Raw genomic sequence first — 57,671 nt, 5'->3', positions numbered from 1 at the left:
TCAACGTTCGGATCTTATGCTTTTGCATTCCTACCGCCATTAACACACCGAACTCTCGCGTTCGCTCAAACACCGACATCAACATAATATTGATAATGCCGAGTGTCATCGCGAGGACAAAAACCACCAACGTTACCTGGTTAGAGATATCCATAGAGCTCATCATGGTAGAAAGCAATGGTTGAATTTCAGACCATGATCTTACCGTTAGTGTGTGCGATGCAGATTTAGGAAAAGTCTCTCGAACAAAAAACTCTGCGACCTTCAATACATCGCTTTGATTGGAATTTAAAAGAATAGCAATTTCATGTGCGCCGGAAAGGCCAGCCAGTTTCTCTAAATCGGCTTTTCGCACATAGACGTTTCCCTCATCAAAAGTGTTTGAAGGCGTTTTGAACACACCTCTTACGCGAAATGCCGCACCTGCAACATCACCATGAACATCAGATAGCGTTAAAATCACCTTAGAACCCACACGCAGATTCAATCGCTGCATCGTTTTGGCGGACACTAAAATCGGATTACGTCCCTCTTCATTGAGCCACTCCCCTTCAGTGATGTGTTTGGCTAATGGTGTGATCCGGCGTTCTTGCTCAATATGAATACCGTTAATGCGCACCCCACGCGTGCTTCGTGCAGATGCGATCATCCCATCAACTAGAAAGCGAGCCGAAATAGCGGCTACTTCTGGTTGCCTGAGTAAATCTCTCGTTAATGAAGGGGAATCAGGGATGATGGCTTTGAGTTCGGGGTTATTCAAATAAGACTTTTGGTGAACTTGCAGATGGCTTGTTTGCCATGAAATGGCATTTTTTATCATGCTATCAACGATGCCATTCATAAAGCCCATCATCGCAACAACGCCCATTAGACCAAAAACCATCGCACCCAACATAATCGACGTTCTCAGTTTATTGCGCCACAAATTTCGCCAAGCCAATTTAACTAGCATGCATGCCCCCTTTTAGTGCGCTTGCAACAGGTAAACGAAGCAAACGTGAGATTGGGTACAGCAAACACAACAACACAATGACTAATACCACTATGATCTGGTCGATCAATAAACGGGGCTCAAGCAGCACAGGGACTATCGGTTCAAAGCCACTCTCACGCATCAACTGCGCCGCATCGCCTGTGATTTCAATGGGATTAAAATAAAAATAACCCAACACAGGTGCACTTATCAAAAGCCCGATGACAATACCAATGACGGAAATAAACGTTGATTCAATAACCAACAACGCAACCAATTTTGAACGTAACATACCTGTTGCGAGCATAACGGCAAACTCACGCTGACGCTCTAAAGTTGTCATCAGGATGGTGGCAAATAGACCAAACCCCACCATCCCATACAAGATATAGATCAAGAATATCCCGCCAGCTTTATCTAACGCGATCTGCTGTGCCATTTCCGGAGAGAGTGCTTGCCAATCTTTCACCGCCACATCCTCACCATAACTTCGTTGGAGTTGGTAAACCGTCTCAGGTAACGTGTGCAAACTTTTTGTGTTCAATACCCACGCTGTCACTTGATCATTGAGAGAATAGAGGGTTTGAGCGACATCAAGTGGCATATAAACCAGTTGCGAGTCAAGCTGCTGTAGAGGGAAATGAAGTATCCCAGCAACGTTATACAGCCCAGCGGCCGTTTGACCTCGATAACCCGCCCCATAAAGCACTAGTTCATCTCCAACCTTAAGCTGTAAATACTGGGCTAGGCCACCACCAACTAACACAGACGGTTGACCTGAAGAAATGAAGCCACCTGCAACAATTTTATCACTGATGCGAGAGTAATGATTTTCTGCGGCAGGATCGACGCCCAAAACCATCACGCCTTTGGATCGTTCGCCATTTGCGGCCAATGCAACAGATTCCACCCGAGGTAAGATCACATCGATATTTTCGTTACCTCGAGCGAAGGAGATGAAATCGTCACTTTGTGGTAGCACATCATCTATGCTCGACGACTCTCCAAACTCGGGATGTTGCAGTTGCACTAAGCCGCTATAAAATTTGGCGGTATTTTGTATAGTAGAAGTATAACTCCCTTCTTGGAACGCTCGGGTGATGAGAGACAGAAACAACACTAGTGCTAAGGCAGAAGCAGTCAACAGAGTTCTGCGCTTTTGTCGCCATAAATTCCGCCACGCCAGCTTTATCAGCATTGCTTTCTACCCCTCCTCTTGGTTGATAACGTATCACTCCGTCAATCACGTAATGATTTCATTTGCTGCTGAGAGAAGAAGCCATCATCTATCTCGAAATCAAACTGAGCCTGATGAGTCGTTAGCACTGTTTTATTTCCCGGTTCATCCACGGGTTGCATCTCCATCCGCGTCGCTAACTTTCGCCCCCCTAACAGCTTCACGTCGTACGTTGTCATCACATTGACCAACTCATCGAACTCATCATAAAAGTCAACTTTACGTTGTAAGTATGTCGATGTTGATATCCATAATGTTATCTTACTCCAGACTACGGGCGCGTCGGGATTCGCAACCGCTTCTATTACCCAAACGGCATCGCCATCGAAACTGTCTTTTCTCTTGAGTTCATGCTGATAGTCGACAACGATAGAAGACTGATTAATTAAATCATCATTCGTGAAATCGGATCCCATCCAAGATTGACTCAGCATGGACGGTGCAATTTTGATCACGCGCTCGATACTTGGTACCCAATTCCACATCTCTCTCTGACGCTTTAGTGATGCACTGCCCTTGTCTTTCGCTGGAGCAGTCACTAAAACCAGAGAAAGTTCGGTTCCTTTAGTCCAACTTTTCATGCTCATAGATCGAGTCCAGTCTGGACGAATAATGTCCATCGTCGCTTCACTGTAACTGGCATCTCCTCGCATCGCGAGATCGGATTTCTTGACAATCTCAAACGCAGTTTCTGCGTAAACTGTCAAAGAACAAAACCAACTTATTAGAAAGACAACCGTTTTACGCATAACCATCCTCAGTGCCAAATGCTAATGAGTAAGCAGCAAGAAATAACAACAAAAACATTGAGTTCAAATGAGTATAGCAAGTGATGTGCATAGTCGTACGAGGTTGAAGTCAAATTCTAATCAAGCTGATTGAACCTCAAAACATTACGCTTCGCGTGAGATATCTATCGTCACCGATTGCGCATAGGGCACCTAGGCGAGAAACGCCTGACACAGTCCACAAAACCAAATCAAAAACACATTGAAGGTTCGCTCAGTTCGCTTAGGTTTGTTAGTTTACTCGCAATTTTGGCCCTATTATTTTTATCGATCAGATTATGCCTTCCCAATACAGAATTAATAAGATCGTCGAGATTGGCGACACACTACACAGAAGCGGATGTGCTCCGTATAAAGTAGAGAAATACACTCAGCACTATGCACAAAAGCATGGTGTCGATGTCATGATTCAAGCCACGCCAACGGCGATTAACTACCAGTTTCCCGATGACAACAACGCTGTCGTTCTTAAGCGTTTGAAGCCAGCTTCAATCAACCTTAGCTTACTCGCAAATACCATCATTCAAATTAGCCAACCCAGCAGTGAACCCGTTCATGAACCACCCGCATACTCAAATTGGATCATTGCTCTTGCAAATATGGGCATTCCGGCCGCATATTTAATGTTGGTTGGCAGTCGCGTTCTGGTCAGTGCTGGACAATCCGTATTCGAGCAATCCATCCTACCGATCCCAAGTATTGGTCTGTCCGCTCTGTTTATGTTTTCTGCCATTGTTGCCGGGCAAATTACTGCCTATTCCATTTATTCGCCGCAAATTGAGCGATAACGATGGGTATTCCCAAGTGACTTCAAGATGCTAGCTTACTTGGGGATAAAATAAGAAACCTATTCAAAATCCACATTAATGAGCATTTTGAATAGGACTCTTTACCTCGATGCTTCTCTTTTCTAGAAAAACTGCCTTTTCCTTTTTTAATTTTCACCACTCTCCTCCTAAATAATGGGCTAGTAACAACGGCATTCAACGTGTTGTCTTTAATTTCACCTCTGCCAGATTCAAAATCTTGTGCCATTTCATTTGCCAGAGGATCGGGCAACTTGCTTTTCATAGAGCCTCCTTAATGGTCCAACCACATGAATAATAAATCATCAAATTAGTCAAACCCATTGAACTCATGCCAAGCTTTGCTACAAAAGTTCACAAACCCGCCATTTATTTGAAATTCCATCAAAAATATACAGAGTAAAAAGTGACAAAATACAAATATTTGTTCGTTCAACATTAATATCTGTTGACTCTCATCGTATTTAACCTAGACTCGATTGCGGCTAGAAAGAAAGTTCTTTGTTTGCACATTTCGTTGGATTACTTGTGATTCCGCCGTCCTGTGGTACGCAATAGCAATTTATTTTTTCCACGCTATAAGCGCCGAATAGGCGAAAGATTACACAAAAAATTAGATATTTAGGATATTAGATATGTCTAACACAGCTACTGGTACAGTTAAGTGGTTCAACGAAACTAAAGGCTTTGGTTTCATTCAACAAGAAAACGGTCCTGACGTATTCGCACACTTCTCTGCAATCACTGGTGACGGCTTCCGTACGCTTGTTGAAGGTCAGAAAGTAGAATTCGTGATCTCTCAAGGCCAAAAAGGTCCTCAAGCAGAGCAAATCAAAGTACTTTAATTTTTAAAGAATTTGATATGATGGCCAGCTAATTAGCTGGCTATTTTTTTGCCTACAATTTGTTGATATTTCCCATGGCTCTTAAACCGACAATTTACAAGTTTCGTATCGCTATTTCCGATATGAACAACGATTATTACGATTCAAAAAACCTGACCATTGCCCTCCACCCTTCAGAAAAACCGCAGCGTATGCTTGCACGTATTTTTGCATACTGCCTAAATGCGCAAGACAATTTGGCGTTCACTAAAGGACTTTCAACAACTGAAGAGCCCGATTTATGGTGCGTTGAAGCTGACCAAAGCATTACGCACTGGATTGAGATAGGTGAACCAGAACCTGAACGAGTAAAAAAAGCAACGCGTTTAGCAAAGAACGTTAAAGTCTATACTTACAACACCAAAGCATCTGTCTGGTGGGAGAAGATGGCGGGCAAGTTTGGCATGCTACCTGTTAACGTGGCGAGCTTTGACTACGACGCTATCGACGTTATTTCACAACACCTTGAACGAGGCTCTAGCCTTTCAGTGATGATTACCGGCTCTTCCATTTTTGTTGATTTAAACGAACAGCATGTCGAAGTGACGGTTAAGGAGTTGCAAAGTCATGACCCTTCTTAATCAGCTGATCCAAGATATGGGGTTTAAGAACATCCCCTTTATGGAACAGCACAAAGCGGCAAGGCGACGTTGGACAAATGAGCAAGCGCCTTTGTTCACTAAGGTATGTGAAAACAAGCCAGATACCGCCCCTGCCCTACACTTGTTAGGCCTGCTGACCAAATCACATATTGAAGCCAGCGCACAGTATGAAAAAAGCGCGGCCACTTCCCAGCAGATGCAGCAAGTACTCAGCAATACTTTGGGCGATGAGCACGCAGACAAGTTTACCAACCAGTCTGCGGAAGATCTTACCCTTATCACCCATATGTGGCTATACACTCAAGGCTATCTAAATATGGATTTCAGTCTAGCGCATGACCATGCAGAGCAAACTCAACATACATTGCACCATGAACTGATCATCAAACGTATAGATTTGGATGCATTTCGAGCCGATCTAATGCATAGTTTCTACTTAGGGAAGGAAGCAAATTCAGCTCCGTCTAAAGGAATATTAGGCTGGCTAAAACGGCTTTTTTCCCTATAAAAACCATGGTTTTGTCAAAGGGAAACAACTGATAGACTACGCTTTCTGTGCAGCACCATTACTCGTTGCATAGCTATAAGGACACTCATCTACTGAACAGCAAGGGATCATTATGAAGTTTATCCGTTGGATTTTGGGAAAAATCATTTTATTGCTCAATGCGGTTTTCTCTCCTCGAGGCATTCAACGCTCTGAAGACGCACAGAGAGATATAGACGAAAAAGCCAAGCAATATTCACTTTACCAATTTGAAGCTTGTCCATTCTGCGTAAAAGTCCGTCGTACGATGAAACGTCAATCTGTCAATATCGAACTGCGCGATGCTAAAAACAACCCAACGCATCGTACGGAGCTTGAACAAGGTGGCGGTCGAATACAAGTTCCTTGTCTTCGTATTGAAAAAGATGGCCAAACACAGTGGCTTTATGAGTCTTCTGATATCATCACTTATATTGAAAAAGAATTTTCCTAGTTCCCCCTAGAACATTAGCGGATATAAAAGAGGCACCTACCGATGCCTCTTTTCTATTTTCTGTTTTCAATGTTCAAGATACTTTGAATTAGGCATTACTCGCTACTGCCCAACAATCAGCATGAGTTCAACACGGCGGTTACACGCTTTTCCTGTAGAGGTCGCGTTACTGCACTGCGGAACATACTCACCAAACCCTCGAGAAAAAATACGCTGACGCGGTAAGTTTGTCGCCAACAATTGCTTTTCAACTTCCTCAGCACGTTTTTCTGACAAGCTGTCATTAAAAATCGCACGACCAGTGCTGTCTGTGTGACCATCAATCACGACGTCTATGTCGCTTCTTCCGGCTAAGTAATGACCAAGGTTTCGAATCCAATCTTGTGATTGCAGCGAAAGTTGGGCAGACCCCGTTTGAAAATGAACCTGCTCTTTTAGACGCACCATTAAGTGCTCGCCACTGACCGCTTCATAAGCGATATGATGTCGATTCAAGAACATTTCTAACGATGTCGCACCTTGCGTCATTTCTTGGGGAGTCGTTCGGGGTTGAACCTCGCAATTTGATGCTACGTAGGGTGTTGCCACGTATCCCCACTCTGGGTGCATCAACTCCGAGTTCGTTCTAGGCGCGGTATCTAACATATTACCCCCCGGAACCATTTCTGAATTTATGCTGCCACAACCAGCTAAGATGCCACAAATAACCAAAAACCAATGCTTCATAGCGATACCAACGTAGGATAGATTCTTATATGTCGACCAAACATGTTATTACTTTAACATGATTAGTCATTTGCTCCCTATTCTCTAGCAGCTATCATGCCAATGACAAACGTCGGCTTCTCACTATGCTTTCTCTAATGAGGCAGTGCGCCTAGATAATGTTTCAACTAAACATTATTCAATTGTGTAACAAGTCATATTAATAGTTTTCGTTGATCACATTAACCGATAAACTAACCTCCACTGTTATATTCAGAGTGTTATTATGTTCAAAACCATTTTCAAAGCTTTTGCCTTAGTTGCCGCTACCGTGGCATTGTCTGCTTGTGATGACGGCAATTCTCAGCCACAACAAGGTAAGCAGTTCGAGGTATTGCCAGTTTCTCTTGCAGAATACAACCTAGCGCCACTGAGTGAAGTATTCTCTCTTAATTGCGGCCATTGTCGTTCAATGGAAGATTTCGTCCCTCAAATCGAGTCACTCACTGATCAAAAAGTGGAAAAACTACACGTGACATTTAATGAAACCGCTCAAATCAGTGCGATTATCTACTATACGGCAGTAATGCAGCTTGACGGTACCCCGGATAAAGCGTTCATGGCGGATCTTTTCGCTGCCGTTCAAATGAGTGCAGACGCGACGGCAGACGAACGCCAAGCAGCGGTAGAGAAAGCATTTGAATCTCGTAACCTCATCAGCCCTTATCAGCTCGACAAGACACAGCAAGACAAACTGTTTGAATATATTGTAAAAGCGGAAGAAATCACAACTAATGGCCAGGTCAATTCTGTTCCTGCTTTTATCGTCAATGGTAAATACCAAGTGATCACTGGTGGACATGAAACTGTCGAAGCGATGGCTGAAACCATTAACTATTTGCTTAAACAACCGAAATAACACAAGGAGTAAATGTGTCTAAATTTCTGTTTCCTCTAATTATTTTTATATTGGCTGGTTTTTTCATTTACCGTACTTGGACAAACCACCAAGTTGCTGACGAAAACTTTACTAAGGGTCAAGCATTCCTGCTAGAAAACAGTAAAAAAGAAGGCGTCATTACCACTGAAAGCGGCCTTCAGTATCTGGTTCTAGAAAAAGGGACTGGCGACTTGCACCCTACGGCAAACAGCAAAGTAAAAGTACATTACCATGGTACGCTTATCGACGGGACCGTCTTTGACAGTTCGGTAAACCGTGGTGAGCCAATCTCATTTGGCCTTAATCAAGTGATCAAAGGCTGGCAAGAAGGTGTGCAGTATATGGTCGTGGGTGAGAAAATCCGCCTATTCGTACCGAGCACACTTGGCTACGGTAAGAACGGAACGGGGCCAATCCCACCAGCAAGCGTCTTGATCTTTGATATTGAACTGTTGGAAATCCAATAATCGCCCAACAAAAACGCCGCATTGATTGCTGCGTTTTTATTGCCAGCTTCTAAAGACCAAGCCAAACCTAGTCAGCAATCAAACTTATCGTCATTTCATCTTCGTATCGGCCAGCTGCAACGCCTAGCACCATTTTATTTTAAAATGCCAAATTAAAGCGAGTTTGATTGCCTTTGCGAGTCGTTAAGAACACTGGTGTTTCCAGTATCATCTTCTTACTTCTTAGGGCTAGTTTAAATCATCGAGATACCGTCATATGAAACAATAAAGAATACCGTTTAATTTTAAACGGCATCCTTTGTTTATTCTATTTTTAATTATTTCGGGTGGAAAATTAACTTGCCGCTTTCCACCATTACACAATCCATTCCCGCGGCATGAGCAGCTTGCTTACCTAACTCTGTATCCTCAAATACAACGCATTCATCAGCGCCTAAACACAATTGCTCTGCAGCCAATAAAAATGTGTCAGGGAACGGTTTATGTCTTTCTACATCCGTAGCGGTAACAACGGCATCAAGTTTACTCAGAATACCTGCCTTCGCGAGTAAGCGCAAAGCGCAATCGCGTTGGCTGCCTGTGCCTACTGCGATTTTCTTATTACCTAAAAAACTTTCTAACACGATATTTGTACATGAGATAATTTCACCGTGCTCCTCCATTTCCGCAAACGTATCCATTTTAAAACGTGATACGATTTTTGGATCGAGAGATAAGCCATGTTCACGGTTCACTTCACTCACAATTTTAAAGCTTGGCATACCACCTAGGCTATGTAACCAATCTTGATGAAATGGGAAATTAAATCGGTCTGCCGTCGCTTGCCATGCAGCCATATGGGCAGGCATAGTGTCAATCAACGTCCCGTCCATATCGAAAATTAGTCCCTTATAAGCACTAAAATCTATTGTGTTCATCTCTATTCTTCTATTTATATACCACTGATGGTAATTTATCATCCATCGCAACAATTCTTATGGCGCCTAGTAATTATGCTCAAAATTTCTAACTCTGTCACAATTCAGGACTGGGAAATTCAATTATCTCCCATCCGAGCTCAAGGAAATGGTGGGCAAAACGTTAATAAGGTATCGTCTGCGATACATCTGCGCTTTGACGTACATCATTCTACACTCCCGGACTTTTATAAAGAGCGATTACTTGCACTTTCTGACAGCCGGATATCGAAGGAAGGGGTGATTATCATCAAAGCGCAGCAGTTTCGGACACAAGAGCAAAATAAAGAAGACGCACTTAATCGATTACAAGCGTTGATCCAATCAGCCGCCCGACAAGAGAAAAAGCGTATTAAAACCAAACCTACTCGTGCTTCACAACGTCGTAGGCTTGATAGTAAAAACAAGCAAGCGACAAAAAAGCAGCAACGCCAAAAAGTGCTGCATTAGCAAACGTCAGATCTAGTATTGGGACCGGCTATGGTTTCCTTACCTTGGTCAATTATTCAGGATGTAAAAATGACTATTAGACAAAAATTGTACTCTCTCGGCACTATCGCCATTTTGGGTATCGTGGCCCTGTTGGGGTTGTCAGCAAACTTTGCCAAACAGACCAATGAATTAAACCATGCGATTAAACTCGTCAGTGACTTGGAGATTCAACTTCTCAATTTACGACGCAATGAGAAAGATTTCCTCCTTCGCAATGACCTCAAATATCTCGACAAATTTGAAGCGAATGTGGAACTCTTCCTTGGCTTAGAAAAAGAATTAGCTGACATCCTAACCCATTATGAACTCCCTTCTAGCCAGCCATTCAAGCAAGACTTATTGTCTTACCATGGTGGATTTCAAGACCTAGCCACAGCATATAAACGTTACGGACTGGACAATGACAGCGGCTTGATCGGCAATTACCAACAACAATTGCTACGTGCTAAGCAAAGTGCCACTCATCCGCAGTTTCTTGCTCTTATTGAGTTCGATTCAGCCGTCAAATCTGGTGAGGTGAATGCTAACTTATTACAAGGTTTATCTGCTGCAGGATTGTTGGATAGTGCCAAACAGGTCGCAGCACAAAAACAAATCATTGGTGTGAGTTACAAAGAAGGATTGCTCGGCAAAACTCGCTCCCTATCACATACGGTAGAAGCACAGTTTAAAACTTTCTCTTCTTTGATCGGCACTGCCACAGCGCAGCGCAATTCACAAATGGCGATCATCAAACAAGCACTCACGGCCATCGTGTTACTTGTGCTTGTTGTACTTATCTGGCAAATCTCCCGATCAATTAACAATCGCGTCAGTGTTTTGTTAAACACTATCCAAAATATCAGTGTGAGTAACAATATTAGCTTACGCTCAGAATTAACAGGTAAAGACGAGTTAGGAGACATCAGTCATCACCTAAATGATTTACTCAATAAGCTAGAGTGCCTTATTCATGATACGAAAGAGAAGTCAACTCAGCTGTCTGCAAGTACAGATAACATGCATCGTGAACTTGAGGGGGTAATAGAACAGTTTAATACTCAAACCGATCACACCTCTTCAATGGCTACGGCGGTTCAGCAAATGGTCGCAACCATTGGTGAAATTTCAGAGAGCACCTCTGTGGCAGTCGAAGGCGTCCATCAAGCCGCAAACAACGCTGAACAAGGTCGCGACGTGGTTGAAACAACGGTAAAAAACGTTGGTCAACTGACGAGCATTCTTTCCAATAGCCAGCAATCCATTCGCTCTTTGAATGTGCACGTAGACAAAATTGGTGGCGCAGTTAACATCATCCAAGATATTGCTGAGCAAACCAATCTTCTTGCGCTAAATGCAGCGATCGAAGCGGCACGAGCAGGCGAGCAAGGGCGTGGCTTTGCGGTTGTCGCAGATGAAGTTCGAGCATTAGCAAGCCGCACTCATCAATCAACGGAAGATATCACGCATGTGGTCTCTGACATTCAGTCTCAGATGTCGATGGTGGTTGCGGATATCGACCAATGCAACGATCAGGGTCAACAAACTCTGCAAGCATCTGAACAACTGGATTCGAGTCTGCAGCAAATCATTGCCGACATGCACGCCATCCAAGGTAACTCAGAACGTATTGCTTCTGCGATCGAAGAGCAAGGCATTGTGATGAACCAAGTGAGTGATTCCATCACCGAATTGAACGTTATTTCAGAAACCAATATGCAGTCTGCGCAAGAGTGTTTGCATGAAGTGAACTCTGTCTCCACGCAAGCTCAAGAGATGGATAATGCGGTTGCCGTATTTAAGACCCGTAATGTGTAGTTCGATTTAGCCAATCTGATATAGAGACAGCAATTGAGAATAAAAAGCCCGAAGCATTCACATGCTTCGGGCTTTTCTTTATGGGTAGACTCAATACTTATTCATCATCCAGAGGGATCAGCTTAGTGCTACCACCGTGGATCTTCTCACGTTTTCTCTGCACCATAGCATAGAAGCTCGGAATCAGGAAAGTACCAGCAAGAAGTACGCAGAGCAGACCACCAATGAGGGAGATACCCAGTGAGTTCTGGCTCACATGACCTGCGCCTGACGCGAAGATCAATGGAAAGATACCTAAGATAAATGACCAAGATGTCATGTTTACGGCACGGAAACGAAGCTTACCACCTTGTACCGCTGCACTGTTAATTTCGTCCTCTTTCTCTTCACGCTCTTGCTTGGCGAATTCTACAATCAGGATTGCGTTCTTCGCCGCGAGCGCTATAAGCAGAACAAGCCCTATCTGTGCGTACAAGTTGAGCGGTGTTCCAGTCAAGTTCAATGCGAGGAAGGAACCTAACGTCGCCACTGGCACCACTAGGATGATCGCCAGAGGAATACTCCAACTCTCATACTGCGCCACCATGAACAGGTAAATAAAGATCAACGCCAATGCAAACGCGAAAATGGCTTGGTTACCTGCCAGTACTTCTTGGTAAGCCATGCCCGACCATTCGTACGTGTAACCTTGCGGTAGCACTTCAGCCGCAACACGTTCCATTGCTGAAATTGCGTCACCACTTGAGTAACCCGGCGCTGGTTGACCTTGAATGATCGCGCTGCGGTACATGTTGTATCGCCATGCGACATCGGGTTCAAACACTTGCTCATAGCTGACTAGTGTACTTAGTGGCACCATATCGCCGCTTGAAGAACGCACGTGGAAACGCGCCAGATCTCCCATGCTACTACGGTGCTCACTGTCCGCTTGCATGGTGACGCGGAAGTTCTTACCAAACATGGTAAAGTCGTTCACGTACAGTGAGCCAAGATTACCTTGTAATGTTTGGAAGATAGACGACAGTGGTATACCCAACTGCTGCGCTTTCTCACGGTCAATATCGACATAGTAGTGTGGTACGTTTGCACGGAAAGTACTGAAGGTGTAAGCAATTTCTGGCGCTTGGTTTGCCGCCTGAATCATCTCACCCATTACCATCGACAAATCAGTACGGCTACGACCTAACGTATCCTCTAGTACGAACTCGAACCCCGATGCCGCGCCCATACCAGGTACTGCCGGTGGCCCCATAGCGAATACAATCGCTTGTGGTAGTTCCATCGCCGCACGACCATTAATACGGTTCGCAATCGCATTTGCTGCGTGCTCGCCGTCTAGTCCATTACGCATATCCCAGTCATGCAGTTTGATGAACAGAGACGCACCGTTCGATGCTGCTGCACCTGTCATGAATGAGTAACCATTCGCCACCGTGACACCATCGACTCCTGGCTCTTGTTCAACCATTTTCATCAGCTTATTGGTTACTTCCTCAGTTCGAGACAGTGATGCAGAATCCGGAAGCTGAACGTTCACCAACAAGATGCCTTTGTCTTCTTGAGGTACGAATGCGGTTGAGGTTGTTTTCGCGAAGAAAGTGACTGCCGCTACCGCTACGAAGAAAAAGGTAACCACTAGCAACGACTTCTTCACTAGAAAGCCCGCGATTTGACCATAGCGCGTTGTGACGCGTTCAAGACCACGGTTGAATGCTTGGAACCAACTTGCCGTGTTGCCACCGCCCTGCTTCAACACCAACGAACACAATGCTGGAGACAGCGTTAGCGCGTTGATAGATGAAATCATTACCGAGATACAGATCGTCAATGCAAACTGACGATACATAATGCCGGTAATTCCCGGCAACATGGCTACAGGTAGGAATACCGCCAAAAGAACCAATGTCGAGGTAATGATTGGGCCCGTTACCTCTTTCATCGCTAGTAACGTTGCTTTACGCGGAGAAATGGTTGGATCTTTCGCCATGGTGGTATCCACGTTCTCGATAACCAGAATCGCATCATCTACTACGATACCGATGGCGAGGATCAAGCCGAACAGGGTTACCGTATTTATGGTAAAGCCCGTTGCCTGCATGATGGCGAACGTACCGATAAGCGAAACAGGAATCGCGACAACTGGGATCAAGGTTGCTCGCGCACTACCTAAGAACAGATACGTCACCGCGATTACAAGCAAGATCGCTTCAATCAGCGTCTTCACTACGCCCTTGATCGATTCTGCAACGAACACGGTTGTATCGTAACTGGTTTCGTAAGCCATGCCTTCTGGGAAGTTGGAGCTTAAACGATCGAGCAACGCCATTACCGCTTGACCACTTTCCAATGCGTTTGCATCTGACTGAAGTGACAGTGCTACGATAGACGCATCTTGACCACGGAACTTGCCGTTACCGTCGTAGAACTTCTTACCAAGCTCAACTCGTGCAACGTCTTTTAGATAAACGGTAGAGCCATCTGGATTAGCGCGAAGCACCACATCCTCAAACTCGTTCACGCCTTCTAGACGACCTTTGGTCACTAGGTTGAACTGAACTTCTTGAGGGTTATTGTACGGCGCAGCTCCGATACGACCAGCCGCGACCTGCACGTTTTGCTCCGCCAATGCTGAGTAAACATCTGTCGTAGTAAGGTTCAGGTTAGCCATTTTTTCTGGGTCTAACCAAACACGCATCGCGTATTCACCACCACCGATCACGTTAACTTCACTGATACCTTTGACGCGCGCCAACTGGTCTTTTACGTTCAGGTTGATGTAGTTGATGAGGAATTTATCATCGTACTTACCGTCTGGTGAGTAGAAGTTCAGAACCATCAACAAGTCCGGAGAACGCTTTTTAACCGTAACACCTACCATGCGCACTTCTTGAGGCAATTTTGACTCAATTTGTGAGACACGGTTTTGCACGTTAACCTGAGCCATGTCTGGATCAGTGCCCACATCGAAGGTTACGTTCAGGCTGTAAGAACCATCATTGGCACTCTTTGAAGACATGTAGATCATGTTTTCTACGCCGTTCACCGAGGTTTCTATTGGGTCAGCTATCGCTTGCTCCACCACCTCAGCGCTTGCACCTGTGTAGAATGCCGTCACACTCACCGATGGCGGACTGATTTTTGGATATTCAGCAACCGGCAAGATCGCTAAAGAGATGGCTCCTGCCAACGTCAATATGATCGAGATAACCAGTGCGAATTTCGGTCTTTGAATAAAGAAACGACTTAACATTGCCCCTCCTACTTCTTATCTTGGTCAGGAGATTGAACTCGCACTTCTACCCCGTTACGTACACGTTGTAGACCCTGCGTAATCACCGTTTCATCCTTCTTTAGACCCTCACTAATGATGATGCCTTGATCTACCTGAGAGCCCAATTTAACATTGCGGCGCTCTGCGATATTGCCCTCAGCCATCACCATCACGAAGTTACCTTCAAGATCCGTTTGAACTGCGCGACGAGGAACTACGAGCACATCTTTCGCATTCTTATCACGCAAATTGACTTTAATATGCTGGCCAGGAAGAAGCTGCTGTTCTGGGTTTGGTACCAGCGCTCGCATCGCAATCGTCCCGGTTTGGGTATTAATTCGGTTGCCCAAGAAATCTAACTGTCCTAAATGCGTATAGTATTCGCCGTTTTCTAGCTCTAACTGCACCTCGACACTGCTCGACTCTGCACTGCCGTCACCTTTAATGCCATCCATACCTAGGGACAAACGTTCACGCTCACTCACGCTGAATGAAGTATGTACTGGGTCTAGGCTCACTAGCGTGGTCAGAATGCCAGAAGATGGCGAAAGTAGATCACCGGTACTCACTTTACTGTCACTGATACGACCGCTAAATGGTGCGCGGATTTGGGTGTAAGAAAGGTTTACTTCTGCAAGCTTGAGCTGAGCGTTTGCCGCCTCAAGCTCTGCGCGAGCACCAAGCAACGTAGCCGTCAAGGCGTCGAATTCAGATTGAGAGATACTGCCACGTGGCAACAAATTCTTGCCACGTTGGTGGTCGAGTTCCGCTTTCTTTAGGGCTGCTTTTGCTTGAGCTAGCGCCGCTTTTGCACTCGCCACTTGCGCTGCAAAAGAAGAAGGTTCGATGGAGTACAACAATTGCCCTTTCTCCACCATCTGACCTTCGTCAAAATGACGAGCTTCAAGATAGCCGGAGACTTGTGCCGTGATATTCGTATCTTCTAAAGCTTCAATGCGACCGATGTAAGACTTACTCGGTTGGTAGTCAATAATTGTGACATCCTGCGTCACAACAAGAGGAGCTTGCGACCCCTTCTGGGCATTATTTGCTTCTCCGCAACCCGCGAGGATAGCTGTTGCCGCCATTAGTGCGACGAGTGGTTTCTTTTGCATGTATTTACCGTCTTTATGGAACAGGATTCGTTTGAAAATACCTTAACCATACAGGGGTATTTGTCCGAAAACTTCAAGATAATCAAAGGAAAATGTATCAAAGTGTAAGGCAGATAAACAACTTATAAATTGGCGATACTATAAGCCAAATAGTTTGGAAACAGGCTCTTGCTACAGTGTGAAACTGATGTAATTTCCACTGTAGAGGTAGCAGTTTTGATACTAAGCGTGATTCGGAAGTTTTAAAAAATGCAAACTTCTCTTCCACATAGTGCGATTTGCCTATTTTTTTAAAAAAAATACGTTATCATTCAGCTAATTCAAAGCCTTCGACCGAGAGGATAAGTATGATTTCTAAATGGGCGAAACGTTTTTACCAAATGGCCGAATTGGTTGCCTCTTGGAGTAAAGACCCATCGACACAAGTTGGTGCCGTGATCACTAATCAGAACCGAATTGTTTCCGTCGGCTTTAACGGCTACCCTCATGGCGTTTCTGACAGTGTGGATACGGACGAACGGGAACTCAAGTACCTAAAAACATTACATGCGGAAGAGAACGCAATTCTCTTTTCTAAACGTGATTTGGATGGCTGTGATATTTGGGTTACGCACTTCCCTTGCCCAAACTGTGCCGCAAAAATAATCCAAACGGGGATCTCTCGCGTGCATTGCCCGGAACAATCAGAAGACTTCTTATCTCGCTGGGCAGATAAGATACAAGTAAGCCAAGACATGTTCGACCAAGCAGGCGTCGAAGTTGACTGGTTACCAATTGATAAGATTGAAGACAATGACGTCCGTTAATCAAATCATTGACAAAGAAAACAATCACTAGAAAGTAATAAGGCCCAGACAATGTCTGGGCCTTATTACTTGTCTCAAGCTCGTTAAGCTTGTTTTGTCGCCGTCAATTCAGCAATTTTCACAATAACTTGTACCGATTTTTCCATCATCTCAACCGAGATAAACTCGTGGATACCATGAAAGTTATAACCACCAGTGAAAATGTTCGGACAAGGCAAGCCCATAAACGACAGACGCGCACCATCTGTGCCACCTCGAATAGGCTTAATGAGCGGTTCCACATCACATGCTTCCATTGCTTGTTTCGCTAAATCGATGATGTGTGGATACGGCTCAACCATTTCACGCATGTTGTAATAGTTATCTGTTAGCTTCAATTCAACCGAACCGTGTTTTAGCTCTGCATTCATCTCATCCACAAGCTTCTGTATGAAGGCTTTACGGCTTTCCAAACCTTCACGGTCAAAATCGCGGATGATGTAGCCTAGTTCACTACGAGCGACACCAAGTTCACCCGATTTGAGGTGGAAGAAACCTTCGTAACCTTCTGTCGCCTCTGGTGTTTGATCTTCTGGCATTTGCACTTGGAATTTGGCGGCCAAATTCATTGCGTTAACCAATTTACCTTTTGCTGTGCCTGGGTGAACGCTCACGCCGTGAAAAATCACATCGGCGCTTGCTGCATTGAAGTTTTCGTATTGCAACTCACCTTGTGGTCCACCATCGACAGTGTAAGCCCACTTCGCACCAAACTTCTCCACATCAAATAAATCTGCACCACGGCCAATCTCTTCATCTGGGGTAAAACCGACACAAATATCGCCGTGTGGGATGCTTGGGTTTTCAATCAACATAGCGATAGCCGATAGAATTTCAGCAATGCCAGCTTTGTTATCTGCGCCGAGCAATGTCGTACCATCAGTGGTGATGAGATTGTGACCATGTAACTCATGCAAATCAGGATATTGCACTGGTGATAACACTTCATTCCCTAAACCTAACGCAATATCACCGCCATGGTAATCTTCTATAAACTGGGGAGTGACATTTTTCCCAGAAGCATCTGGCGCAGTATCCATATGGGCAATGAAACCAATAGCCGGAACATCATAGTCAACATTGGATGGTAGCTTTGCCATTAGATAGCCGTTATCAGTGAGCGTGACACTACTAAGCCCAAGCTCTAACATTTCTTTCTTTAAATATTCCGCAAACACCGATTGACCAGGGCTACTAGGGCAGACGGTTTCATTGGGATTTGATTGGGTATCGAACGTGACGTAGCGAAGAAATCGGTCAACTAAATGCTTCATAATAATTCTCATTGTTTTGGCGTAAAGGCTATCGCTGTTCAGTGTATTACGATGAGCCTATCTAACATTTTTCTCCATGCATGTTACGCTCATAGCATAATAAGAAATTGCTTTGAATCATTTTTTGTATAGAAAGCTCACAAGGTAGATATGAACACAATGAATCATTATAAACTATTGGACCCTGTAAATAATTCAGTCCATTAACTCTTCCGCTAACTCGCGCCATTCTCTTACTTTATTATGAAAATATTTCCACTGCTTATCACTCATCGAGTTAGATATATCCAATGTGAATTCATCGGTGAGCGCGATATTATGATTAATATTCTTACTCAATTGTTCACTATAATAACTTTCCGGTTCGAACAATAACTGCATGAAGACTTGCTGATAAACAGAACGGTTGGATTTATTATCAAAAAGATATTTAAGTTCTTGATATATTGAAGAGCGGTAGTTACGCCATAATTGGCTATTAATGAGAACCTCTTCAGAAAGTTGTTTTGCTCGCGCTCTTTGTTCACTAGACAATGCCCCTATCCACTCTTCCATCCACTCCTCCGTATTATCGAGCACCATTTTTCTTAATTCCTGATCCGGCTTACCCGCATATTTATTATCTTTTTCTTCATATCGTTCTTTAACACTATCAAGAAACTCTCGTTGCTGCTTTTCAGTGAGCTGCATGCTGAGGGAGAAAAGGTCTGGTGCCGCTTTGGAAACAAGGCGTTGGTAATGAGCTCGTACCATGTCGCGATTTTTTTGCAGCACATCAAACGTGACCTCTCTTTTCCGTATCACTTCTAACGACTTCAAGTGCTCAATATAGACTGGTAACTCCTCTTTCTTATGCCAATCTGCCAATAACAAAATTCGCTCTTCCAGTAACGACTCCTGTTCAGCGTCAAGAGAGACATAGTTGTCTAAATATTCAATGACAATCCAATCAATGTTGCTGTAAAAAAATTTCTTTGTGCAGCCAACGAACAATAGAATAGACATCAAAATTATGCCATAACGACCGACTTTATTAGAAAAATACTGTAATTTCATGGCACTTACACACTCCCTTTCTCACGATTAAGTTCTATACTCAATCTGTAAGCGGCAAACTTACCCCCTTCGGGCAACGGATCATTGCCACCCTTTTAGTATATAGAGTTTAAAATTAGCTTTTTGATCACAATTATCGGCAAAAAAGTGGATTAGGGCACATTTTAGCTCACAATTTAAACTAAATGCCATGTGATAAATGGCACTAATTTTGCGTGATAAAATAAATGTTGGTTAAGGAGGCGTAGCATGTCTGCTGCAGAGCAACTTGATACGAGCGTAGAGTACGAAATCCTCTACTTTGAACAGGGGAGAATGCACAGTATGAAAGTGGTCGCTCAAGATAAAAAAGCGGCACTCCATTACTATTTAGAGTGCGGAAAACACAACAATGATTTGTATTCCATTCGCCCAGACAAATAAAAAGCCGCCAATGCTTGGCGGTTCTTTTAATACCTAAAGATATTATTGCGAACGCTAACAAAATTATTTGGTTTCACCAAATCGTTCTAAATACAGGACTGTTGCTGCTGTACGAGATGGCACTTGGAGCTTCTTGAGCAAACTTTTCATGTGTACTTTGACTGTCGATTCAGAAATGAACAAACGGTCAGCGATTTGTTTATTGCGGAAGCCACGCGCAACCTCTTGTAGGATTTGAGTTTCACGATCGGTCAGTGAATCAAATACATCTTCTTGCTCAGAACGTTCACTTAGATACTTCGCTACCGCTTGACTGTACGACTTATCGCCTTCATGTGCTTGCTTTAACAAAGTAACAAGTTCATCTGGCTCAGTGTCTTTTAACAGATAACCATCTGCACCGCTGCGTACGATCGCCTCAATATCCGTTGGGCTATCAGAGACGGTCAAGATTACGATTCGTGCTTCACAGCCATCTGCACGTAGCGCTTTTAGCGTATCCAACCCTGACATGCCTTTCATGTTAAGATCAAGAAGTATTAAATCCACCTTGAGCTCATGCGCTTTAGCGACCGCATCGGCGCCATTACTGGCCTCTGCAATAACTTCAAACTCTGGCTCAAAACTCAACAGCTGATGAATACCACGTCGCATCAGTGGGTGATCATCCACCAGCATTACTTTACACATTGCCAATGTTTACTTCCTTACTATGTTGGAATTCTAGTCTTACGATACAACCATGATTTTTCGATGCATCGATGCTGAGTTTACCATGCAACCTTGTCGCACGTTCTTGCATAATACTCATACCGTAATGATTTAATTTTTCGTCTTGCTGCTCAAAGCCTATACCATCATCGGTGACCGTCACAGTGATCTTTCCATCAGATTCAAGGCATTGGATTTCAATATATCTTGCTTGGGCATGCTTGATCGCATTAATTGTCGCTTCCCTGACCAACAGCAATAGGTGCACCTGCTGATGTGCATCTAATGCTGTCGAAGATAACTCATTCTTTAGCAAGATTTCAGCCGGTGTCTGCTCCTCTAAGGTAGAAACCATCTCTTGCAGAGCCTGACCAAAGCTGCCTTCTTTGATGGTTAGGCGGAAAGTCGTCAACAGTTCGCGTAACTGGGTATATGCGGCCGATAGCCCCGTATCAAGCTCAGTAATGACTTGATTCGTTTGTTCTATCGCTCGCTCATCCGGGATACTCTTTACATTACGCTTTAGGAGTGTTACCTGGATTTTCAAATAAGACAAAGCTTGTGCCAATGAATCATGCAGTTCACGAGCAATGGTCGCACGCTCTTCCATCAATAACAGTTGTTCGGCTTGCCGCTGTGCACGGTTGTAATATACCGCACGAGATAAGATCTGCACAAAGTTATCGATTAGTGCTTCATTAGGGCAAGGTAAGCCCGCTTTCCAATGTAGATAGCCTAAATGCTCTCCATCCAAAGTGAGTGTTTTCCTATGGCATTCACTATCACACCCGTAGTGGCATTGCTCTCCTTCAGTCAAGATCCAATTTGACTCTCCAATTTGGTCGATTTCGAGCATAACGGCACGAATGCCTTCTAGGCTGGCAATGTGTTGCAAAATCGCTTGGAAGTTCTCTTGGCTGATACGTGATGCCGTTAGTTGCTGCGAGGAGTCATACAGCACTTGCAGCGATTGGTTCGCATGTTGCAGTTTGCGTGTTTTTTCATCCACCGCTTGCTCTAAGCCCCGATACAGCTTACCTAAGTCCATCGCCATACGATTAAAAGTACGCGTTAATATACCCATCTCATTATCGCTAGAGACATTAAGTGTCACTTCAAACGAACGGTTCTTAATTTGTTCACTCGCAAACACCAACGCTCGTAATGGCCTTACGACTTCTATTCGAACAAAATGCACAACAAACAAACTTAGACATAGAATGCCGCCTAGGCCTAGCCCACCAATCCACGCTAAGTTAATCAACTTTTGTTCTGAGTAGTTTTGTAACTTAAATACAAACTCATCAATTTGCTGCACAAACCCCGCAACTAACACCAAATACTGAGCCCGATCTTGGCTCTCTAATACCAACTTTAGCTCATGCCAGCGAAGAATAAGGCGGTAATAGTCTTTAGTGATGTCTTTTGGTACAGACCAATGTTGAAGAGCACGCATCGAAGGCGAATAAATCGAGCCTTCAAATAAGTTAATGTGTGATGCATAGTCTACAGATTCACTCTGAATATCATGCGCCAAACGATAACTCTGCATGCGCATAGAACCAGCAACATTTACGGCTTCAGCATCGTTTAAGCTTGACGCCAACGTAACAATCGCGAACCCCGTCGTTGCAACAGATAAAAGCAAAATCAGCATCATCGCAGATGCAATTGTGCGCGTTACTGACTTTTTCACATTTTTAAACAACTCGACACTCCGCCTATTTGATAACCATGCATCCGTATTCACAACACGCATTATCTTTTAACTTTATCAATATGTGATCACCTGCGGTTGAATTTATTGATCCAAAACAACATTACCTCCTAATTAACCCCTTAGAGGTATTTATGCAAATATGTCAAAAACTACAATTTCATGTCCTTAAATGAAAGTTTATTAACAAAGTAAATGATTATGCTTAATTTGGGTTTCAATTGTTGAGGTAACTTAGTGGTAGACCTTTCGAAAAGAAGACTCTTTGCAAAGAAAATACAGCAGGATAACTCTGTACGCCTTCCTTGGTTAGCCAATCCAACACAATTTACGGATGACTGCACCCGCTGCGGAAAATGCATTGAAGCTTGTGAAACAAGAATCATCACTAAAAACGACGGTGGATTTCCTGCGGTCGATTTTGCGATTAATGAATGCACTTTTTGTTACCAATGTGCTGATGCCTGTCCAGAGAAGCTATTTCTAACCGAAGCTGAGCAGCCTTGGCTAGCAAAAGCCGCTATTACAGATAGCTGCTTAGCGAAGCAAAATGTCGAGTGCCGTAGCTGCGGTGACGTGTGTGAGTCAATGGTAATCAAGTTCAAATTAGAACTGGGCAAGGTGGCACAACCGAAATTAGACCTTGATGAATGTAACGGATGTGGCGCATGTGTTTCTGTGTGCCCTACGTCAGCCATCAATGTGAGCAATATAACCGCCTAATGCCCAAGAGGACAAAATTAGGCAACAAAAAGCGAGAGATAACTATGGCACTAAACGAAGTGCACATTTCAAGCATCGTGGTTCATGTCGCCCCTCAACATTTAGAGGCCATAAAAACGCAAATCGAAACGTTCGACAATGCCGAAATTTATGGTGACAGCCCTGAGGGCAAAATCGTGGTGGTGCTAGAAACCGAGAACCAAGGTTTCATCACCGACACTATCGATGCGATTAATAATTTACCGGATGTTTTGAGCACAGTACTGGTTTATCACCAAATCGAAACTGGGTTTGAAGAAACGGAAGAAAAAGACACTGGAACACAACATTCCCAAATCGAGGGTGAAGTATGAAAATGACAAGACGTGCGTTTGTAAAAGCAAACGCAGCTGCATCAGCTGCTGCTGTCGCAGGTATTACACTACCGGCTTCTGCAACCAATCTGATTGCAAGCTCTGATCAAACCAAAATCAAATGGGACAAAGCGCCTTGCCGTTTCTGTGGTACTGGCTGTTCTGTTCTTGTTGGTACACAAAACGGCAAAGTGGTCGCGACTCAGGGTGACCCTGAAGCACCAGTAAACAAAGGCCTTAACTGTATCAAAGGTTACTTCCTTTCTAAGATCATGTACGGTCAAGACCGTCTGACTCAGCCTCTTCTACGTATGAAAGATGGCAAATACAGCAAAGACGGCGACTTCGCGCCTGTATCTTGGGATACCGCTTTCGACATCATGGCCGAAAAATGGAAAGCATCACTAGAAGCGAAAGGTCCAACAAGCATTGGTATGTTTGGTTCAGGCCAATGGACAGTAATGGAAGGTTACGCGGCCGCTAAAATGATGAAAGCGGGCTTCCGCTCTAATAACATCGACCCGAATGCACGCCACTGTATGGCATCGGCTGTCGTGGGCTTCATGCGCGCATTTGGTATTGATGAACCAATGGGTTGTTACGATGACTTCGAGAACGCAGATTCTTTCGTTCTTTGGGGTTCAAACATGGCAGAAATGCACCCAGTGCTTTGGACTCGCATTACTGACCGCCGTCTAAGCCATCCTCACGTAAAAGTAAATGTGCTTTCTACTTATTACCATCGTTCATTTGAGTTGGCAGATCACGGCTACATTTTCACCCCTCAGTCTGACCTTGCGATTGCCAACTTCATCGCGAACTACATCATCGAAAACGATGCCGTGAACTGGGATTTCGTGAACAAGCACACCAACTTTACTCAAGCAGATACAGACATCGGTTACGGCCTGCGTGACGACGATCCGCTGCAAAAAGCAGCGAAGAACCCGAACTCTGGCAAGCTGACTCCTATCTCATTCGAAGAATACAAAAAGTCAGTTGCGCCATACACAGTGGAGAAAGCATCTGAAATCTCTGGCGTTGAAAAAGAGAAGCTAATCGAGCTTGCGAAGCAATACGCGGATCCAAACACGAAAGTGATGTCGCTATGGACGATGGGTATGAACCAACATACTCGCGGTGTATGGATGAACAACTTGGTTTACAACATCCACCTACTAACCGGTAAGATTGCGACTCCGGGTAACAGCCCATTCTCACTAACTGGTCAGCCATCAGCGTGTGGTACGGCTCGTGAGGTTGGTACGTTTGCTCACCGTCTACCAGCAGACATGGTGGTTGCTAACCCTAAACACCGTAAGATCGCAGAAGACATCTGGAAACTACCAGAAGGTACCATCCCACCGAAACCGGGTTTCCACGCAGTACTGCAAGACCGTATGCTGCATGATGGCGTGCTGAACTGTTACTGGGTTCAATGTAACAACAATATGCAAGCGGGTCCAAACATTAACTCTGAACGTCTTCCAGGTTACCGTAACCCAGACAACTTCATCGTTGTTTCTGACCCATACCCAACAGCAACCGCGCAAGCAGCTGACCTTGTTCTTCCTACCGCAATGTGGATCGAGAAAGAAGGTGCTTATGGTAACGCAGAGCGTCGTACTCAAGCTTGGTACCAACAAGTTGAGACCATCGGTGATGCCAAATCTGATCTATGGCAGGTAATGGAATTCTCGAAACGCTTCAAGATGGAAGACGTGTGGCCAGAAGAGCTACTTGCAAAAGCACCTGAATACCGCGGTAAGACTATGTACGACATGCTGTTCAAAAACGGTCAAGTCGACAAATTCCCTATAGAAGAAGCACGTGAGATGAACGATGATGCTCACCACTTCGGCTACTACGTACAGAAAGGCCTGTTCGAAGAGTACGCGACGTTTGGTCGTGGTCACGGTCACGATTTGGCACCATACGATGTTTACCACACTGTACGTGGTCTGCGCTGGCCAGTTGTTGATGGAAAAGAAACACAATGGCGCTTTAAAGAAGGATCTGACCCATATGCGAAAGCAGGGTCAGGTTGGGACTTCTACGGCAATGCCGATGGTAAAGCGAAGATCATTTCTGCACCATACGAAGCGCCACCAGAAGTACCAAACGAAGAGTTTGACCTATGGCTATGTACTGGCCGAGTTCTTGAGCATTGGCACACAGGTACTATGACTCGTCGTGTACCAGAACTATACAAAGCGGTACCTGACGCGTTGGTTTACATGCATCCTGCTGATGCGAAGAAACGTAACGTACGTCGTGGTGAAGAAGTTCTGATTACAAACAAACGTGGTGAAGTTCGCGTTCGCGTTGAAACTCGCGGCCGTAACCGTCCACCTGAAGGCTTGGTATTCGTACCGTTCTTTGATGCTCGTATTTTGATTAACAAGTTGATTCTTGATGCGACTGACCCTCTGTCTAAACAGACAGACTTTAAGAAGTGTCCAGTCAAAATCACGAAAATTGCTTAACCGTCAAACAACGAATGCAAGGGCCGTCTACTCGGCGGCCTAAAAAGAATTTAAGCCATAAGGCGGAGATGAAATGATGAAAAAATACCTTATCGCACTTTTATCTGTAGGTGCTTTATTGACAGGCGTTGCACAAGCAGAGCTGGATAATCCAGGTGGCACAGGCGGTCTAGACTCACTACGTGGCAGCACGCAACTTGAAGACACTCGTCCTGCAGATGATTTCAAAGACTTTCCAAAAGACCAAATCGTTGCAGACAGCTATGTATATCAGCCGCCACTGATCCCACACAGCATCCGTAACTACGAAGTGTCTTTGAACGCAAACAAATGTCTAGCCTGTCACAGCTGGAAAAACGCTAAAGACGCAGGCGCGACCAAAATCAGTGTAACGCACTACGTTAACCGAGAAGACGCAGTATTGGCAGACATGTCTCCACGTCGCTACTTCTGTTTGCAATGTCACGTTCCACAAACCAGTGCTACCCCACTAGTGGAAAACGAGTTTAAGGCAGTCGATTCGCTTCAGTAATTGAAACGCGAATACTAAGAGGTTACTTATGAAAATACTTAAAGCGTTTTGGAAGAGACTGTCGAGCCCAAGTAAAGCTGCCGCTGGTGTAGTTTTATTCCTAGGCTTCGCTGGTGGTCTTCTGTTTTGGGGCGCATTCAACACGGGTATGGAAGCGACCAACACAGAAGAATTTTGTTCTGGCTGTCACGCTCCTATTGTCGCTGAAATTCAAGAAACGATTCACTACTCGAACCGCTCTGGTGTTCGTGCAATCTGTTCAGACTGTCACGTACCACACGAATGGACCGATAAGATCGTTCGTAAAGTTCAAGCGTCTAAAGAGCTGTTTGCACACTTCGTAACGAAGACTATCGATACGCCGGAGAAATTCCAAGCTCGTCGTGCACACCTAGCAGAACGTGAATGGGTGCGTATGAAGCAGAACGATTCTCTGGAATGTCGTAACTGTCACCAGTTCGATTACATGGACTACTCACAGCAAGGTAAACGTGCTGCGGCCCAACACTCAACCGCTTTGGCTTCAGGCGACAAAACTTGTGTAGATTGTCATAAAGGTATCGCACACAAACTGCCTGACATGCACGGCGTTGAAGGCTGGCAATAAGGAGAAATACAGACAATGAGTAATCTTGAATCCTTTATCTGGCACTTCCTTGGATACAGCGCAATGCCAGTCATTATTCTTTCCGGCTTTATCGGAGTAGCAGCAATCTCTCTATGGCTACTCTCACTAGGTAAGGATAAAGAGGTCTAAACCGCCTCTACCAGTCAACTTTTTGCCCATTTTGTTGACGAAAAACGCCAAGCGTCCACTTGGCGTTTTTGTTAATAGCACCAACTCCATACCTTCCACTAATAAAAAAGCGGCCGTAAAAGACCGCAATAACTTACTGCTATAGGGAACTGTCTACGCGCCTTCTAATGGCAGCGTCTGCTTAACGTACTCACCCGGTGCAGGGCCAATCAAAGGGTGGTTTTCAGAACCGATAGAGAAAGGCTCAACTTGCTCTTTCGTGTTGAATGTCAATAGCCATTCATGCCAATGCGTCCACCAAGATCCTTCTTTGTAGTCTGCGTTGCTGAACCATTCATCTGCAGAATCATCAAGGTTATCGTTCAGCCAATAGCCATATTTATTCTTTGCTGGAGGGTTTACAATGCCCGCAATATGGCCTGATTGACCAAGCACGAATGTCTTGTTGCCACCTGTATTCAGCGCACCGCGATAGGTACCCTGCCAAAGCGCAATATGATCTTCTTTCGTAGATATAAAATAGCTAGGAATTTTGATCTTATTCAAATCAATCCATACACCACCAATCTTCACCCCTTTATCTTGAACGAGCTTATTCTCAAGGTAAAGCTCTCGAAGCAGGAAGTTGTGTGAAGCCGCACTTACGTTGGTGCTGTCACTATTCCAATACAATAAATCGAAATCTACTGGGCTATTACCTTTTAGATAATTATCTACGTAGTAATTCCAATACAAACTGTTTTCACGTAGCAGACTGAACGTCACACTCAATGAACGACCATCCATGTATCCCTTTGCGTTATTCTGTGCCTCGACCGCACTGATAATGGTGTCGTTAATGTAAGCACCGACTTCACCCGGCTGAGAGAAATCCAACAACGTGGTAAAGAAGGTCGCTGATTTGATGCGCTTTTTCATACGCTTGGCAGCATAATACGCCACAGTACTGGCAAGCACTGTACCACCAATACAATAGCCAGCCGCATTAATTTGCTCTTGTCCTGTGATGTCTTCAATCGCGGCAACCGCTTTAACTACGCCGTCGGTGACGTAATCTCCAAACTCAACATTCGCTTGAGCTTTACCAGGGTTGCGCCATGACATCATAAAGACACTGTGCCCCTGCTCAAGCAACCAACGCACCATCGAGTTCTTCTCGGTCAAATCGAGAATATAATATTTGTTAATGAAAGGTGGTACGATAAGAAGCGGCGTAGCGTTGACCTTCTCCGTCAATGGACGGTACTGAATCAATTCAAATAAATCATTCTTAAATACCACGTCTCCTTTTGTAGTCGCAACATCGTCCCCTAGGCGAAAAGCGTTATTATTCGTCATCCGAACTTTCAAAATGTCCGCACTCGATTCGAAATCCTCTTTTAACTGCTCTAAACCAGTTAAAAGGTTTTCGCCATTTTGCTCTAGCGTAAGCTTAAGTAGTTCGGGATTGGTTGCGATAAAGTTCGAGGGAGACAGTGCGTTGATCGCCTGACGAGAAAAGAAAATGATACGTTCTTTTGTTTTTTCATCTAAACCGTCTAACGATTCAACGGTATCTAAATAGGTTTTGCTAAATAAAAGATAAGATTGCTTGATGAAGCTATACATCGCTTCGTTTTGCCAAGCTTCATTAGAAAAACGCTTGTCGCCCTTTTCTGCCTCAATAATTTGATTCTGGTTACCAATCAAAGCAACATTTTGCCAAATCTGTAACTGTTGCTCCCACCATTGCGCTTGCAAGTTCAAAAGCTTAGCTGGTTGATTCGCCACTTGCTCGAAGAGTTTGGCAGTATCTTCAAGATTCACTTCTTGCATGGCCTTATTCAAAGGAGAGTTCACGGCTGCCTTGTTGAGTTCGAGATCATGCCACCACTGTTGATTGGTTTCCTGAAGCTTAACAAGATAGTCCGAAAAGAAGTGTTGAAACATAGTCTTACTCCTATACTCGGAAAAAACAACGCCGCCCAGAAAACGGGCGGCGAAAATCTGACAAATTACGCAGGAGTAACAGTCTTTAGGTTTTCCGAAGTCATTTTTTCAACGTCTTCTTTGAACTCTTTTGCGATCGACTGCAGCTTATTGCTATCATCCATCATTTGCTGAGAAAGCTTAGTCAGAACAGCTAGCTGCTGGCTGTTGAATGCGGTAAGAGAAGTCACATCTTTGATTTCAGATGCCGATTTCATTTGATTTAAGCCCACTTCGCTGTAAGTACGAATAGCGTTCAGTTGAAGTTCAGTCAGAACTTCAACGTTCTTAGTCACTAGCTTGTTGAACTTCAGGTATGGTTCAAACGTTTTTTCAGTTTGATCACTAAAAGTTTTGAAGAAATCAGTGTACATGGTTTATCTCCTAAAGAAAGAATTAAAAATTTCCGTTTTAATAACTATTTAACGGCTTTTACAACCACAGCCGTGCCCATACCGCCGCCCACACAAAGTGAAGCAACACCGTACTGACCGTCTTGTTTGTGAAGTTCGTGTACTAGCGTAACCAGAATACGGTTACCCGACGCACCGAGTGGGTGACCCAATGCGATAGCACCACCATTAAAGTTGGCCTTATCTTGAATTGAGCTCACTGGTACTTGGTTAGTTTCTGCCAGTTTATGAATTACACCTAGCGCTTGTGCAGCAAAAGCTTCATTCAATTCATAAACATCGATATCGCTGGTTTTCAGCTCAGCTTTTTGCAGCGCCTTATTCACTGATTCCACAGGACCAAGACCCATAATCTTCGGATCTAAACCCGATTGAGCGTAGCTCACCACCTCAGCAATCGGTGTCAAACCGTGCGCTTGAACCGCGCTTTCTGATGCTAGAATGATGGCACTTGCACCGTCGTTAATGCCCGAAGCGTTCCCTGCTGTCACCGTACCTTCTCGGTCAAACGCAGGGCGCAACTTACTCAGACCTTCTAGCGTTGCATTCGCTTTTGGGTATTCATCTGTATCAAATACGACGGTTTCGCGACGTTGCGTGACTTCTACTGGTACAATTTCGTCTTTGAATTTGCCTGCTTCAATCGCTGCTACGGCTTTTTGCTGACTCGCTAATGCGTACTCATCTTGCTGTTGGCGAGATAAACCGACTTCTTTTGCTACGTTTTCCGCTGTCACACCCATGTGATATTGGTTGTAAACGTCCGTCAAACCATCAGCGATAAGAAGGTCTTTCAATTCCATGTTGCCCATTTTGTTACCGTCGCGCACAACGCTAGGCACAATGAATGGGATTTGAGACATCACCTCAACGCCTGCAGCTACAACGACTTCTGCATCGCCACTGCGAATATGAGAAACGCCATCCATGACGGTTTTCATACCACTGCCGCAAACCATATTCACGCCATAAGCTGGAACTGTTTCTGGAATACCTGCATAGAGTGCCGCTTGACGCCCAACCCCCATGCCTTGGCCAGCGGCAATCACATTGCCGACAATCACTTCATCGACCTTATCGGCAGAAAGTGAGGCAGCCTCAAGTGCGCCTTTAATCGCGACCGCAGCAAGATTACCTGCTGAGGTATTTTTTAAACTTCCACCAAATGCACCAATTGGGGTACGTTTCGCAGCAACAATAAATACTTTTTCCATCATCGATACTCCTTAGTGCATATATAGGCCGCCATTCACCGACAATGTTTCGCCGGTGATGTACGCGCCTGCGTCACTTACTAAAAAGCTCACTGATGCGGCAATTTCTTCCGGCGAAGCCAAACGCCCCATTGGGATCTGATTGGTGATAGACTCCAAGACTTCAGGCTTCATTTTCTCGACCATCGGTGTGCCGGTATAACCCGGTGCAATAACGTTTACCGTAACGCCGGAACGCGCACCTTCATAAGCAAGCGCCTTTGAAAAACCAATCATGCCAGCTTTCGCTGCTGAGTAGTTTACTTGTCCGAACTGTCCTTTCAGACCATTCACAGAAGAGATATTGATGATACGACCACTGCCTTTCTCGCACATTGCAGCAAATACCGGTTGAGTAACATTGAACAAACTGTTTAAGTTGGTGTTGATAACGTCGTTCCACGCTTGAGCGGTCATTTTTTTGAAGACGCCATCTCGAGTGATACCTGCGTTGTTAATGACAACATCAATCGTTCCTTCTTCCTGAAGTAACTGTACCAACTTATCAGAACATTCGATTGTGTTCGTCACGTCTAACTCAAAAAGGCGTACTTGATCTTTATCAAACCCTTTTTCATTAAACCATTCGGAAGCCGACTCGTAGTTTCCAGTTGAGTAAGTTGCAATTACGCGGAAACCATCATTGACTAATTGAGAAGTAATAGCAGAACCAATTCCGCCTTTTGATCCAGTGATCAAAGCCACTTTTTTCATTGTAGACCCCATTCTTTGCAGCATTAATAATTAATCTAAGTAGGACAGAGGTAAATAATTTACCAACTAACGTGTTTTTTTCTATCGGCAACAATTCCTTTGCAGCCCTTCGCTTTAAATTAACCAAAAAATATTACATATCAATTAAAACTCTAATCACTTTGCATAAAATTGATGTAGATCTCATTCGCAATGAAATATTACAGAAATGTTAATTACATCCAACCCGTTGTTTCTAATTAGATTAAATTTAAAATAGCCCCCTTCAAATGCAATAATAAACCTTTAAATTCAGACGCTTATGAATAAAAAATCATTCGTTACATCAACTGGTGACTTGAGTTCTTACTATTATTTATTTGTGTAAATACTCTAACTAAATTATTTACCCATAATTTAAAACGGTCAAATAAACCATATTTATATTAAACTACCGATAAACATCCTAGGTAATTACATTTGTAGCCTCAAACATAACAGACGCATATATCATTTGTACTATATTATATGAATACATTAAACATTTATTGCCTGCCTATATTTGGTGCATTACGCACTAATATGTAACAAATACAAATATTTATTATCGTGTTGGTCTACCGTTATGAATAACATTTACTCAATCAAGTAGGCGGAGGCCTCACCGCCTCCGTCCTCTCACACTACCGTACTAGCGTGGGTCGCATACGGCCGTTCCAAGGTGGGCTAACTTTTGCTAACTTAAGTTCACTATTTAGCTTCAACTCCATTGTGGCTTGTCTCTCTTCGTTAGTAACAGTTCCGTTTCAGACTTCACCGCCATTTCTAACGTAGCTGTAGGATTCCTATTCTTTACAGAGACTCCGTAAACACTGAGAATCTGCTAACTGTTTCCTTAAACCTTGGTTCAGGCCTTCCCTACTTCGTAGGTACTATGCCCTCTGCTGACTTCTTCTCAATCTTCATCCAGCATCACTGCTAGCCTAGTCACAAGGACAAGTGATAAGATCTCCCGAGGTAAGATGCCACCCTTTCCCATCGCTCTACCTGATTTACATAATCACACTTCTGTTCGAGACTTTGGGCGATTCTATCTGTTGCTAGGTTACCCAAGCTGATTATGCTTACTTATCTGATTTTTGTCCGCCAAAGCTATGTTTTGCCATTTGCTTCCTTCAGATTCCACTTCACGATGGACACCCTTGCATCGGCTAACGCTACCTGCTCGACAAGATACTTAGAGGACTTTCACCTCCTAGGTTGACACCATGCTCGGTGCACAATAAACATGCTCGGTGCACAATAAAAAAGCGCCACTCGAAACGAGTGGCGCTTGCACTTTTTTTACCTTAAATACTCAACCTTATGGCGTAGCGTCTATCTCGACTGGTAAGTAGTGTCTTGGTTCGAGCTTCAACCATTCTGGCAAAACCGTACCAATAGAGATAGATGACCATGTTCCAGACAGTACACCAATAAACATTGCCGTAGAGAAACCAGCCAAAGCTGATCCTCCCATAATCCATAGTGCACCAACAGTGATCAACGTAGTACCCGATGTCACCATGGTACGAGAGAACGTCGCCAAAACAGCTTCATCGTTAATCTGCTCAATTTTCCAATTTTGCTTCGCAACCAGCAATTCACGGATTCGGTCGGCGATGATGATGGAATCGTTCAGTGAGTAACCGAGAATCGCCAGAATCGCGGCAAACACCGTAAGGTTAAATTCCATTTGAGTGATAGCGAAAAAGCCCAACACTAAAATCACATCGTGCGCTAATGCGAACAGTGAACCACTCGCTAGTCGCCATTCGAACCGGAAACATAAGTAACCAAGAATGGTCAGGACTGACACCAACAATGCTAAACCGCCTTGTTCAAACAAATCTTGGCCTACTTGTGCACCAACAATACTGTTACTTACCACTTCCACTTGGTGTGAGATCGGCTTAAGTGTCTCTGCCACGCTTGGTAACGTTTGCCCCTCTGCCGGGACTGAGTAACGAATCACCCAGCGACCATCTTCACCCGAGCGGGTTACCGATGCCGATTCCCCCAACTTAGGCTGCAATGCTTCGAGCAGGTCAGGATTGGTTAATTGTTTATCGACTTTCACTTCGGTAACCATACCACCAGTGAAATCTAGACCTAAATGTAGCCCTTTCATCCCAAGAGCAAGTAAAGAAACGATCGTCAGAGCGACTGAAATGACCGTAGTGAAATAACGAAGTTTACGAATATTTTGTTTTAGCATTTCAACCATGATTAAACCCTCACATCACGACGGCCGTCACGGCCCCAAACTAGATTGATCATTGCACGAGAAGCGAATACGCCAGTAAACATACTAGTCATCAGTCCCAAACCTAGCGTTAATGCAAAGCCTTGGATTGGACCATTACCGATGGCGTACAAAATCACTGCAGTGATCATGGTTGTGATGTTGGCATCTAGGATGGTTACAAATGCACTATCAAAACCTAAGTCAATCGCCTGAGCGAAACTTCGGCCTTCTCGCATCTTGTCTTTAATACGTTCAAATATGATTACGTTGGTATCTACCGCCATACCCACCGTTAGCACCAAGCCAGCGATACCAGGAAGTGTCAAGACAGCACCAGGAAGTAGCGCGATTAGACCAAGCAAACAAAGCATATTTGCACACAGTGCAACGTTTGCAACCCAGCCCAAACGGCGGTACCAAAGCGCCATGAATGTAAGTGTTAGGCCCATACCTAACGCCAACGCTGCAAAACCATTTTGAATATTTTCGGTCCCTAGAGAAGCCCCGATAGTACGTTCTTCAACGATAGTAACTGGCGCAGTCAATGAACCTGCACGAAGCAACAATGCAAGTTGCTGTGCTTCATCCATACTACCCGCTCCGGTGATACGGAATTGGCTACCTAGTTGAGATTGAATCGTTGCAACACTGATCACGCGCTCACTACGTTCAGTCATACCGCGGTCATTGGTTTTGTACTCACGATATACTGTCGCCATAAGCTTACCAATATGCGTTGCAGAGAAGTCACTCATCTTTTTGCCACCCGCGTGATCTAGAGAGATGTTCACTTCTGACATGCCCATTTGGTCGATACCAGCACGCGCATCAACAATGTGCTCACCCGTCAGTAATGGACGCTTGGCCAGTATCACGGTTCGGTCATCATTATCTTGCAACACTAAGTCTTGGTTACTGCGAGCTTGACTCGCATCTTTTACTTCGTAAAACGCTAAACTTGCGGTTGCACCAATAACATTTTTCGCTTGCGCAGGATCTTGAACGCCAGGAAGCTCAATACGTATACTATCTTTACCTTGGCGCTGAACCATGGCTTCCGTAATGCCTAGCTCTTCAATACGACCACGCATGATCTTCACGTTTTGTTGCAAGGTCGTGGTTTCAAATTCTTGAATACTCTGCTCACTAGGTTGAAGGTCAAAACCGCGATCTGAGCTCGTCATTTGCCAACCTAGGTAATTTTGACGAATGAATTGGCTAGCCGCTTTCAAAGCATCATCATTATCGCTGTTAACCGCAATATGGTTGCCAGACTCAGCACGTACCTGCACACCACGGATACGCTGTTCACGTAGGTTCGCTTTGATCTCATCGATCAACGCATCACGTTGCTCTTCAAAGGCCTTATTTACATCAACATTAAGTAAAAATTGGACGCCACCGCGAAGATCTAGACCGAGTTTGATTGGCCTAAAGCCCATTTCGTTTAGCCAATCTGGTGCAACCGATACGTATGAAAATGTAATGCTGTCACCCTTGTCTAATTCTTCATTGAGCAGAGCACGTGCTTTACTTTGTGCATCTTCCCCATCAAAAACCATGGTTGTTTTCCCGTCTTTCTCAATGATCTTAGACACGGGAATGTTGTGCTTTTTTAGAAGTTGATCGAGTTGAACGACCGACATCGCACTGTTGTTTCGGTCCGCAAACGTCACCTGAATCGATGGTTGCTCACCAAACCAAGTGGGGATTGCACTTAGCGTTAAAATAATGATGGTCGTAACAAGGACGAAGTATTTCCATGCTGAGTAATGATTCAGCACTTTTCTTGTCTTTTGTGGTTTTGGTGTTTTCTTCATGTAAACATCATCCCTTCGCTGCTCAGCGAAGACTCAATTAGTTAAATTCAAGACACGACAACACACCCACCTGAACACATTCAGGTACGGAATACCCAGGGCAGTCAAGGCCCTGCAAAAAAGATTGTCATGTTAAGAACGCACGAAGCGTGCAGATTGATGGCGTTTAAATGGAAAACTGGCTATTGAGAGCGACGTACATTGCATTGGTTTCTTTCCAACCCGCAATGCGATGATCATTAACGAAATGATGAAAAATTGACTGGTTTTGACGCCAGCTGATGTCCATTAAGCGATAAGAATAACCGGCATCAGCATAGAAAGGAGCAGTAAAATCGGTGACCGAATCAAGATGTTCGTCATCGATGTTCTCACGCAGATGCGATATCCAGCGTTGAGAGTTAAATATGGCAAGTGGGTCTTGGCTTGCGTGTCCTTCAGAAACAGGTGACGGTGCGGTTTCTTCCGTCAGTTCAGAAAAATCGATGGAAGGACTGGATGTAGAGTCACTCGTCGTGAAGGGCTGTAATTTTGATAAGTGAAGTACGTGAGTTTTCTGTTCTTTTTGCACAGCAGAGGCTTGCACTGGCAACAAAGCCATTGCAAGTAGAAGCAAAAACAGTTTTCTAACGTAAAACCAAGACATGGGATCTCGCTTAAAACACAACGAGCCAAATTGTTTGACTCAGCCCTTTGATAGTATTCCCATTGGTTATTATCCACAACTAAAAAGTTCTAAATCTCTATAGCTGTCTTCGTTCCGGCCAGATCTGATACTTCAGCCCCGCAACATGAAAGAGCCTCGTATTCATCGAGAGAATATTTTGCCTGTATCCACATCTAGGTAAATTTTGTTCTCTTGTTCAAGGCCGCCACAGTAAATAAAATAAATGTTACCCTGCTTGTAAGTCACCGAACGCACCCAGCCACCCAACTCTTCAAAATCACTTGGGACGCAAGCCTGATCATCCAACAGTTGCTGAGTTTTGTTGCGAAACACATCTAAATGCGCTTTCAAATCGTCAGATTTTTGCAAGTAAGCATCCAAAATCTCTAACCGCTCTTGCTCTTTAATGACAGGTTCTGAATCTGATAACCCCTTGGAATCTACCCACTCCGCAGTCTCTTCTCCCCCTTCTTCATACAGGATATAATCTGACAGACGGAACCAGCCATTTGCTTTTTCTAACACTGCGACTTTTTCCCCTTTGTACAGGGAGTCAATGACGAGCGCTTGAAGATTTGGTTGGTTATAGACATTGACTCGACGCTCAGTCACATAATATTCCGTAACTTCTGAGACTCGGGACTCTAAATCCATGATAGGTTGTACTTTGTCGTTCATTTTCGGTGGCGTAACAGAAGGTTCTTCCACATTTTGCGTTGTTTGTTGCTCTTCTTTCATAAAGACGAAATAGCACCCGGCACCAATACCGCCCAACAAAAACAAAATAGCGAATACGATCAGCACCTTTTTCATGTTCTTTTGATCCTTATGCAATTGAACTAACACTATTTTTGCCGTAAACAGCTATACTCATGCAAAACGAATGGACTGCTACGAAACCTATGATGATTGAGCCAAAATGGATATTAATAATACTGTTGCTTCCACTCTCGGTGCATGCAGCAGTTCAGTGTGACCACAATTCATGGAATGACAATCTTACCCAATTCAACCAGTTAGAGTCCAACTACAATCAATACGTTACGATTTACAATACGCTGTTAAATGAGCACAAGCAACGTAAGCTGTTATCCCAGACCTTTTCCCTCGAAGAACTCACCCTACTCTGGCAGTCCAAAGCCAATCAAAACATTTTCCGCGGCCAGTTGCAGGCTTCCATTCAATATAGAGATGAACTACGGAGTAAAGCAGAGAAACTTAAAAAGCTCAGCAAGGAGTCTAAATGGACGGCAAATGGATGGCAAAAGCTCGCTGCTCTGTGTCAACAATCAGGAGCAACCGCCAACCAAATCAGTGCGGAGTGGTATCGAGAAAACGCAAATCTTCTCGCTGAAGATTATACGCAACTTGCTTTACAATACGCAGGATTGGCTGGCTTATACGATCAAGAGGTCGAGACCTTAAAACAGACTCAAAATATAACTCATTGAGCCTGTTAACACTGGGATTGTTCCCTTTCTCATTACTGCATAAATAGTAATCAAAAAAACCAATAATAGAGATATTGGTCACAATAATACTTTACTTTCGAACAGTTTTTGGATACTTTGCTCATTAACAAAATTTAATAAAAAGTCATATTTGGCTGGAGATGATGCTACAAACATGGTTATCAATCGATTAAGTAACAAGGGATGTCCTAATGCTACTAACGCCAAATTTCTGTCAGTCGTTAGGCACGTTAAAGAGTTCGGTTCTATCAGTGATTTGGACTTATGCAAAATCTTTGGAGAAACAATCTGGTGTGATGGTCGAGAGTACCATTCATCAGCATTCTCATTTAAGGTAGATAGACGCACAGGGAACTGTGAAATATCGAAATACAAACACCCATAAGGCTTAAAAAGTTTACAAAGCGGAATCAGGAAACTGGCTCCGCTTTTTTCGTCTTGGGTCATTGAGGTGGGTTTGACCGAATTGTTTTTGTTCCCAAAGGGTTGGCTCTATATAGATCATCATAATCATCCTTGTCATTGCTTAGATGATCAGATCATGAAACATAAAATGAGTTCAAAAAAATCCCCAAGCCGTGGCTTAGGGATTTGTGTATAAGAGACAGGCATCAATGCCACCTTTTTCACTTTAGGTTCGTTCAACCATAAATCGAAGTTTAAAGTCAACAAACGCCTCATGAAGTACTTTTTCTTTAATCGGCTTATGCAGCACATAATTCGCACCCGCCGCCATAAACGCATCACTGGTCTCTTTTGCAGTATCTGCGGTGCAAGCATAAATTGGCGTACCTAACTTCAAGTGTTGGCGGATCTCATACGTCGTATCAATCCCACCAAGATGGGGAAGCTGATTATCCATTAAGATCAAATCGTAACAGACCTCCTTCAGGCACTCCATCGCTTCCAAACCATCTTTCGCCCAATCGACCTGCATCCTATATTTTTTACAAAACGCTTGAAGAATAAAGGCATTGGTATGGTTATCTTCTACCAACAATACTTTTAAACTTTCATCAAACAGTTCCCCCGGCAGCACTCGATTGTTAACATCATTGGCGTAAAGCGAACATTGGTGCATTTTCACTGGTAGAGTTACGATAAACGTCGTGCCATCGCCTTTACGACTACGAACTTGTACGTCACCTTCTAGTATATCCACCAGATTTTTCACAATCGTCAAACCCAGACCACTGCCTCCATACTTACGAGTTGTGGTTGCTTCTTCCTGAACAAAAGGCTCAAACACTTGTTCAAGCTTGTTAGACTCAATACCAATGCCTGTATCTGTAATCTCGATCACCAAGACACTGTCCGTTGCACCGTAAAACTGCTCAAGCTCGGCCCGTAAACAAATCTCGCCAAAAGGAGTAAATTTGACCGCGTTGCTGACTAAATTAAATAGGATCTGGTTTAAACGAACTTGATCGGTAAAAATCTTAGCATTAGGTTCGAGCTTATTTTGAATCTTTAAATTCACACCTTTATTAGCACAAATCGGTCGGTAAATATTCTCTAGCGTAGATATTGTGTCAGCAAAGGTGAACGAGTGCTTATGAATGTTAAATTTCCCTTGCTCAATCTTAGAGAAATCCAAAATATCATTCAGAACCCCAAGAAGATGTTCACCGCTATGGCAGAGTACATCTATTTGTTTTTTCTGCTCTTGGGTGCTTAATGTATCCTTCAGCAGTTGAGCAACACCTAATATGCCATTAATCGGCGTTCGTATTTCATGGCTCATTTTAGCAAGAAAGTCCGCACGCGCTTGAGCCGACTTCTCCGCTTCTTGCCGCGCCACATTACTCTGCTTTTCAGCCTCAATAAGCGTTGTAATATCTTGTCCCTGAACAATGATGCCACTGATATCACCATCAACACCGATTGGAGAGAGGTTCCAACGATAAATTTTGTCGCCAATAGGAACATTTACCCCAGTCAGGGTCGCGCCTTGAGCCGCCATGCTCAGGTGAGGTCTAAGTTTATCTTTAAAACTCTGAAAAACGATCGGCATGGATTCATGTGCACTTTCAATCGCCAACTCTTTACGTGCTGCGGGATTGATTTGTATCAGAACCCCTCCCTCTGACCACACCATAATGGGCGATAGCGCAAAGTTAAACAGATCTCGGAAAGACGTTTTCTGCGCTTCAAGCTCTTCAAAGGTGCTTTCTAGCGTTGAACCGATGTGATCGAACTCTTCAATATCGGAACCATCAAAACGTTCAAACCCCTTCTCTTCCTTAGCAGAGCGAGTATAAGACATGAGTGATTCCAACTGCTCTGACACTCTGCTCCCAATCCATTCCTTAATGAGCAATGCCATCATGATCATCCCAACAACAGAAGCGAGCATTGCCAGTATATGTTGGATTTGCAACGTGACGACACCTTGATTGTCTTGTACTGATACAAGGCGCAACTCAGTAGTCGCCGCATTCACTTTAATTGGCGTTTCCGTTATCAACAACTTACCAAGTTTATTCTGTGAACCTCTGCGCGCCACAACCTCAGCCACATCATAATGTTCATCGCCACTCAACGAATTTGCCAACATAGCATCGTTGGCAATCAGAAGCACATTGTCTACATTGCTTTCGCTCTTCAGTTTCTCCATCAAGGCAAAATTGTTATCCAGTACCACTGCATTATAAGAAAAGCCCAGTACTTCACCCGTTTTTGGCATAAGCACTGGCACTCGTCGAATCAATATATGTTTGGAACCAATAGTGGTCTGTACATTAATGTTATACCAATTATCGCTGAAGGTTACTTTGCTGGCTAAGTTATCCAAGATGCGATCATTCACACCATAGAAGTGAGCGTTGCCATCATCCCAAATGATGCCTTTGTGATCGGCTAAAAAACGAAATTCTGGTGTATGTGCTGGGTCATTTTGATCGATGCTCAGAAAAAAATAGTTGAGTGCATCTTGATTATTACGTTTCACATAGAAGTCACGGATAACTTCACTTTTTGAGTTGCTATCGTGATGAATTTGAATGGCAGCAAAGTGGCTATCAAAAATATTGCGAATCAAAGCAGAGGTTTGCTGCTTGGTCCTATCCACTTCTTGCCAGATAATCTGTTTAGAAAAGTAGTAACTCTGAATAAAAATCCCGAGAATAATCGGAACAAGAACGAGGATAATAATTCTGGTAATAAGCGTCGCGAGTGAGCGACGCTTTTTTGTGTTTGATGTAGTCGTCATCAATTATCTGAATATCTAAAGGCACGTTTTTTGAGGGTGTCAATTCGCTCTGGCGAATCATTTTTGGTCACAATTTCAAAGTCACCGGAGTAAATGGTTGGTACGGCTTTTCCTTCCAGATCCCACTTAATGGCCTCCGCCATCGCGATGCCTGTATCATCGTTCATACGCATAACGGTGATATCTAACTCCCCTTTTTGGATTGCATCTAACTCCGCAGATCCGCCTCCCCACCCGTTGATAACAATGTCATCTCGTCCTAGGTCTGCGAGAGCTTCTACAGCTCCTAATGCGACGTCGGTTGAGCATGCATAAATGAACTCAACATCTGGGTATTTTTCTACGCTTGCCTTTGCTGCATCATAACCAGACTGCTTTGTTGCCTTGGTGTAATACGCGGATTGTAGCTCAAAGCCATTGTCGCGATTAACTTGGTGGATAAAAGTATCGCCTCTTACATCACTTATATAACCTTCAGAAAAATAGAGAACACTGTAATGACTCTTCTTAGGGAAGTGCTTACCAAATTCTGTGGCTAACTTACGGCTGCCTTCGGCATGATCAAACCCGACATACAAGAATGGCTGATGATTCTCCCACGCTCTCACAGGGGTGGTTATATTTTGTAGAATCAACTTGGTCTTTTTGGAGTCCAAGACGTGCTCCACAAATTTGCGATGCCTTGTGGTATCTAGCGTAAATATCAAATAATCAGATTTACTTTCTAGCGCTTCCATCAGTGATAAGCTTTGCTGCTTGATGTCGGCATTAGGACGGGTAAATACCTGATTAATTTGATAGCTGATATTCAGCTTATCTAAACGTTTTTCAAACGCCTTAATATTTCTGACCCAATAGTCAGAAACCTGCTGACCTGGATAGACAACGGAGATTTTTAGTGGTCGAGCTTGATTTGCCGTTACGTGAACCGGACGCTCTCGTACTGCTTCAGACAATGCCATCGTGAGTTGTTGTTGTTCAGGGAATTCCTCTAAGAACTCTTTATATGTCCAATAACCATTCAGCACTTGAGTGGCATGTGACATCGGAGAAATGCCAACCATCGAAATAAGGGAGAATAATAACGCTTTTTTCATCTATTGCTCTTTTCGCTTTTATTGAGCGTCTCTATTTTATAACCTAACCGAGTCATCCTTACTCTATTAATCTCTTCCATAACATGTCCCTTTTTTATATCAATGCCTTTGATATTAAGCCTAGTAGGACATGACTGTATTATGAGTTACCAATGACCGAAATGATACCTGAAATAGATAAAAATAAACCGCCATTTTTAAGCGATTTGTCGTTTATCATTCTATAAATTCATGGGCGCTGCGTCTTCAAACCAAGTCATTCTCACTGAACCAAGCATCTTGAGGTTACTTAGGTATATAACGTGTATTAGCTGTGCATTTGAAATATCAGGTTTTGATGCTCATCAACATTGATATCTGCACCTGCATCGACAAGTAACTCTTTTTTCCTTTTGGTTAATTGTTTAATGAAGTATTCCACTTTCATCGCAGTGCTCTTGCTTTCAAACGATGATGTCCACTCTAATATGAGTGGTCCTTTTCCTTTCAACGCTTTTGCGCCTTTACCGCTTTGATGCTGCTTAAAGCGTCTTTCTATATCGTTCGTAACACCGCAATACAATGCATTGCGGTTATTGCGGATCAAATAAACACACCAGCTTTGCTCGGTAACCTGACTCATGAAAGCAGTGATTCTACCTGTACTTTGAGTGCATCGAGTTCTTCACGAAGTTGTGCTACTTCTTGCTCGAGTTGTGCCACACGCTCAGAATCAACAGAGGATGGTGTATAGGCAGAAGTGCTCAACTCACTCATATCCACTTCACCACAGAACAAATGCATGTAACGACATTCCCGCTTACCTGCCTCGCGCGGAAGCTTAACCACCAGCGGGCCTCTTTCATCGCTCGCTAGGTGTTCCAATACGATTTCCACTTCTTTAACGTCATTGAAATTTGCTAGGCGGTTAGTACGAGTACGAATTTCGCCTGGTGTTTGAGCACCGCGCAGTAACATACAGCACACAATCCCTTTTTCCTGTTTACTCAGTTTCAAATCACCAAATTCAGTATTGCAGAAACGGTGTTGGTACTTGCTTACACGACTGTTAAAGCTACTTTCATCACTGACTAGCCGACGTTCAATCAGCGCATCAACTGCATCGACTACATCGCCTTCTGACAATGACATTACCGGCTCACGATTACTTTTTTGGTTGCACGCATTAGTCAGCGCATTAAGGCTCAGAGGGTATTGATCGGGGGTTGTGACTTCTTTTTCAATCAAACAACCAATTACTCGTGCTTCAATTGCCGTTAGCTCAACTTTCATCATGCATTTCCTTATTATTTTTGCATTTGAATTTGGGTATCAGGCTAAAGCATAGCGCATAGACCTGATACCCTTTGCGAATCAGGTTCAATCTAATGCTCTGATAGAATGGACACTTTGGTCATTTTTCCATTCTCATCAATCATCATGATCTTAGAACGGTTCAGCTCAACCTCTATAATTTCGAGTTGCGTTCTTGCTGTAACATATGCCGCTTTTAGCTTTGCTGCTAAAGAGTCTTCGGTTGACTCTACTTCTTGGTTTTCGACGTGCTCCGCAGTATTACCAGAGTTCATTTCGAGCTTCATCATATTGTCTTGAATGAAGCAGATAATATAGCGTCAACAAACCGATGACAACGAGTCGTTGCATCTCCGTGTACGATAATCCAAAGCACTCAAGTTGTGCGTGTTAAAAGCACATCAGAATTGATTGATAAATGTTCAACTCAACACCACGTTTGATCTAAAGACTGTTATGCCATTAGATGTTGTGTTTTAATCGAATCAGATATTCACAAATTAGGAAAGGGAACCATGAGTAGCGTATTTGAAATCGTGAACCAAGCTCGTCGTAAAAACAAACTAAAACGTGAGCTGCTTGATAACGAAAAGAAAGTTCGTGACAACCGCAAACGTGTAGACCTTCTAGAGAACCTACTAGACTACATCAAACCAGAAATGACTCACGACGAAATCCTTGCGATCATCAAAAACATGAAAGCGGATTACGAAGACCGTGTTGATGACCACATCATCAAGAGCGCTGAGATCTCTAAAGCTCGTCGTGACATCAGCCGCCGTATTCGCGAACTGACTGAAGAAGACAAGCAAACTAGCGGTAAAAAATAAGCCTAATTAGTTTCAAGATTCAACCCCAAGCAAGTCAATCTTGCTCGGGGTTTCTTTTTGTCACTTTGTTGTACAGTGTGTACAATAAAACCACACCCCGCTCTGAAAACACTCAACTTTTCTATGTCTTCTATTTCTTCTGACATTCAGCCGACGTTAGCAAAACAGCTGTTTACTATGACATGGCCCATGCTTTTTGGTGTGCTCTCCTTGATGAGCTTCCAGCTCGTTGACAGTGCTTTCATTGGTCAACTCGGGGTTCTTCCGCTTGCCGCTCAGGGCTTTACTTTACCATTGCAAATGGTGGTCATTGGTATTCAAGTAGGTTTAGGCATCGCGACCACGGCTGTGATAGCAAAAGCGATAGGAGTTAACGATGTCCACTACGCAAAACAGCTTGGTGGCTTAGTGCTTATGATTGGCTCGATTGGTGTGGCTGTATTGGGCTTCATCATTTGGTTTCTGCGTTACCCTATCCTTTCCCTCTTAAGTGCACCAGAAACGATCATGCCAATCATCGACAGCTATTGGCCTTGGTGGTTATTAAGCTCTTGGACAGGCGCAGTGCTGTATTTCTACTACAGCATTTGCCGTGCAAATGGTAATACGATGCTGCCAGGCTCTATGATGATGGTGACCAGTGGTTTGAACCTTGTTCTCGATCCTTTGTTCATTTTCACCTTTGATTTAGGGATTAATGGCGCGGCCATTGCCACCATTATCGCATTCGGCGTTGGTATTGTTGTCGTTTCGCCGCGTGTACAGAAAAATCACTGGGCAACGTTCCAATGGCAAGATCTAAACGTGATGAAAAGTGTCACCGCTATCGGTAACATCATGGGACCTGCAATGATTAGCCAGCTACTGCCACCTCTTTCATCGATGCTAGCAACGAAACTATTAGCCGGATTTGGTACGGCGGCGGTGGCATCTTGGGCGCTAGGCTCTCGTTATGAATTTTTTGCCATTGTTTCAGTGTTAGCTTTAACTATGTCAATGCCCCCCATGGTGGGTCGCTTACTGGGCGCAAAGAACTACACGGATATTCGTTCTTTAGTCTCTATCGCGGTTAAATTCATACTCGGCTTCCAACTGTTGATTGCCATTGTGACTTTTATTGTTGCTAAACCACTCGCGCTATTGATGACCAGTGATGTTCAAGTGGAGGAAGTCTTGAACATGCACCTCGTGATCGTTCCTATCAGTTTGGGTTCGCTTGGGGTATGTATTCTGATGGTGTCTATCTGTAACGCGCTAGGAAAATCCTACACCGCACTAACCATCTCTGCACTACGCCTGTTTTTATTCTTCCTACCTTGCTTGTGGGTTGGCGCACAACTGGGCGGAATCCAGGGGCTATTGATTGGCGCTTGTATTGGTAACATTTTCGCGGGCATTGCGGCTTACCTAACTTACCGCAAAACAATACACAACCTATCAAAGCTGCAAGCCGCTGCTTAACGAGCAAAATAACGCCCTCACGATTGAGGTTTTTTTAATTAAATACAGTCAGTTGATCTGCCGGGAAAGCGACGCCGGTTTGCCTTCTTACTTCCGTCAGCACTTTGGCAACCGTCAACGAACGTTGCTTCATTTTTTCATCAATCAACCCAAGTTTAAGTTGCTGAGCAAATGCTTGTGCTTCATAGAACATATGATTTTCGGTTTGAGGCAGCGTGAGCACTTCTTTACCTTGCCCTCTCAAGATGCGCTCCACACCGCGTCCCGTAGCAATCATATCCACCAGCACACTACCTTGCTCTCCTTGAAATTCGCTTGGGATCAAAGAGTCACTCACTTTAGAGTGGAGCAGATTGACGTTAAAACCATCATACGCCAATGTCACACTACCGCAGCCATCTACCCCCGAAGGCAGTACATGGGCACTGGCTTGGATGCTTTTGGGTTCCCCAAACAATTCAATCGCCGAGCCTACACAGTAATAACCAATATCCATGATGGAACCGTTAGAAAACTCTGGATTAAATGTATTGGGATTTTCACCATTGAGGTATTTTTGATATCTCGATGAATATTGGCAATAGCTGATTGTCGCATGCCGCAGCGGAGCGATAGTTGGCAAGCTCTCTTTCAACACTTGGAAGTTTGGCGTATACGGCGACATAAATGCCTCAAACAACACCACTTGGTGTTCTTCCGCACATTGGAACATAGCCTTGGCTAAAGCGTAATTTGACGCCATTGGCTTTTCACATAGTACATGCTTGCCAGCATTAAGCATTTGTATCGCTTGTGGTGCATGCAGCGAATTTGGACTGGCGATATACACCGCATCAATATCCGCATCCTCTCCGAGAGCGTCGAGGCTGTCATAGTAAGCTTCAGCGCCATAGGGTGAACCAAACGAACGGGCTTTATCAACGTCGCGCGAGTACACGGCATGTAGACAGAATTCTTTGGTTTGAATCGCCGCTTGAACAAATTGTTGAGAGATCCAGTTGGTCCCGATCACAGCAAGTTTGAACATATTACTTCCTTTTCATTACCGTTCTTATACTAGGGGGGCAGCTTTCCTTTCGCGATTTAAACAAGCTTTAGTTCATTAAACAACTCAAATAACTCATCGAGCCTCTCTATTCCCGCCTATTTTTTGGGAGAGCCTCAAACAGCGTGACAATTGACTAGGTAAAGCCCATGCTCATTGCGTGCCTACTCGCGTTTTAAACTGTGATTGCTTACATATTTTTGAAAACAAAAATGAGTCGTAATTAACATTGAATAGTCATATCTACGCTGAATGATTAAAAGTTGCACTTCACAATGCCCACCCCATCACAATCCCCACATATACGCGACGCACATCACGAAACCTAAGTAATTATCACTTTAATAAACAGTTAAATTTGAACTCATCCTTTATCTTCACAAAAAAAGCCCACTATTTTTCAAAAGTCAACACGTCAAAGCTGCCCCTTTGGTCGCATTAATCAGCCGTAAAAAGCACCCTAGCCAACATGAAAAACTGGATTTATTTTTCCTAGCAGAATAACCAACGGCCACGTACAATCCGCACACATAATTACTACAAAACAATTACACAAACCGTTTGCTCGCTCGTGGTATTTGCCAACACAAACGAATGAGTACGGTCAGCCCAAAAACGTGAAAGGTCCAAAACAACAATGAGTCCAGAGAAATATCTCCAAGACTGGCAAACGAGCCAAACAATAGCTGAATCTGTCTCCCCTCTAATTGGTAAGTTATATCGTCAAAATGGAATCGAAGTGGTTCTATTTGGTAAGACACTTATCAATGCATCGACTATCGACATTCTCAAAGCTCACCGTATTGCAAGGCGCTATACTGGCAACCCTCTGTCTCTTGAACATACGATGCCGATCATCCAAAGCCTTAATGACATGAGTATTGCTTCTTGCCGTGTTGATATTGGCCAGCTTGCCGAGATGTACTGGAAAGCACACGAAGATACATCTGCACTGGATGACTTTTTACATACCGCTCTTCATGGTGCACATAGTGCAGACGCCCCATTAAAATCGCGTGATGTCGTTCTCTATGGTTTTGGTCGCATTGGTCGACTGTTAACTCGCCTTCTCATCGAAAAAAGTGGCCCTGGCTACCCGCTTCGACTACGTGCCATCGTGGTACGCGGCGGTAAAAAAGGTGATCTGGAAAAACGTGCAAGCTTATTGCGTCGTGATTCCGTTCATGGCCAATTCAACGGCAGTATCTTAATTGATGAAGAACGTAAGGCGTTGATCGTTAATGGTAACTACATCCAAATCATTTACGCTAATAGCCCAAGCGACGTCGACTATTCGGTTTACGGTATCAACAATGCACTGGTTGTCGATAACACCGGCGTATGGCGTGATGCTGAAGGTCTAAGCCAGCACGTAGCATGTAAAGGCGCAGAAAAAGTACTGCTGACTGCTCCGGGTAAAGGCGACATTAAGAACGTTGTATTTGGTGTAAACGAATCTGTCATTCAAGAAGACGACACCTTCATTTCAGCCGCAAGTTGTACAACCAACGCCATTACACCTGTACTTAAAGCGCTGAATGACAAATATGGCGTCCTATCTGGCCATATTGAAACGGTGCACTCATACACCAATGACCAAAACCTGATTGATAATTTCCACTCGGGCGATCGTCGTGGCCGTGGCGCTTCTTTAAACATGGTTCTTACCTCAACTGGCGCCGCAAAAGCGGTAGCGAAAGCGTTGCCAGAACTTGCGGGTAAGCTAACGGGTAACGCGATCCGTGTACCGACACCGAATGTATCGATGGCAGTCGCAAACCTAAACCTAGGCGAAGATGTGGACCGTGACTCATTGAATGAATACTTGCGTGAAATGGCCTTAAATTCAGCGCTTTCTGCGCAGATTGATTACACAGATTCAACGGAGATTGTATCTAGTGACTTAGTCGGCTCTCGCCATGCGGGCGTTGTTGACGGCCAAGCAACGATTGCACAAGACAAGCGCTGCGTACTGTACATCTGGTACGACAATGAATTTGGTTACAGCTGTCAAGTTGTACACTGTATGGAACAAATGATGGGTGTTCGTTACCAAACATACCCTCAATAGGTGAACTTTGCTCCACAATGTTAACCACACTGCGTAACGAGCAATACCCCAGCATTTGTTTTAATATAAGCGCCCCGCGCATTACTAATAATATTTCCCCCGTTTATACGCCTGGTGACCATCAGGCGTTTTTTCGTTTTTAGACCAATTTGACATTCCTCAGACAAATCGATGTGAAATTGAATGGTATGTTCATATTTCATTCATGTTCAGGGCGCTAATCTGAACGCATAGATTGAAAGAGAGGTCATGAATATGAATCGAATTATCGTTACAGCATTAGCACTGATTACCGGCTTTGTTACTTTAGTTTTTAGCCTAATCATGGCGATTCCATTGACCATAGCTGCACTGATTACTGGCAAACGTATTGAAAAACGTGTGAAACAAATGCAACAAGAAATGCATGAAGAGTACCATTTCAATACGGGCAAAACCGATGCAATTGAAGGCGAGTTTGAAGAAGTTCGTCGCTGATTGCTAACCACTCCCTATGTTCCTGAGCAAAATTCCTTGCTGACACCCTATCTCAACATTCTGGATAGGGTGTTTTTTTATCACAAACACAACAAAGGCGACCATTTCGATCGCCTTTGATTATTGGGTTTATCTTTAATTACATCGCTAAATCGTCACTACTACACGGATAGCAAGCAACATAAGAACGATGCCTGAGAGTCGATCAATCAGCACCGCTTTAGAACGAATACGATCAACCACTCGTGAATTAGATAAAACAAGCGTAATAAAGGTGTACCACAACCCATCCACAATAAATGGAGTCACTACGATGACCATTTGATTACTTAGCTCGTTACCTAGAGCAACAAATTGGCTAAACAGTGCGATAAAGAACAGTGCAATTTTCGGACTCAGCATGGAAATTAAAAAACCTTCACGTGCCGATTGAATGACGGTCGTTTGCTCACCCGATTCCAACTTTGCCGCAACCCCGCCTTTTGAACGCAGCGCATTAAACCCCAAGTAAGCGAGATAAGCCGCGCCTGCGAGACTAATAGTCTTAAATAGCAACGGACTTTGTTGCAAAACAACCGCCAAGCCAATCAGAGTAACGAACGCATAAATACCAATACCAAATGCATGCGCCCAAGCGGTTGCCAAACCATTAATGCGTCCACCAGCTAAGGAATGTTTAGCGACAATCGCCAAGCTCGGGCCCGGTGACATCGCCCCCAATAAACAAACGGTAAAAAGTGATAACCAAACTGTCAGTGTCATAAATACCTCTCCTCTTTGACCTTCATCTATCAATAGAGGTGAAAAATTGAAATTAAAGAGAACGTAAGGGCAATGTTTTATGCCCAACGATGGGATGAAAATATCAGCTCAAATGGTCAATACACCCTATTAACCTGAGTTCAGGTTAATGACGCTCGACCCATTTTGCACGCCAGTTGGCCGCTGCGTATTCTTCTGGCCAGTATTCAACTTGCTTGCAAATTAAACCATCCCGCACGGTGTGAAAAGTAATGACTCGGTCTTTTCGTGCCCCATCACTGACGACCACATCCGTTACCACTTGCTCACCATCTGCAACAATGCGTTCGATGTCGAATGTCCATACCCCCTTTGCTGGGTAAGCCGAGTTAAGGGCAGCAAAGTTGGCTCGGCCTCGAATCACTTCTGTGGTCAGTGGCCAAAGCACCTCACAGTCTGGTGAAAGGCACTCTGCTGCTGCGGTGAAGTCGTTACTTTCCATTGTCTTCCAGAAGTTTAAAACTATCGTTTTCTCGGTCATTTTACGAACTGATTCCCTGTCGTATTGAAGAACTCCGTTAGGACAGTATGCGTCATCACATTACGAAGCTCAGGGTAGCGTTGAATATGATCTCGAATCTCATTAAGACGGGCAATATTAGGCACTTCAACAAACAGCATCATATCGGTTTCACCGCTAATGGCATGGCACCACTTCACACCGTCGATTTTGTACAGTTCATTGGCGTACGCATCGCAATTATGGCTTGAAGCAGAAGTATCAAACTTTAAAGCAAAATACGCGCAGATAGTAGGCTCTTCAGAGGTAGCAATATCTGCATGATAACCGAGTATGACTTGGTCAGTTTCTAGCTTTTTGATTCGAGCCGTCACCGCTGAGCGTGACAAACTGACGTGCTCCGCGATCTCCGTAATTGAGACACGGGCATTTTGACGTAATAGATCTATGATTTGATGATCAAATTTGTCCATAAACTCACCAAGCTTTCCTTAATTTTTCCATTCTACTCAATTACAACTTATTGAAAACCGACATTTTGCAGGCGTTCATCAAAACAACCGTCATTTTGACGGTCGACAACACCAATTTGTTGTACAGAATTTGGCTATGCTTGTGACTCGCAGCGCATTGACATTCAGAGATCGTTATGGAACAACTTAAAAAAGACATCACGCTGATATCAGGGATTGGTCAACTCTCCACCACGTTAATGGGTACGGGGCTATTTATGATTCCGGCAATTGCTGCTGGCATTGCGGGGCACTTTTCTCTGTGGGCTTGGATTGTATTGTTCGTCGCGATTTGCCCCATCGCCCTCACCTTTGCACAACTTGGAAAACGCTATCCAAACGCCGGCGGCACTGCCTTTTTCGTGCGTAAAGCCTTCAACAGTAAATTAGAAAGTAGTGTGGCGTGGCTGTTTGTCAGCGTGATTCCTGTCGGAGTTCCTGCTGCGGTCGCCCTCGCTGCAGGCTTTTTGCTACAATTGTTACCAGAGGCAATCAGCAATCACCTTTTCGCTCAAATTCTCACGGTCGCTCTCTTAGTTTTCGTTAGTTTACTTGGTACTAAGTCATCAGGACGTCTGCAAACCGTTATTGCATTAAGCATTTTTGCTTTGGTTAGCGCATTTTTGTGGACAGGCGATGTTGGCTATGCCGATCTTACGATGCCAGCAATCACCATGGATTCTACTTGGTCGATTGCTGCAGCTCTCGGGGTCATGTTCTGGTGCTTTGTTGGCATTGAAGCTTTTGCACATATGGGAGAGGAATTTAAGAACCCACAACGAGACTTCCCTATTGCCATTATCGTCGGCTGCTTTATCGCTGGCACAACCTACTGGGCATGCTCAGTAGTGATCCTAAAGTTTGGCGCGTATGGCAGTACCGAGTTCGACAGCGCTTCTATCCCTTGGTTAAGTGCGCATCTTTTTGGCGACCATGCTAAATGGCTAATTAGCCTAATCGGTTTCTCAGCATGTTTTGCTAGCATCAACCTCTACACCCAAAGCCTAGCTCGCATGGTGTGGGCACAGGCAAGGGAGTACAAGCCAACAAGTACCATTGCTCGCGTATCGGTTCGTGGCGTGCCCGCTAATGCGACGCTTCTGGTTGGTGTAATTTTGCTTGTTTCTTGCGTATTGGGCTCGCTCTCAGGATTAGATTTGGAGTTCTTCCTGAAACTTGCTAACGGAATCTTTGTTTTGGTTTACCTACTGGCCATGCTTTCAGCCTACAGATTGCTGCAAGGAGCAGGCAAGATTCTAGCCGGAATTTCACTACTCTTATGTACCGCTGTATTTATCTGCTTGGGCTGGTCAATGTTGTACGCCATTACTATTTTTGCGGTGCTTTCTCTGCCTTGGAAGCAATGGATAAAAAAGAGTCAAAGCAGACTCATTGAGTGACCAGACCAAGTTAGACGCCATTCAAACAACGGCAGGAGATCGACACCTCCACATACCAACGTTTGTTAGGTCAAATAGTGATTCATACTTCATTCTTTAACGCAGCAAATCTGATCGTCGAATAAATTGTGGATCGCCTATGTTACAAGATGAAAAAAGCCTCGCTAGCATGAGGCTTTTGTTTGGTTCATCGCAGGTTAGCGGGAACTGAAAATAAAAACGACCGTTTTCATTCCAAATAGTACTTTCCTATCGTCATTCAGGGAAGGCTTTCAGCTCGTAAAGTCTAATAAAACTGACTCATTGATCTCTATCACTTTAGTTCCAGACTCAGTTCCATCCTGTTCTTGTGGCCAAGCTTCTGAGTCTATTCATGATACCCAATGGCGAACGCTCAAAGATGCGATGATACTAGATATACCCGTTGAGCTACTCGTTCAGACTCGGCGTATCAAGTGTTCAAAATGTGGTATCAAAACTGAGTCTATCTCTTGGGTTAAGCCATATTCTCGCCTTTCTCAGTCAAAGCCTTGCATGCCGAAGCTTTACCACACTTTGCTGCCTATCTGCACCAATGGAATAGATAGACTAAACTTAGTGATGTCAATTAGCCTCAAAAGCTCAAATCTAAGAGTCAATAAGCAGTAGTATCTACATTGTGTGGGCGGCGGCCTCTTTAGCTTCGAGCCTATATAAGGAATGAGCTATGAACAAAAAACAACTCGAAAGTGGAGAGAAATACGGCACTAGAATTGGTGGATATAACGGCTTTGTAAGGCGACTATTTTGGCCTGGAATGCCCCCAACAGAATGTGTTGATGGTTATTTAATGTTTCCATGGGGCACTGGTCCATTTTGGCCAATTTACTGTGATTTTGACACACCTTTTATTACTACGCCTCTATCATTTGGTTCAGAATTTCATTCACGAGAGGCAAGCCATTTTGTTGATGTGGTTAGTGAGCTTGCAGATGAGTCGACTGAAAAGGTGATGGCGACGATTGAAAATGTAGCAAGTATAGATAAAGAGGAACTTCTTAAATTAAGCGTCATAGAGCTTGCTAAGATCATTTTTGATGCCACTTCGAAAGATATCAAACACCCTCGTATCGACTCAACAATGGTCTTTGGTGAATATATTGATTCTATTAACAAAGCTGGAGGAAAATTTGACTCTGCTTTGGCTCTTCGAAGTCTCGCGAAGCAAATGGGCATTTCAAGAGATACGCTTAGGAAGATGCCTCTTTCAGATATCCCAACCTATATAGATGTCATTGGTAATCAAGATTCAGACACGGGAGTTAGTTATAGAACCGGTACCACGGTTTGTGCGGTAAACAGTGCTGGACAGATGACTTGTGGCGTTGTCAATGGTGTTCTAGAGGGGCTAATGTGGGGTGGCGTGATTGGGGGTGTTATCGGTGGCGCTGTTGGTGCTGCTATTGGTGCTGTAATTGGGGGGTTGCTAAGTTGGCTTTGGGGGGATTGAACCCAAAAGGAGCCACAAGGCTCCTTTTTAGATTAAGGGTGTTGATTATACTGTTTCTACCTTCACGCGGAAGAACATCGCATAAAACAACGGGATAACGACCAGTGTCAGAATGGTAGCGAAGAGCAGACCAAACATGATGGTCACTGCCATACTCTTAAAGAACGGGTCAATTAGAAGCGGAGCTACGCCCAATATCGTCGTAAACGCACCCAATAGTACGGGACGGGCACGGCTCAAGGCAGCATCGATAATGGCGCTATAAGGCGTTTTGCCTTCGCGAATTTCCACATCCGCTTGGTCCACCAATACAATTGCGTTTTTCACCATCATACCAATCAGGCTTAAGAAACCGAGGATGGCCATAAATTCAAACGGCGTCTGGAAAATCACCAAGCCGACGGTCACCCCGACAATGGCTAATGGTGCGGTCAGCCAAATCACCAATGGCTGGCGGAGTGCGTTGAACATAAAGATCACCGAGAGAATCATTGCAGCAAAACCATACGGCGCAGAAATCACCAGACCTTCATTAGCATCTTTTGACGCTTTATACTCGCCGTACCACTTCAGCTCATATCCGGCTGGCAGTTCAATCGCTTCGATCTGGCTACGAACTTGATTAAATGCATCCGCAGTCAGCACACCCGGCGCAGGATCGGCCTGAACCAAGATAGTTGGCATGCGGTCAATACGGCGCAAGATCGCATCCTGATACACCACATCAACAGAGTCCACCACCTGACTCACTGGAATAAAAGCACCTGCCGTCGGGCTGAACACTTCGGTATTTTCAATCGCGCGCTGGTGATTACGTTCGCTTTCTGGCGCGCGCACCACGATCGGGATCAGATCATCACCTTCGCGATACACACCAACATTGCGCCCCGTTAGGGTTTGTGCAATCGATTGGTTGATTTCCTGCGTTGTCAGGCCATAGCGCTGCGCTTCTTCTGCCGAATAAACCGGGCGAAGCACAGGCACCTGCTGACGCCAGTCATCCTGAACAGCAATTAAATTACTATCTGCCAGCATGATGGCTTTCGCTTGCTCAGCAAGTTGGCGCAACACAGCACTGTCTGGGCCTTTGAAACCGGCTTCAATCTTTTTACCGCCGCCGCGACCTAGCATGAATTTCCACACTTTAATCGACGCATCCGGATATTTTGCTTCCAACTCACCTTGCAGTTCCCCTAGCAGCGGTGCAATTTTGGTATAATCGTCAATATCAATCAGCAGCTGACCATAGCTCGGGTTACGGGCTTCTGGCGCATACGTCAGCATAAAACGCAACCCGCCACCACCAATAAAACTGGTGATACTGGTAACGCCCTCTTTCGCTTTCACATCTTGCTCAATGTTGGCGATCAATGCTTCAGTACGTTTAATGTCTGAACCTTGTGGTAAGTACACATCCACCACAAATTGTGGTCGTTGAGACTCTGGCATAAAGCCCGGCGGAACAAACTTCACGCCCCAGATAGCAGCAGCCATCATGCCCAGCAATAATGCGCAGCTGATGATTCGATATTTCAGAACCCAGGTTAACAGCGCTTTGTAACCACTGATCATACGACCTGGCTTCTGATCGGCGTTAACCGCCTTCACCTTCAGAAAATCGTGGCACAGCATTGGGGTTACCGTTACTGCAAACACCCAGCTCAGGAACATTGAATAGAGAATCACCCAAAACAGTGAGCCCGCGTATTCGCCCATATCAGAGGGAGAAAGACCAATGGCACTAAACGCACAGATACCGACCACTGTACCGCCGAGCAATGGCCATTTAGTGGCGTTCACCACATCAGAAACCACTTCTTTGCGGTCTGCGTTCGGATCTTGTTGAAGTCGGACCAATATGCCGTCCGTCACAACAATCGCATTATCCACCAGCATGCCAAGCGCAATGATCAGTGCCCCCAAAGAGATACGCTGCATAGCAATGTCTTCAATCAGCATGATGCACAGTGTGCCAGCCACCGTTAACAACAACACAAAGCCGATGATCACGCCGGAACGTACCCCCATAAACAGCAGTAGTACTACGAAAACAATCGCTACAGCAGCAATAAGGTTATCGATAAAATTGGCCACGGAAGCGCGCACGGAATCCGACTGCATGGAGATGATGTTCAGTTCCATACCAAGTGGACGCTGGTTTTCTAATTCAGCCAAACGTACTTTTACCGCATCACCCATATCAACAACATTACCACCAGATACGTTGGAGATACCAAAACCAATCGCACGCTCGCCATTGTAGCGCATCAGCATTGTGGCTGGCGTTTTGTAGCCGCGAGTGATGTCAGCGATGTCACCTAAGCGAAGCACGGTATGATTGCTGCCCACGCCGACTTGCAGATTTTTTAGGTCGGCAACAGAATCAATGTTCGAGCTCGGAATAACCGGAATTCGCATGGCATCCGTTTCGATGCTGCCAGCCACAGTGACTAAGTTTTGCTTTTGCAGTACCTGGAACACTTTTTCCGCAGACATACCAAACTCAGCCAGACGCTCGCTGGAAATTTCAACAAAGATGGTCTCTTGCTGCTCTGCCAACGTCGCGGTTTTGGCAACGCCAGGCACCAAGACGATTTCACGGCGTAGTGAATCCACATAGTCTTGCAGCTGTTTGTCGCTGTAACCTTCACCCGTTACGGCAAAGAACAGCGCATAAACATCGGCAAAGTCATCATTGACGATAGACGGGCCAGCCCCCGGTGGTAACTGACGCTGAGCATCGGTCACTTTACGGCGGAGCTTATCCCACACCTGTTGCAGTTCTGCCGCACTGCCGGCGAACTCCAACTTGATCTCAACCGTCACTTCCGACATACCTTGCATCGAGACGGATTTCACTTCTTTGACTTCCTGCAAAGACTGAACCGCCCCTTCGATCACATCGGTCACCTCGTCTGACACTTCCTGCGCAGTGGCACCAGAATAAGGCGTCACAATCACCGCCTGACGAATGACAAATTCCGGGTCTTCAAAGCGCCCGAGTTTGAGGTAGCTAATATAGCCACCAATCAGCGTCAGGGCGATCAGCACCCACACACTGGTGCGCTTGGCTATGGTATAACGTGCAATGTCCATCATTACGCTCCAGTGCGGTCATCAGTGTAAGGGCGTATTTCCATGCCCTCTCTCACACTAGAAACGCCTGCAATGATCACTCTTTCACCTTTTAACAGGTGGTCTGTCACTATGATGCGATCCTTGTTAAGTGCACCGATCTGGACGTAACGTTTTTGCGCTTTGTTCTCACTATTCACCACCCACACAAATTGTTTGCCTTGGTTATCTGGCACAATCGCGGTCAGTGGAAGCGTGATTTGCTGCTTCTGAGCCTCGTTCTTGTTGCTCACAGGGATCACTTTTACTGCCATGCCCGGCAATACATGGAACCCATTGAGTTGTTCAAAGCCAAGAACGACTGGATACGTTTGCGAAACCGAGTCTGGTACGGTTGCAAAGGTACGGAGCGTGACTGGGAATGTTTGTCCAGGAATGGAAGAGATCTCTGCCATTGCACGTGTGCTGTCGTTACCCGTTAGCATCACTTTATGAGGAATGTGGATCACGACTTCCAAATCGTTGAGATCATGAATAGTCAGTATTGGCGCGTTCGCTTGCACTTGAACATGATTATCGACCAGTTTGCGTCCCACAATGCCATCAAAAGGGGCATAGATCTGCGTGTACTCAAGCTGACGCTTCGCATCATCCACTCGGTTGCGCGCCAAATTGTAGCGTGTGGTGATCGCATCAAGATCGGCTCTTGAAATGGCTTGGCTCTTTTTAAATACCACTTGAGCACGCTCATATTCCAGCGTGGTATTTTCAAGTTCAAGTTGGGCTGACACCAACGCGTTTTTCGCATCTCTCGCATCTAAAGAAGCGAGTAACTGGCCTTTTTTCACCTCATCGCCTTCCTTCACCTCGATATTGGTCAATCGACCACCGATTTGGAAAGCGAGATCTGCACGCTCAGCCGCACGTACAATGCCGTTAAAGCTTAAATCTGCAGAGTGTTGGTTTTGTACAACTTCGGTAAGTGC

Annotated in this window: 55 protein-coding genes and 1 pseudogene (2 of these 56 cut by a window edge); 25 read left to right on the top strand and 31 right to left on the bottom strand. The window is 44.4% G+C overall.

Annotated features, from left to right (window positions below; genetic code table 11):
- The 3 genes in view from AK966_RS14500 to AK966_RS14490 are tightly spaced (at most 41 nt apart) and all read right to left on the bottom strand, a layout consistent with a single transcriptional unit that may run on beyond the window.
- Positions 1 to 952: the 5' portion of an FtsX-like permease family protein gene (locus tag AK966_RS14500; RefSeq protein WP_119464412.1), read on the bottom strand. The gene continues 284 nt to the left of window position 1, outside the view; 952 of the gene's 1,236 nt are visible here — the first part of the coding sequence; the start codon lies at positions 950 to 952; its stop codon lies off the left edge, out of view.
- The gene (locus tag AK966_RS14495; protein ID WP_099079030.1) at positions 942 to 2,171 is read right to left on the bottom strand and encodes an ABC transporter permease; all 1,230 of its coding nucleotides are present in this window, start codon (positions 2,169 to 2,171) and stop codon (positions 942 to 944) included. Before AK966_RS14495 ends, AK966_RS14500 begins: the two co-directional genes overlap by 11 nt.
- Before the next feature lie 41 nt (positions 2,172 to 2,212).
- The gene (locus AK966_RS14490) at positions 2,213 to 2,959 is read right to left on the bottom strand and encodes an outer membrane lipoprotein-sorting protein (protein ID WP_099079098.1); all 747 of its coding nucleotides are present in this window, start codon (positions 2,957 to 2,959) and stop codon (positions 2,213 to 2,215) included.
- A gap of 317 nt (positions 2,960 to 3,276) precedes the next feature.
- Between AK966_RS14490 and AK966_RS14485 the strand changes: the two are divergent.
- A pseudogene (locus AK966_RS14485) lies at positions 3,277 to 3,636 on the top strand (threonine/serine exporter family protein); the annotation flags it as partial.
- A 172-nt stretch (positions 3,637 to 3,808) separates the two neighbouring features.
- Here AK966_RS14485 and AK966_RS14480 read toward each other — a convergent pair.
- Positions 3,809 to 4,069 carry an alternative ribosome-rescue factor A gene (locus tag AK966_RS14480; protein ID WP_099079032.1) on the bottom strand — a complete coding sequence of 87 codons (261 nt, stop codon included), beginning with the start codon at positions 4,067 to 4,069 and terminating at the stop codon, positions 3,809 to 3,811.
- Between the two features lie 370 nt (positions 4,070 to 4,439).
- Between AK966_RS14480 and AK966_RS14475 the strand changes: the two genes are divergently transcribed.
- From AK966_RS14475 to AK966_RS14460, 4 genes are all read left to right on the top strand, one after another.
- Positions 4,440 to 4,649, top strand: a complete 210-nt coding sequence (locus AK966_RS14475) for a cold-shock protein (RefSeq protein WP_005375625.1) — start codon at positions 4,440 to 4,442, stop codon at positions 4,647 to 4,649.
- 74 nt (positions 4,650 to 4,723) lie between these two features.
- A complete protein-coding gene (locus AK966_RS14470; RefSeq protein ID WP_099079033.1) occupies positions 4,724 to 5,269 on the top strand; it encodes a YaeQ family protein in 546 nt (181 codons plus the stop codon).
- Positions 5,256 to 5,798, top strand: a complete 543-nt coding sequence (locus tag AK966_RS14465; RefSeq protein WP_119464410.1) for a hypothetical protein — start codon at positions 5,256 to 5,258, stop codon at positions 5,796 to 5,798. Before AK966_RS14470 ends, AK966_RS14465 begins: the two co-directional genes overlap by 14 nt.
- A gap of 112 nt (positions 5,799 to 5,910) precedes the next feature.
- Positions 5,911 to 6,270 carry a glutaredoxin gene (locus AK966_RS14460; protein ID WP_099079035.1) on the top strand — a complete coding sequence of 120 codons (360 nt, stop codon included), beginning with the start codon at positions 5,911 to 5,913 and terminating at the stop codon, positions 6,268 to 6,270.
- A gap of 102 nt (positions 6,271 to 6,372) precedes the next feature.
- Here the strand turns inward: AK966_RS14460 and AK966_RS14455 are convergent, their stop codons facing one another.
- Complete coding sequence (locus AK966_RS14455; protein ID WP_099079036.1) at positions 6,373 to 6,996, bottom strand: OmpA family protein; 624 nt, start codon at positions 6,994 to 6,996, stop codon at positions 6,373 to 6,375.
- Between the two features lie 265 nt (positions 6,997 to 7,261).
- Here AK966_RS14455 and AK966_RS14450 point away from each other — a divergent pair, with 265 nt between their 5' ends.
- Positions 7,262 to 7,894: a thiol:disulfide interchange protein DsbA/DsbL gene (locus AK966_RS14450; protein ID WP_119464409.1), complete on the top strand. Its 633-nt coding sequence runs from the start codon at positions 7,262 to 7,264 to the stop codon at positions 7,892 to 7,894.
- Between the two features lie 14 nt (positions 7,895 to 7,908).
- Positions 7,909 to 8,382, top strand: a complete 474-nt coding sequence (locus AK966_RS14445) for an FKBP-type peptidyl-prolyl cis-trans isomerase (protein WP_099079038.1) — start codon at positions 7,909 to 7,911, stop codon at positions 8,380 to 8,382.
- A gap of 317 nt (positions 8,383 to 8,699) precedes the next feature.
- Here the strand turns inward: AK966_RS14445 and AK966_RS14440 are convergent, their stop codons facing one another.
- Positions 8,700 to 9,299: a beta-phosphoglucomutase family hydrolase gene (locus AK966_RS14440; RefSeq protein WP_099079039.1), complete on the bottom strand. Its 600-nt coding sequence runs from the start codon at positions 9,297 to 9,299 to the stop codon at positions 8,700 to 8,702.
- 75 nt (positions 9,300 to 9,374) lie between these two features.
- Between AK966_RS14440 and arfB the strand changes: the two genes are divergently transcribed.
- On the top strand, positions 9,375 to 9,788 hold the full coding sequence (gene arfB / locus AK966_RS14435) for an alternative ribosome rescue aminoacyl-tRNA hydrolase ArfB (protein WP_099079040.1): 414 nt from the start codon (positions 9,375 to 9,377) through the stop codon (positions 9,786 to 9,788).
- 69 nt (positions 9,789 to 9,857) lie between these two features.
- Positions 9,858 to 11,627: a methyl-accepting chemotaxis protein gene (locus tag AK966_RS14430; RefSeq protein WP_119464408.1), complete on the top strand. Its 1,770-nt coding sequence runs from the start codon at positions 9,858 to 9,860 to the stop codon at positions 11,625 to 11,627.
- Between the two features lie 97 nt (positions 11,628 to 11,724).
- On the opposite strand, the gene vmeZ is transcribed toward AK966_RS14430, so the two are convergent.
- Positions 11,725 to 14,877, bottom strand: coding sequence for a multidrug efflux RND transporter permease subunit VmeZ (gene vmeZ / locus AK966_RS14425; protein ID WP_119464407.1), 3,153 nt, complete (start codon positions 14,875 to 14,877; stop codon positions 11,725 to 11,727).
- Between the two features lie 8 nt (positions 14,878 to 14,885).
- Entirely contained in the window at positions 14,886 to 16,013 is a 1,128-nt protein-coding gene (vmeY, locus tag AK966_RS14420) for a multidrug efflux RND transporter periplasmic adaptor subunit VmeY (protein ID WP_099079043.1), read from the bottom strand.
- Positions 16,014 to 16,360: 347 nt separating this feature from the next.
- Here vmeY and AK966_RS14415 point away from each other — a divergent pair, with 347 nt between their 5' ends.
- Entirely contained in the window at positions 16,361 to 16,819 is a 459-nt protein-coding gene (locus tag AK966_RS14415; RefSeq protein ID WP_099079044.1) for a dCMP deaminase family protein, read from the top strand.
- A gap of 83 nt (positions 16,820 to 16,902) precedes the next feature.
- On the opposite strand, the gene pepT is transcribed toward AK966_RS14415, so the two are convergent.
- Together pepT and AK966_RS14405 are read right to left on the bottom strand one after the other, a co-directional pair.
- On the bottom strand, positions 16,903 to 18,132 hold the full coding sequence (pepT, locus tag AK966_RS14410) for a peptidase T (RefSeq protein WP_099079045.1): 1,230 nt from the start codon (positions 18,130 to 18,132) through the stop codon (positions 16,903 to 16,905).
- A gap of 195 nt (positions 18,133 to 18,327) precedes the next feature.
- On the bottom strand, positions 18,328 to 19,188 hold the full coding sequence (locus AK966_RS14405) for a DUF6279 family lipoprotein (RefSeq protein WP_119464406.1): 861 nt from the start codon (positions 19,186 to 19,188) through the stop codon (positions 18,328 to 18,330).
- 249 nt (positions 19,189 to 19,437) lie between these two features.
- Between AK966_RS14405 and AK966_RS14400 the strand changes: the two genes are divergently transcribed.
- Positions 19,438 to 19,611 carry an RNA helicase gene (locus AK966_RS14400; protein ID WP_099079047.1) on the top strand — a complete coding sequence of 58 codons (174 nt, stop codon included), beginning with the start codon at positions 19,438 to 19,440 and terminating at the stop codon, positions 19,609 to 19,611.
- A gap of 63 nt (positions 19,612 to 19,674) precedes the next feature.
- Here the strand turns inward: AK966_RS14400 and AK966_RS14395 are convergent, their stop codons facing one another.
- Both AK966_RS14395 and narQ read right to left on the bottom strand, forming a co-directional pair.
- Positions 19,675 to 20,307: a response regulator gene (locus tag AK966_RS14395; protein ID WP_253252673.1), complete on the bottom strand. Its 633-nt coding sequence runs from the start codon at positions 20,305 to 20,307 to the stop codon at positions 19,675 to 19,677.
- Positions 20,294 to 22,030 carry a nitrate/nitrite two-component system sensor histidine kinase NarQ gene (narQ, locus tag AK966_RS14390; RefSeq protein ID WP_119464405.1) on the bottom strand — a complete coding sequence of 579 codons (1,737 nt, stop codon included), beginning with the start codon at positions 22,028 to 22,030 and terminating at the stop codon, positions 20,294 to 20,296. The genes AK966_RS14395 and narQ overlap by 14 nt, the downstream gene beginning before the upstream one ends.
- Before the next feature lie 246 nt (positions 22,031 to 22,276).
- Here narQ and napF point away from each other — a divergent pair, with 246 nt between their 5' ends.
- The 6 genes from napF to AK966_RS14360 all read left to right on the top strand — a co-directional run bounded on the left by napF (position 22,277) and on the right by AK966_RS14360 (position 26,890).
- Entirely contained in the window at positions 22,277 to 22,762 is a 486-nt protein-coding gene (napF, locus tag AK966_RS14385) for a ferredoxin-type protein NapF (protein ID WP_119464404.1), read from the top strand.
- A gap of 44 nt (positions 22,763 to 22,806) precedes the next feature.
- Complete coding sequence (locus tag AK966_RS14380) at positions 22,807 to 23,115, top strand: chaperone NapD (protein WP_099079051.1); 309 nt, start codon at positions 22,807 to 22,809, stop codon at positions 23,113 to 23,115.
- Positions 23,112 to 25,601 (top strand): periplasmic nitrate reductase subunit alpha, encoded by a 2,490-nt coding sequence (gene napA, locus AK966_RS14375; RefSeq protein WP_119464403.1) that lies wholly within the window; start codon positions 23,112 to 23,114, stop codon positions 25,599 to 25,601. Before AK966_RS14380 ends, napA begins: the two co-directional genes overlap by 4 nt.
- A gap of 76 nt (positions 25,602 to 25,677) precedes the next feature.
- The gene (locus AK966_RS14370) at positions 25,678 to 26,133 is read left to right on the top strand and encodes a nitrate reductase cytochrome c-type subunit (protein WP_099079099.1); all 456 of its coding nucleotides are present in this window, start codon (positions 25,678 to 25,680) and stop codon (positions 26,131 to 26,133) included.
- Positions 26,134 to 26,161: 28 nt separating this feature from the next.
- Positions 26,162 to 26,740 carry a NapC/NirT family cytochrome c gene (locus AK966_RS14365; protein ID WP_099079053.1) on the top strand — a complete coding sequence of 193 codons (579 nt, stop codon included), beginning with the start codon at positions 26,162 to 26,164 and terminating at the stop codon, positions 26,738 to 26,740.
- 15 nt (positions 26,741 to 26,755) lie between these two features.
- On the top strand, positions 26,756 to 26,890 hold the full coding sequence (locus AK966_RS14360) for a TIGR02808 family protein (RefSeq protein ID WP_009841022.1): 135 nt from the start codon (positions 26,756 to 26,758) through the stop codon (positions 26,888 to 26,890).
- 153 nt (positions 26,891 to 27,043) lie between these two features.
- On the opposite strand, the gene phaC is transcribed toward AK966_RS14360, so the two are convergent.
- From phaC to AK966_RS14320, 8 genes are all read right to left on the bottom strand, one after another.
- Entirely contained in the window at positions 27,044 to 28,819 is a 1,776-nt protein-coding gene (gene phaC, locus AK966_RS14355) for a class I poly(R)-hydroxyalkanoic acid synthase (RefSeq protein ID WP_099079054.1), read from the bottom strand.
- Between the two features lie 65 nt (positions 28,820 to 28,884).
- A complete protein-coding gene (locus AK966_RS14350; protein WP_099079055.1) occupies positions 28,885 to 29,232 on the bottom strand; it encodes a phasin family protein in 348 nt (115 codons plus the stop codon).
- A 44-nt stretch (positions 29,233 to 29,276) separates the two neighbouring features.
- Positions 29,277 to 30,485, bottom strand: a complete 1,209-nt coding sequence (locus tag AK966_RS14345) for an acetyl-CoA C-acetyltransferase (protein WP_099079100.1) — start codon at positions 30,483 to 30,485, stop codon at positions 29,277 to 29,279.
- Between the two features lie 12 nt (positions 30,486 to 30,497).
- The gene (locus AK966_RS14340) at positions 30,498 to 31,238 is read right to left on the bottom strand and encodes an SDR family oxidoreductase (RefSeq protein ID WP_119464402.1); all 741 of its coding nucleotides are present in this window, start codon (positions 31,236 to 31,238) and stop codon (positions 30,498 to 30,500) included.
- A gap of 1,342 nt (positions 31,239 to 32,580) precedes the next feature.
- On the bottom strand, positions 32,581 to 33,483 hold the full coding sequence (secF, locus tag AK966_RS14335; RefSeq protein WP_119464401.1) for a protein translocase subunit SecF: 903 nt from the start codon (positions 33,481 to 33,483) through the stop codon (positions 32,581 to 32,583).
- Between the two features lie 2 nt (positions 33,484 to 33,485).
- Complete coding sequence (secD, locus tag AK966_RS14330) at positions 33,486 to 35,324, bottom strand: protein translocase subunit SecD (protein WP_119464400.1); 1,839 nt, start codon at positions 35,322 to 35,324, stop codon at positions 33,486 to 33,488.
- A gap of 166 nt (positions 35,325 to 35,490) precedes the next feature.
- Complete coding sequence (locus tag AK966_RS14325; protein ID WP_119464399.1) at positions 35,491 to 35,970, bottom strand: hypothetical protein; 480 nt, start codon at positions 35,968 to 35,970, stop codon at positions 35,491 to 35,493.
- A 162-nt stretch (positions 35,971 to 36,132) separates the two neighbouring features.
- Positions 36,133 to 36,804 (bottom strand): SH3 domain-containing protein, encoded by a 672-nt coding sequence (locus AK966_RS14320; protein WP_119464398.1) that lies wholly within the window; start codon positions 36,802 to 36,804, stop codon positions 36,133 to 36,135.
- 89 nt (positions 36,805 to 36,893) lie between these two features.
- On the opposite strand from AK966_RS14320, the gene AK966_RS14315 reads away from it, so the two are divergent.
- Entirely contained in the window at positions 36,894 to 37,442 is a 549-nt protein-coding gene (locus tag AK966_RS14315; RefSeq protein ID WP_099079101.1) for an ATPase, read from the top strand.
- 652 nt (positions 37,443 to 38,094) lie between these two features.
- Here the strand turns inward: AK966_RS14315 and luxQ are convergent.
- The 5 genes from luxQ to AK966_RS14285 form a co-directional block, all read right to left on the bottom strand.
- Entirely contained in the window at positions 38,095 to 40,674 is a 2,580-nt protein-coding gene (gene luxQ / locus AK966_RS14305) for a quorum-sensing autoinducer 2 sensor kinase/phosphatase LuxQ (protein WP_119464397.1), read from the bottom strand.
- Entirely contained in the window at positions 40,674 to 41,771 is a 1,098-nt protein-coding gene (locus AK966_RS14300) for an autoinducer 2-binding periplasmic protein LuxP (protein WP_119464396.1), read from the bottom strand. Before AK966_RS14300 ends, luxQ begins: the two co-directional genes overlap by 1 nt.
- A 307-nt stretch (positions 41,772 to 42,078) precedes the next feature.
- Positions 42,079 to 42,393, bottom strand: coding sequence for a GIY-YIG nuclease family protein (locus AK966_RS14295; RefSeq protein WP_099079064.1), 315 nt, complete (start codon positions 42,391 to 42,393; stop codon positions 42,079 to 42,081).
- Positions 42,390 to 43,043, bottom strand: coding sequence for a YceH family protein (locus AK966_RS14290; protein WP_099079065.1), 654 nt, complete (start codon positions 43,041 to 43,043; stop codon positions 42,390 to 42,392). Before AK966_RS14290 ends, AK966_RS14295 begins: the two co-directional genes overlap by 4 nt.
- 92 nt (positions 43,044 to 43,135) lie before the next feature.
- Complete coding sequence (locus AK966_RS14285; protein WP_253252674.1) at positions 43,136 to 43,339, bottom strand: hypothetical protein; 204 nt, start codon at positions 43,337 to 43,339, stop codon at positions 43,136 to 43,138.
- Positions 43,340 to 43,579: 240 nt separating this feature from the next.
- On the opposite strand from AK966_RS14285, the gene AK966_RS14280 reads away from it, so the two are divergent.
- Positions 43,580 to 43,894, top strand: a complete 315-nt coding sequence (locus AK966_RS14280) for a DUF496 family protein (protein ID WP_005442423.1) — start codon at positions 43,580 to 43,582, stop codon at positions 43,892 to 43,894.
- Positions 43,895 to 44,017: 123 nt separating this feature from the next.
- Complete coding sequence (locus AK966_RS14275) at positions 44,018 to 45,355, top strand: MATE family efflux transporter (protein WP_119464395.1); 1,338 nt, start codon at positions 44,018 to 44,020, stop codon at positions 45,353 to 45,355.
- A gap of 34 nt (positions 45,356 to 45,389) precedes the next feature.
- Here the strand turns inward: AK966_RS14275 and AK966_RS14270 are convergent, their stop codons facing one another.
- Complete coding sequence (locus tag AK966_RS14270; protein WP_099079068.1) at positions 45,390 to 46,382, bottom strand: Gfo/Idh/MocA family protein; 993 nt, start codon at positions 46,380 to 46,382, stop codon at positions 45,390 to 45,392.
- A 655-nt stretch (positions 46,383 to 47,037) separates the two neighbouring features.
- Between AK966_RS14270 and AK966_RS14265 the strand changes: the two genes are divergently transcribed.
- Together AK966_RS14265 and AK966_RS14260 are read left to right on the top strand one after the other, a co-directional pair.
- Positions 47,038 to 48,471, top strand: a complete 1,434-nt coding sequence (locus tag AK966_RS14265) for a glyceraldehyde-3-phosphate dehydrogenase (RefSeq protein WP_119464394.1) — start codon at positions 47,038 to 47,040, stop codon at positions 48,469 to 48,471.
- Between the two features lie 255 nt (positions 48,472 to 48,726).
- Positions 48,727 to 48,948: a hypothetical protein gene (locus tag AK966_RS14260; protein WP_119464421.1), complete on the top strand. Its 222-nt coding sequence runs from the start codon at positions 48,727 to 48,729 to the stop codon at positions 48,946 to 48,948.
- Between the two features lie 147 nt (positions 48,949 to 49,095).
- On the opposite strand, the gene AK966_RS14255 is transcribed toward AK966_RS14260, so the two are convergent.
- The 3 genes from AK966_RS14255 to AK966_RS14245 all read right to left on the bottom strand — a co-directional run bounded on the left by AK966_RS14255 (position 49,096) and on the right by AK966_RS14245 (position 50,682).
- Complete coding sequence (locus AK966_RS14255; protein WP_119464393.1) at positions 49,096 to 49,710, bottom strand: LysE family translocator; 615 nt, start codon at positions 49,708 to 49,710, stop codon at positions 49,096 to 49,098.
- A 145-nt stretch (positions 49,711 to 49,855) separates the two neighbouring features.
- Positions 49,856 to 50,230 (bottom strand): nuclear transport factor 2 family protein, encoded by a 375-nt coding sequence (locus AK966_RS14250; RefSeq protein WP_119464392.1) that lies wholly within the window; start codon positions 50,228 to 50,230, stop codon positions 49,856 to 49,858.
- Entirely contained in the window at positions 50,227 to 50,682 is a 456-nt protein-coding gene (locus AK966_RS14245) for an Lrp/AsnC family transcriptional regulator (protein WP_119464391.1), read from the bottom strand. The genes AK966_RS14250 and AK966_RS14245 overlap by 4 nt, the downstream gene beginning before the upstream one ends.
- A 176-nt stretch (positions 50,683 to 50,858) precedes the next feature.
- Between AK966_RS14245 and yjeH the strand changes: the two genes are divergently transcribed.
- The 3 genes from yjeH (at position 50,859) to AK966_RS14235 (ending at position 53,610) form a co-directional block, all read left to right on the top strand.
- Entirely contained in the window at positions 50,859 to 52,121 is a 1,263-nt protein-coding gene (gene yjeH / locus AK966_RS14240; protein WP_119464390.1) for an L-methionine/branched-chain amino acid transporter, read from the top strand.
- A gap of 303 nt (positions 52,122 to 52,424) precedes the next feature.
- Entirely contained in the window at positions 52,425 to 52,769 is a 345-nt protein-coding gene (locus tag AK966_RS20455; protein WP_367379303.1) for a transposase family protein, read from the top strand.
- A 58-nt stretch (positions 52,770 to 52,827) separates the two neighbouring features.
- Entirely contained in the window at positions 52,828 to 53,610 is a 783-nt protein-coding gene (locus AK966_RS14235; RefSeq protein ID WP_119464389.1) for a hypothetical protein, read from the top strand.
- Positions 53,611 to 53,655: 45 nt separating this feature from the next.
- Here AK966_RS14235 and AK966_RS14230 read toward each other — a convergent pair whose 3' ends face one another.
- Together AK966_RS14230 and AK966_RS14225 are read right to left on the bottom strand one after the other, a co-directional pair.
- Positions 53,656 to 56,706 (bottom strand): efflux RND transporter permease subunit, encoded by a 3,051-nt coding sequence (locus AK966_RS14230; protein WP_099079075.1) that lies wholly within the window; start codon positions 56,704 to 56,706, stop codon positions 53,656 to 53,658.
- A gap of 2 nt (positions 56,707 to 56,708) precedes the next feature.
- Positions 56,709 to 57,671, bottom strand: the 3' portion of a protein-coding gene (locus AK966_RS14225; protein WP_119464388.1) for an efflux RND transporter periplasmic adaptor subunit. 132 nt of this gene lie beyond the right edge of the window; the window shows 963 of its 1,095 coding nt (coding positions 133-1,095); its start codon lies off the right edge, out of view; it ends in the stop codon at positions 56,709 to 56,711.

The sequence above is a fragment of the Vibrio sp. PID23_8 genome (genome assembly GCF_003584965.1).
GTDB lineage: Bacteria > Pseudomonadota > Gammaproteobacteria > Enterobacterales > Vibrionaceae > Vibrio.
This window is presented reverse-complemented; position numbering and strand designations above follow the sequence as displayed.

Coding starts and splice junctions, on each gene's coding strand:
- AK966_RS14475 (WP_005375625.1), top strand. CDS start 4,440: ATGTCTAACACAGCTACTGGTACAGTTAAGTGGTTCAACGAAACTAAA.
- AK966_RS14450 (WP_119464409.1), top strand. CDS start 7,262: ATGTTCAAAACCATTTTCAAAGCTTTTGCCTTAGTTGCCGCTACCGTG.
- AK966_RS14315 (WP_099079101.1), top strand. CDS start 36,894: ATGATGATTGAGCCAAAATGGATATTAATAATACTGTTGCTTCCACTC.
- AK966_RS14250 (WP_119464392.1), bottom strand. CDS start 50,230: ATGACCGAGAAAACGATAGTTTTAAACTTCTGGAAGACAATGGAAAGT.
- AK966_RS14470 (WP_099079033.1), top strand. CDS start 4,724: ATGGCTCTTAAACCGACAATTTACAAGTTTCGTATCGCTATTTCCGAT.
- AK966_RS14400 (WP_099079047.1), top strand. CDS start 19,438: ATGTCTGCTGCAGAGCAACTTGATACGAGCGTAGAGTACGAAATCCTC.
- secD (WP_119464400.1), bottom strand. CDS start 35,324: ATGAAGAAAACACCAAAACCACAAAAGACAAGAAAAGTGCTGAATCAT.
- AK966_RS14265 (WP_119464394.1), top strand. CDS start 47,038: ATGAGTCCAGAGAAATATCTCCAAGACTGGCAAACGAGCCAAACAATA.
- AK966_RS14320 (WP_119464398.1), bottom strand. CDS start 36,804: ATGAAAAAGGTGCTGATCGTATTCGCTATTTTGTTTTTGTTGGGCGGT.
- AK966_RS14465 (WP_119464410.1), top strand. CDS start 5,256: ATGACCCTTCTTAATCAGCTGATCCAAGATATGGGGTTTAAGAACATC.
- vmeZ (WP_119464407.1), bottom strand. CDS start 14,877: ATGTTAAGTCGTTTCTTTATTCAAAGACCGAAATTCGCACTGGTTATC.
- luxQ (WP_119464397.1), bottom strand. CDS start 40,674: ATGACGACTACATCAAACACAAAAAAGCGTCGCTCACTCGCGACGCTT.
- AK966_RS14440 (WP_099079039.1), bottom strand. CDS start 9,299: ATGAACACAATAGATTTTAGTGCTTATAAGGGACTAATTTTCGATATG.
- AK966_RS14295 (WP_099079064.1), bottom strand. CDS start 42,393: ATGAGTCAGGTTACCGAGCAAAGCTGGTGTGTTTATTTGATCCGCAAT.
- AK966_RS14380 (WP_099079051.1), top strand. CDS start 22,807: ATGGCACTAAACGAAGTGCACATTTCAAGCATCGTGGTTCATGTCGCC.
- AK966_RS14370 (WP_099079099.1), top strand. CDS start 25,678: ATGAAAAAATACCTTATCGCACTTTTATCTGTAGGTGCTTTATTGACA.
- AK966_RS14270 (WP_099079068.1), bottom strand. CDS start 46,382: ATGTTCAAACTTGCTGTGATCGGGACCAACTGGATCTCTCAACAATTT.
- AK966_RS14300 (WP_119464396.1), bottom strand. CDS start 41,771: ATGAAAAAAGCGTTATTATTCTCCCTTATTTCGATGGTTGGCATTTCT.
- AK966_RS14495 (WP_099079030.1), bottom strand. CDS start 2,171: ATGCTGATAAAGCTGGCGTGGCGGAATTTATGGCGACAAAAGCGCAGA.
- AK966_RS14255 (WP_119464393.1), bottom strand. CDS start 49,710: ATGACACTGACAGTTTGGTTATCACTTTTTACCGTTTGTTTATTGGGG.
- vmeY (WP_099079043.1), bottom strand. CDS start 16,013: ATGCAAAAGAAACCACTCGTCGCACTAATGGCGGCAACAGCTATCCTC.
- napA (WP_119464403.1), top strand. CDS start 23,112: ATGAAAATGACAAGACGTGCGTTTGTAAAAGCAAACGCAGCTGCATCA.
- AK966_RS14340 (WP_119464402.1), bottom strand. CDS start 31,238: ATGAAAAAAGTGGCTTTGATCACTGGATCAAAAGGCGGAATTGGTTCT.
- AK966_RS14230 (WP_099079075.1), bottom strand. CDS start 56,706: ATGGACATTGCACGTTATACCATAGCCAAGCGCACCAGTGTGTGGGTG.
- AK966_RS14455 (WP_099079036.1), bottom strand. CDS start 6,996: ATGAAGCATTGGTTTTTGGTTATTTGTGGCATCTTAGCTGGTTGTGGC.
- AK966_RS14350 (WP_099079055.1), bottom strand. CDS start 29,232: ATGTACACTGATTTCTTCAAAACTTTTAGTGATCAAACTGAAAAAACG.
- AK966_RS14275 (WP_119464395.1), top strand. CDS start 44,018: ATGTCTTCTATTTCTTCTGACATTCAGCCGACGTTAGCAAAACAGCTG.
- yjeH (WP_119464390.1), top strand. CDS start 50,859: ATGGAACAACTTAAAAAAGACATCACGCTGATATCAGGGATTGGTCAA.
- AK966_RS14325 (WP_119464399.1), bottom strand. CDS start 35,970: ATGTCTTGGTTTTACGTTAGAAAACTGTTTTTGCTTCTACTTGCAATG.
- arfB (WP_099079040.1), top strand. CDS start 9,375: ATGCTCAAAATTTCTAACTCTGTCACAATTCAGGACTGGGAAATTCAA.
- AK966_RS14260 (WP_119464421.1), top strand. CDS start 48,727: ATGAATCGAATTATCGTTACAGCATTAGCACTGATTACCGGCTTTGTT.
- AK966_RS14285 (WP_253252674.1), bottom strand. CDS start 43,339: ATGAACTCTGGTAATACTGCGGAGCACGTCGAAAACCAAGAAGTAGAG.
- AK966_RS14280 (WP_005442423.1), top strand. CDS start 43,580: ATGAGTAGCGTATTTGAAATCGTGAACCAAGCTCGTCGTAAAAACAAA.
- AK966_RS14290 (WP_099079065.1), bottom strand. CDS start 43,043: ATGAAAGTTGAGCTAACGGCAATTGAAGCACGAGTAATTGGTTGTTTG.
- AK966_RS14480 (WP_099079032.1), bottom strand. CDS start 4,069: ATGAAAAGCAAGTTGCCCGATCCTCTGGCAAATGAAATGGCACAAGAT.
- AK966_RS14245 (WP_119464391.1), bottom strand. CDS start 50,682: ATGGACAAATTTGATCATCAAATCATAGATCTATTACGTCAAAATGCC.
- AK966_RS14235 (WP_119464389.1), top strand. CDS start 52,828: ATGAACAAAAAACAACTCGAAAGTGGAGAGAAATACGGCACTAGAATT.
- phaC (WP_099079054.1), bottom strand. CDS start 28,819: ATGTTTCAACACTTCTTTTCGGACTATCTTGTTAAGCTTCAGGAAACC.
- AK966_RS14365 (WP_099079053.1), top strand. CDS start 26,162: ATGAAAATACTTAAAGCGTTTTGGAAGAGACTGTCGAGCCCAAGTAAA.
- secF (WP_119464401.1), bottom strand. CDS start 33,483: ATGGTTGAAATGCTAAAACAAAATATTCGTAAACTTCGTTATTTCACT.
- AK966_RS14345 (WP_099079100.1), bottom strand. CDS start 30,485: ATGGAAAAAGTATTTATTGTTGCTGCGAAACGTACCCCAATTGGTGCA.
- AK966_RS14405 (WP_119464406.1), bottom strand. CDS start 19,188: ATGAAATTACAGTATTTTTCTAATAAAGTCGGTCGTTATGGCATAATT.
- AK966_RS14415 (WP_099079044.1), top strand. CDS start 16,361: ATGATTTCTAAATGGGCGAAACGTTTTTACCAAATGGCCGAATTGGTT.
- AK966_RS14430 (WP_119464408.1), top strand. CDS start 9,858: ATGACTATTAGACAAAAATTGTACTCTCTCGGCACTATCGCCATTTTG.
- AK966_RS14490 (WP_099079098.1), bottom strand. CDS start 2,959: ATGCGTAAAACGGTTGTCTTTCTAATAAGTTGGTTTTGTTCTTTGACA.
- AK966_RS14360 (WP_009841022.1), top strand. CDS start 26,756: ATGAGTAATCTTGAATCCTTTATCTGGCACTTCCTTGGATACAGCGCA.
- AK966_RS14460 (WP_099079035.1), top strand. CDS start 5,911: ATGAAGTTTATCCGTTGGATTTTGGGAAAAATCATTTTATTGCTCAAT.
- pepT (WP_099079045.1), bottom strand. CDS start 18,132: ATGAAGCATTTAGTTGACCGATTTCTTCGCTACGTCACGTTCGATACC.